The following is a 57,671-nucleotide window of genomic DNA, read 5'->3' on the forward strand; positions in this document are numbered from 1 at the left end:
TGTGCTGAGAACACTAGTTACCTTTCCCAGATTGTGATTTATCGCCTGCGGGCGGTAGATAAAGCATTTGCTTGGCGACCATAGCGTTGCGGACCCACCTGATCCCATGCCGAACTCAGACGTGAAACGCAGCAGCGCCGATGGTAGTGTGGGGTCTCCCCATGTGAGAGTAGGACATCGCCAGGCTTTCATTGCCCATCTTGGGTGATAGCTCGCATCTTTTGATACTTGCGATGCTCATGTGCTAATGCACACTGCGCTTCTCAGTTCAAAATCTGCATCGCATCACGCAAGATGACCGAAACAAAGCAGTAAGCGTAAGACTTTGTTTGAAAGATATTTCCTGGGAAACGCAGGAATTTTTGATGAGCTCAAGGCATTCAAAAGATGAACGAAGGAGCATACATAAAGTATGCGACTGAGTGAAGAATGCAGAATAACGACGAGCACATTGAAAATAACCAGTTTCGGAGCGGTAGTTCAGTTGGTTAGAATACCGGCCTGTCACGCCGGGGGTCGCGGGTTCGAGTCCCGTCCGCTCCGCCACTTCTTAGAGAAACCCAGTCAGCAATGGCTGGGTTTTTTGCTATCTGGCGTTTGTAATTTGTTCGACTGCTCGTTACTTATTGAAACCTCATGACACGCCTCTGAACCCGTTATAGCGGGTAGAAACTGGTTACAATTTGGTTGGTTAAGCGCTTGCCTTAGGTGTGAGGCTGTGAGAGGGTTAGGGCAATTTTTCTGGGATGATTAAAGATAATTCGCCATGAGTTTATTCTACGAGCGGCAAGAAACCGCTGATTCTGTCACTATTACACTGAAACCGCATTCCTTGTACCTGATGCTGGTGATGCTCGCGATCTGGTTAGGGAATGATTTCTTGTTAAAGTCAGCCTCCATGGCGCAAATCATCATGCCAATATTTATTGTGTTTATGGTGATACGCTTCTTTTCGTTAGTCAGAATACAGCGTGAAGTGCTGGTTGCAATGAAGCAGGGACGGGTTACCACTCAGGGCAGCAAGTTCTCTTTCACTAATCCGTTTCGTTATGTGATTCAAAAAGCGCAGAGCTCCGAGTCCTAAGTCTTTCACTTCATGAAATAGCCGTAAAACAGTGCGGCTATTCTTTCCTGTCAGGACATAGCTCCTGTTGCCAATGATGGCTTATTCCTGGCCAGTATGCAGGCATAATATCTGTGTTGTTATCGATATAGAGAAATGTATGCCAGCATTCAATTGGAAACCCCTGTTATTTGCTTGTTTGATTGTCAGTATTGGTCAGCTCAGTCTTGGCCTGGTGTTTCCATTGTTACCCTGGATCGGACAGGATCTGACATTGACCTCAGATCAAACACAGCTTCTGGTTGCCATTTATCTGTTAGGTTTTGGTCCCTCACAGCTGGTTTATGGTCCGCTTTCTGATGTGCTGGGTCGTCGGCCGGTATTGCTTGCTGGGGTGATGATAGCTTTGTTCGGTGTTGCGCTGGCGATTTTCAACGCGGAATCGTTTTCCGGATTATTGCTTGGACGCTTTATTCAGGGCTGTGGGGCAGGCAGTGTTTCTGTCCTGGCCAGGGCGACAATCCGGGATAGCTACCAGAAGCAGAATCTGGCAAAAGCCATGACTTGGTTAGCCATTGTTGCCGCATTTACTCCCATTATGGCCCCAGTGATTGGCGGTATGGTTAATCATTATCTGGGTTGGCTTTCAGTTTTTGTGCTGCTTATTGCTTACATCGCACTGGTTTGGTTATTGCTTGTATTTAGCTTTCGCGAAACCTTAAAGACAGCGGGTGTGCCACCTTCAGTTAAGCAACTTGCGGGTAATTACCTGTCTTTGTTTAAAGACCGCCACTTCCTGACATTTGCCGGTATAGGCTGGATCAATTTTGCCATGGTTGTGCTGGCAATTTCCATGATGCCCTACATTATGCAAGTGCAGTTAGGGATAAGCTCTGACCAGTATGCAATGTGGGCTATGGTGCCGGCTTGCGGACTGCTTTTTGGTGGTTTGCTGTGTCAGCGCTTACGGCCAAAGTTGGGGACAGCAAGCATGTTGCAGCTGGCACCTTTGATGCAATTGGTCTCGGCTGCTGTGTATGTGTTGGCCCCGTCAGACCCGGTCTGGATGTCAGTGGCCCATTTTCTGCTGGCGATGACAAACGGCATTGCTTTTCCGTGTGCACAGTCGATGCTATTGGTTCCGTACGGTGAAAAAGCAGGGACTGTGTCTGCGTTATCCGGGGCTTGCCAGATGGTTGCGGCGTCTGTTATCAGCCATTGCCTGTTACAGCTGGGGATCAGCCAGCCCTGGCACCTTGGGGCAGTATTGCTGAGCGCCGCATTCCTTGGAATCGTATTAGTGAACCTGGGGGTAAGAAGCGAATCAGGGCGTCAGGCATCGCTGGAACTGAGCCAGCCTTGATAAAAACGTCAGATGAGAAACTTTCTCACTCCAGAGATATTCTTCCATACTTAAGACACCGGATCGCAGTTGGCTGAGGAGGTCGTATGCGTCAGCTGATCTGTTTGGTGGTGATTATTGTGCTATCGGCTTGTGTCAGTCAGTATGAGGCTAACTTGTCTCAGCATGGAGAATGGCAGGAGCTGGGGGCTTATCACGGAGAGTATGGCTATCAGGAGTGGGAAAAAAAACGCCTGGACCGGCTTGGCGTGATGTCTGAATCTGATTATGAAAAATACCGCGCGGGCTATCTGCAGGGGCGATATGAGTACTGCACGGGCAAGAAAACAGTGACCACAGCGCTTAATCCAGGTTATCCGGATGAATGCCGGCAAGATGCCAGTCAGTTCGGGCTGGCGGAAAGAGGCTACTGATACCGATAAGAAAGGCTGCCATCGGCAGCCTTTTGCGATCTTTCACTCAGTGATGGAGGATCAGTTGTTGCTGTGCAGTTCGCTGTTCAGTTCAACCGCGGTTTTATTGGTCAAACATTCGATCGCACCACTTACTGAGTTACGACGGAACAGCAGATCGGACTTGCCGGCCAGATCGCGCGCCTTGACGGTTTCAACGACATTGCCATCTGCATCCAGCATAGTCACTTTGGTGCCTGCGGTGACATACAAGCCAGACTCAATGGTACAACGATCGCCAAGCGGGAAGCCCAGACCGGCATTGGCACCCAGCAGGCTGTTTTCACCAATCGAAATCACCACTTTGCCGCCGCCGCTCAGGGTACCCATGATAGAAGCGCCGCCGCCGATATCGGAACCATCGCCGACCACAACACCGGCAGAAATACGGCCTTCAACCATGCTCACACCTGTTGTACCGGCATTGAAGTTGATAAAGCCTTCGTGCATCACAGTCGTACCTTCACCGACGTGAGCACCGAGGCGAACACGGGAGGTATCGGCAATTCGCACGCCAGCCGGCACTATGTAATCGACCATTTTCGGGAATTTATCAACGCAATCGACGCTCAGCACCTCGCCGCTCAGGCGAGCTTCAATCTGACGCTCTGCCAGTTCCGGCAGATCAATCGGGCCCTGATTGGTCCAGGCAATGTTGTGCAGCAAACCGAAGATACCGTCCAGTACCAGGCCATGAGGCTTAACCAATCGCTGAGAGATCAATTGCAGTTTCAGGAAGCCTTCAGCAACAGAAGCCGGCGCCGCATCAGCAGCCAGAATGACTACCACGAGAGGCTGGCTGGATTGTGCCGCTTTTTCAGCAAAACCCGCACTGGCTTGCTCGCCATTCGCTGCGAAAGCGCCGGCGAGTTCAGCGGCCTGAGCCGGGGTAATCTCAATGGCTTGATTGCCTTCCTGATAATCAACAACTGTTGCGATGGCATCAACCAGGGCTTGAGCCGGATTCAGCAGCGGGGTCGGGAAGAAAGCTTCAATGATTTTACCGTCACGGTTTTTGGTCGCGGTACCCAGGGCTAGAGAAAATGTCGCCATGATGAAATGGTCTCCATGTCAAAAGGGATAACGACTGCAATCTACGGGCAGTCTGTCTGATATTGAAAAAGTTAGATGTTCCCATCATAAAGAGACTGAACGGGATATTGAAGGGGAAATCTGCCATTCATAGCAAAATGACTGAGAAATGACGAAAATCCGCACTTAACCACATATAAAGTCAGTGTTTGTGAATAAACACGGAAATAAAAAACCTCCCGGCGGAGGTTTATTATTTATCGTCAAGGGGATTGACTCAGGCGGCTTCGCTGTCAGCGTCGTCTTGCACGGCTTCGGGTTTTACCGCTTTCTTTTTAGCTGCGGGTTTGGCTTTTTTTGCCCCCAGCGCGACGAGGACTTTTTCACGCTCTTGTGCCAGGAATAGCGCTAATTCTTCCTGTTTGGCTTCGTCTTCAAGCAGTTTGCTTTCACTCAGAACCGCAAACAGCTCGTCAGCCATATCCAACATTTTATCGTAGGCATCAGCTTCAGATTTAGAGGTAAAAGTCATCTTCTCTTCTCCGTTGCGCTCTACTACATATTTGACGATAACAGCCATGGTCACCCTCTCCTGATATTGATTAACTGGTTTTTTATACAGTAGGATAAGGGCATAGTCCAGTGCTGAGTTCTGACAGAAGGTGTTCTTGTGAGCCTGAGAGAAAAATTTGAACAAATTTATACCCGTGCCGCTGATCGCAAAGGGGGAGAAGCGGCGTTGGAAAGCCTGTTGTCGACCCCGCTTAGCGCAGAGGCGTTGACCGCCATTGCCGATGATCGCTGGCTGGCCGCCTTTACGCAGAAAGTATTCCAGTCAGGGATGAGCTGGAAAGTGGTCAGGCAAAAGTGGGACGGCTTTGAATCAGTCTTTTTTGGCTTTGATATAGAAAAGTTGTTGCTGGTACCGAACGAAATGTGGGAGCGAAAAGCCACCGATCCGGCCATTATCCGTCATCTCGGCAAAGTTATGACGATTCCGGACAATGCGTACATGATTCACAGGGCCGCGAAAGAGCACGGCTCGTTTGCGGCTATGGTCGCAGCGTGGCCATCGGATGACATTATCGGCTTATGGCACTATCTGAAACGCAAAGGTAAGCGTTTGGGCGGCAATACCGGCCCCTATACGCTACGGGTGATGGGCAAAGATACGTTTATCCTCAGCCAGGATGTTGAAGCTTATCTGCGCAGTACCGGAATCATTGATGGCGGTCGGGACACCCAGCGCTCCCTGTCGGCGGCACAGGCGGCGTTTAACGACTGGCAGCAGGAATCGGGCCGGCCTTTATGTCAGATCAGCCAGATCATTGCCTTCAGTGGCGGTGATAACCGGATCTGAGCCCGGTTGCCATTGCTGGCAGAATGCAATAAAGGCAGATAACAGCGGGCTGTTGTATTTGTCTTTGTGGTACAGCAGCCAGTATTGTCTTTGCTTGCTCAGCGTGATGGGCAGTTCAGCCACGCGCTTTTCCTGTACCGCATGATGGACCGCGCGCCGCGATAAACAGGTCAGGCCCAGTCCGGCGGCGACGCTGTTGATGATGGCTTCTGTGGTGTTGAGCTCAAAGGCCAGCTGCCAGTTATCAATTCCCGGGGCGAGATGATGCAGGAAATAATCCCGGGTGCCGGATCCGGCTTCCCTGAGTACCCATTCCGAGTGTTCAAGATCTGACAGAGACAGCTTGTTTTTGGTCAGCAGCGGGTGCTCGGGATGACCGATAATTACCATCTCATCCTTAAGCCAAGGTTGGCTTACCAAGTGTTTTTCTGTGACCCGGCCTTCGACCAGTCCGATATCCAGTTCAAAATCACCTAACTTTTTCGCGATGGCCGCGGTATTGCCGATCAATAGCGACTGATCTTTGTGGCTTGAATAAGCCCTGAAATCGCGCAACAAGAAAGGCGTGAGCTGATTACCCACGGTATCGCTGGAACCCACGGCCAAGCTGCCGGACAGCGCACCGGTTTGTGTGAAGAGTTGCTCAATACTCTGGCTGCGCTGGAGCAGTTCATCGGCCAGAGGCAACAGGCGCTTGCCTTCGCTGTTGAGGGTCAGCCGGTTGCTATGGCGATCAAACAGGGGCTGGCTGAGCTGTTTTTCCAGCTCGGCCAGCGCCATGCTGACAGCCGGCTTGGTCAGGAACAGCCGCTCGGCGGCAGCAGTAATAGTTTTTTCCTGTGCCACGGCCACGAAGACTCTCAATTGTTTCAGCGCAATGTTCATAGTCGCTCTTTATAGGTTAAATTAAATTTAACCTTTGTTTAAATTTATTCAATTATTCTAAACCATGTGAGAGAAGTACACTGCCTCTATCGATAAAAAGAACAAAAACGAATCGGATGTGATGGAGAGCAAATCATGAATCAAGCCTGGAAAAATCGGTTTACCTTGATGCCGACACCCATGGCCGGGCTGGCTCTGGCCATTGCCAGCTTGGGCTGGTGCTGGGAGAATGCGGCGCCATTGCACGGGATGGCGCAAACGGGCAGTGCCGTCATTGCCGCTGTGATGCTGCTGGGGCTGGCGCTGAAGTTTGTCTTACACCCTCAGCTACTGTGGCAGGATTTGAAGCACCCTGTGGTTGGCAGTGTGGTGCCTACTTTTTCGATGGCGCTCATGGTGGTATCCCATGCGCTGGCGACATATCTGCCGCTTGCCGGGTTAGTATTGTGGCTGGCGGCTGTGGTCTTGCATCTGGCGTTTTTAGCCTGCTTTGTCTTCCACCGCTTGAGCCGGTTTGAGCTGCACCATATGGTGCCCAGCTGGTTTGTGCCGCCTGTGGGGATCATCGTGGCTGATGTCACTTTTCCGGGGGGCGCCCTGGCACCCTTGGCACAGGGGGTAATGGTGTTTGGCCTGAGTGCTTATGCTCTGATGCTGCCTGTGATGTTATACCGGCTGATTTTCTGTCATCAAGTGCCGGATGCGGCCAAGCCGACCATTGCGATTTTGGCGGCACCGGCCAGTTTGTCGCTGGCGGGTTATCTGACAGTGACGGCGCACCCTTCAGTGTTACTGGTAGCGCTGCTGGCGAGTATCGGATTGCTGATGACGCTGGTGATTTATCTGGCCTTCTTCAGACTCTTGCGATTACCCTTCAGTCCGGCTTATGCCGCGTTTACGTTCCCTATGGTGATCGGGGCGACGGCCTTGTACAAAACGGCTCACTGGATGAGCACTCAGCCCCTGCTGGCCGACTACGTGCACCAGGTTCAGGTGCTGGCGCTGGCCGAGCTGTTAATCGCTACTGTGGTGGTCAGTTATGTCATAGTGCGCTATCTGGCCCATTATTGCACCGCTGAGGCAGGTTACCGCAGAGCAGCAATGTAACGCATTGAAGCCAAAGGGCGGCGGTCATCACAGGTCGCACTGTTTACACCCTGCGTGCCTTGGTAGACAATCATGGCATTATTCTCTGCCAGCGAGCCTGATGCGTGTTTACTGTCTACCATTCCAACCAGCTGGATCTGCTGAAGTCTTTGCTGGTTGAGCTGATCCGCCGGGATCCGCTTTCAGACCCCTTTATCCCCGAGCAGATTCTGGTGCAGAGTCCGGGCATGTCACAATGGCTCAAACTCGAACTGGCGCAGTCGCTGGGCGTGGCCGCCAATATTAGCTTTCCGCTGCCAGCGACCTTCATCTGGGACATGTTCACCAAAGTGCTGCCGGATGTGCCGGCCCGCAGTGCCTTCAATAAAGACGCCATGACCTGGTCGCTGATGCAGGTGCTGCCCGGATTGCTGGAGCAGCCGGAATTTGCGCCGCTGGCGCGTTACCTTGCAGAGGATGCCCATCAGCAGCGCCGTTTTCAGCTGGCCGGAAAAATTGCCGACATCTTTGATCAGTATCTGGTGTACCGGCCGGAGTGGATACAGGAATGGGAAGCGGGGCGTATTGATCCTGAACTGACGGGTGAGCATCCCTGGCAGCCGGTGTTATGGCAGGCGTTGTATGACCACATTCTGGCACAGGGGCAATCGCCTTATCACCGCGCGAATTTGTATCAGCAGTTTATTGAAACGCTGACGCAGTACGCCCAGTCCGGGACGAAGCTGCCGGATGGATTACCTCAGCGTCTGTTTGTCTTTGGTATCTCAGCGCTGCCGCCACGTTATATGGATGCCCTGGCGGCGTTGGGGCAGCACATCGATGTGCACCTGATGTTTACCAATCCTTGCCGCCACTACTGGGGGGATGTCAGAGATCGCAAATACCTGGCCCGGCTGGCAGCGCAGCAGCGTCAGCAGGTGATTTGGCAGGATCAGCACAGCGAGAAGACCGGGGCCGTGGGGATACTCAAAGGCTCGCTGGAAGATAATCTGATTGACGACACGCATCAGGGGGCCGCGGTTGGCAACACATTGTTAGCGTCACTGGGTAAGCTGGGACGGGACAATCTGTATCTGCTGTCGGAATTACAGGCTTTCGAGGTGGACGCGTTTGTCGATATTCAGCCTGACAGCCTGCTGCACAGCATTCAGTCGGATATCCTGAATCTGGAAGACAAAGTGAATGATCAGCTGTTGGCCGACAGCCAGCACAAACAGCAGGTTGAGGCGCAAGACAGTTCTTTGTCGGTGCACGTCTGCCACTCGCCGATGCGGGAAGTGGAAGTCCTCTATGATAATTTGCTGGCGATGCTGGATGCCGATCCCGGCCTGTCGCCACGTGATATCGTGGTCATGGTCGCCGATATCAATGCCTACAGCCCGTATATTCAGGCCGTTTTCGGTAACGCGCCCTCTGAGCGCTACCTGCCATTTTCCATTTCTGATCGCAGTGCCGATCAGGAAAACCCTGTGCTGCTGGCCTGTCTGCGCTTGCTGGACTTACCCAATAGCCGTTGTCATGCCTCTGAGCTGACGGAATTGCTGGAAGTGCCGGCCATCATGAAGCGGTTTAATCTCGACAGCGATCGTTTCATTCAGGTGAAGGGCTGGATTGAGGAAGCCGGGATCCGCTGGGGACTGGATGCCGACACAGCGCGCGAATTTTCACTGCCGGTGCAGCAGCAAAATACCTGGCTGTTCGGGCTGCAGCGTATGTTGCTTGGTTATGCGATGCCAGCGCAGGCAGGTCTGTATCAGGGGATACTTGCCTATGATGAAGTGCAGGGCATGGATGCCGAGCTGGCCGGTCAGCTCAGTGTCTTTGTTGAGCAGCTAATCCATTACCGCCGGGTGCTCAATCAGCCGCATTCGGCGCGCGAGTGGTTCAGTGTGCTGAATCAGCTGCTGGATGACTTTTTCAGTGTCGATACCGAAGGCGAACTGGTCCTGCGCCTGATCCGCGAAAAGCTGCAGCAATTGGAGCAACAACTGGATGATGCCGGTTATCAGCAAGCGCTGACGCCAGCGATCATGCGCGATTATCTCAATGACAAGCTGAGCGGCGAGCGTGTCAGTCAGCGCTTTCTGGCCGGTCAGATCAACTTCTGTACCCTGATGCCGATGCGTTCAATCCCGTTTAAAGTGGTCTGCCTGCTGGGCATGAATGATGGTGTGTATCCCCGAACGATTGCCCCTGAAGGCTTTGATCTGATGGTGGGCCGCCAGCGCGCCGGTGACCGTTCTCGCCGCGACGATGACAGATACCTGTTTCTGGAAGCGCTCCTGTCTGCCCAGCAGCAGCTGTACATCAGCTATGTCGGGCGCTCGATTCAGGATAACAGCGAAAAAATGCCCTCCGTCCTGCTCAGTGAGTTACTGGATTATTGCCAGCAGGGATTTTGTCTGCAGGGAGACAGCGCGCTGCCTCCGGAGGATTCGGCGGAGCGTCTGATCCGCTGGTTGACTCACCACCATCCACTGACGCCGTTCAGCCCGCAGGCGTTTCTGGGCACATCGCCCAGCTATGCCGCCGAATGGCTGCCCGCGGCACGGCGCATCACGGTCGACACGATGGATTTCCTGTCGCAATCGCTGCCCCCGTTTGCGCTGACGGATCTGGCGGAGTCATCCGCCGCACTGCCTGTGATTGAAATGGCAGAGTTGCAGCGCTTCTGGCGCCTGCCGGTGCAGTACTTTTTTAACCGGCGTCTCAAGGTGTATTTTGACGCCGCTGCTGGGGCCATGGTGGATGAAGAGCCCTTTGCGCTCGATGGCCTGCAGAGTTATCAGCTGCGGGCACACTTGCTGACCACTATGCTCGAAGCGCCGACCCGCCCCGAGGCGATGAGCCGTTTTCAGGCAATGCAGCAGGCGGCCGGCACCTTGCCGATTGCGGCATTTGGTGAGCTGACTCTGGAGCAGGAACACCAGCAGATCGCCCCGCTGGCTGAGCGAGTTGCCGGTTTGCTCGCAGATCCGCTCGATGACCCGGAAATTGACCTGCTGATGGCGATCCCTTCCGGGCAGTGCCGGTTACAAGGCTGGATCCGCCATTATACTGCGGCCGGGATGGTGCATTTCAGGCCCGGCAAAGTGCGGACCCAGGATCTTATTCATGCCTGGCTGGAGCATCTGGCGATGTCGGTACAGGGGATAACCGCCGATAGCCATGTACTGGGTATTGATAAGCATGTTCGCCTGCGGCCCGTTGAGGCAGCGTACGCCACAGAGCAGCTGACTATGCTGACCGAAGGGTATCTGGCCGGGCAGTCATCCCCTTTGCCATTTTTTCCGCGAACGGCGCAGGCCGGTCTGGAGGCGCTGCGCGACAAAAGCGGTCACTGGCTGACAGATGAAGAGAGTCAGGACAAAGCATTTGTCAAAATGGCCGGGGTGTTTAACGACAGTTATCTGTTCAGCGGGGAAGGCAGCAATGCATACATTGCCCGGGTCTGGCCGAACTGGCAGAACGATCTTGCCATTGAGGCAATGGATTGGGCACGGCGGGTGTTACAGCCGGTATTGATGCATCTTGAAGAGATAGCTTAGTGGAAGGTGCGAAGAGGATGGTACGAGGAGAAAGGTGCGAGGTGGCCGCCGGCAAAATCGTTATAAGGTGTAGGGTGTTCACCGGTCGGCCACAAGGTCCAGAGGTAGACCAAATTTCTTGGCAGCGATACTACCGAAAGCCCGGCACTGAAAATGTGAAACGTATCCCATAGTGATAGATGAATCAGAATAAAATCCGCTGGCTGAGAGCCAATCAGTCAGAGATCACACAGTGCTTTGAAACCAACGGCAGCTTTCCATCATTTATGCTGCCTGAAACCTAAATTATTGTCGCTGCGGCTTATGGACTGAGTGCATGAGCCGCAGCGAGCCTGACAACAGGAACCGGTTGACGACCATGACTTTGACCCCATCAACAGATGTCTCCGCCATCATGCCGCAAACCCTGGAACCTATGGTGTTTCCGCTGCACGGCACGCGACTGATAGAAGCATCGGCAGGGACAGGGAAAACCTTTACCATAGCGACCTTGTACCTGCGCTTGCTGCTGGGACACGGTGATGCCAATACCGCGTACCCGCAGCCACTGACGGTGGACAAGATACTGGTGGTGACTTTCACCGAAGCGGCAACGGCCGAGCTGCGTGACCGGATCCGTCGCCGTATTCATGACGCCAGGATCGCCTTCAGCCGCGACATGAGTGATGATCCTGTTCTGGCGGCCCTGCTGCGTGATCTGCCGGATCATGCCCGATCGGCGGCCTTGCTGCTGCAGGCGGAAAGGCAGATCGATGAAGCGGCGATCTTCACCATCCATGGTTTCTGCCAGCGTATGCTGACGCAAAATGCCTTCGAGTCAGGCAGCCTGTTTTCCAATGAATTCATTACCGAAGAAAGCCAGCTGCGGGCGCAGGTGGCGGCGGATTACTGGCGGCGCTATTTTTACCCTCTGCCCCGCGAACTGGCGAATGAAATCCGCCGTTGCTGGCCTGCACCGGCAGAGCTGCTCAAAGATATCAATGCGTTTTTGTCCGGCGCCCCGGTCACGCTGATGGCCCCGCCGCTGTCGGGCGATCTGACGCAGCTGCATCAGCAGAATCTGCAGCGGATTGAGGCGGTAAAACAGGGCTGGCGCGAGCATGCGGCAGATTTTCTGGCACTGATCAGTGACTCAGGTGTGAATAAACGCAGCTATACCAAAACCAGCCTGCCCAAAGCCCTCGATGAAGTGGGACAGTGGTCAAGTCAGCCAACGCTGGATTACAGCTTGCCCAAGGCGCTGGAGAAATTTGATCAGGCGGTGCTGGAAGAGAAAACCGCGAAGGGCGAAGTGCCGCAACATCCGGTGTTTGCCGCCATTCATGACTTGCTGGCTGCCAAGCCCAGCGTCAGAGAGCCGATTCTGGCCCATGCGATTCAGGCCTGCCGGGAACTGCTGGCAGAGGCCAAGCAGCGCAAGGGCTGGCTGTCGTTTGATGATCTGCTGACCCAGCTGGCGGCGGCTTTGCTGACGGACAAAGATAGCGGCGAAGGCGCACTGGCTGCCAGGATCCGCCATTTGTATCCTGTTGCCATGATTGATGAGTTTCAGGATACCGATCCGCTCCAGTATCAGATCTTCAGCACAGTGTATCTGCCTGATGATCAGGCCGGACCGGATCATGCGGCTATGGACTCGGGATTGTTCATGATCGGCGATCCCAAACAGGCGATCTATGCTTTTCGCGGCGCAGATATCTTTACCTACATCCGGGCAAGGCGACAGGTCAGCGCCCACTATACGCTGGGCACCAACTGGCGTTCGACCGCCAGCATGGTGGCGGCGGCTAACCGGGTGTTTGCACTGCCGGACAGCCCGTTTATTTATGACAGCGATATCCGGTTTCTGCCCGTCCAGCCCAGCCCGAATGCGCAGAGCAAGCACTGGCAGCTCAACGGTGAGCGCCAGCCGGCGCTGTGTTTGTGGCAGATGGACGCCGACGCCCCGGTCAGCAAAGGGGAGTACCAGCAGGCGATGGCGGCCGCGACGGCAGCGCAGATTCAGGCCATCCTGACTCAGGCTCAGGATCACCAGGCGTTATTGGTCAAAGGGGACGAGCAGCGGCCGGTGTCGGCCGGTGATATTGCTGTGCTGGTGCGGACCGGTTCAGAAGCGGCGCTGGTACGCCAGGCACTGGCTGCTCAGGGAATACCCAGTGTGTATCTGTCTAACCGCGACAGTGTGTTTGCCAGTCAGGAAGCAGCAGATTTGCTTCGCTTGCTGGTGGCCGTGCTGCATCCGGAGCAGGAAACCACCTTGCGGGCCGCCCTGGCCACCCGGTTGTTTGCGCTCAGTGCCTTTCAGCTCGACAGGCTGAATAACGAAGAAGACGAGTGGGAGCGCTGGATTGCGGAGTTTCGTGACTATCGCAGCCTGTGGCTGCGCCGCGGAGTGCTCCCTATGATTCGTCATGCTTTAACACGCCGTCAGATCGCCGAACGTCTGCTGGGCGAAAACGGCGGTGAGCGCAGACTGACGGATTTACTGCATCTGGGTGAGCTGCTCCAGCAGGCCAGTCAGACCCTGGACAGTGATCAGGCCTTGATCCGCTGGCTGGCTGAACACATGGCCTCGCCGAACGGTAACAGTGACGAACAGCAACTGCGGCTGGAATCCGACAGTCATCTGGTGCAAATCGTCACCATCCACAAATCCAAAGGGCTGGAATACGAACTGGTCTTTCTGCCGTTTGTCTGCAGCTACCGCAGCACCGAAACCGCGCTGTTCCATGATCCCCAGTCTCAGCAGGCGGTGCTGGATGTCAGTGGCCAAGAGCGCAGTCTGGCCCTGGCCGAGCAAGAGCGGCTGGCCGAAGATCTGCGTCTGATTTATGTGGCGCTGACCCGGGCCGTTTATGGCTGTTATGTCGGTATGGCGCCGCTGCGCAATGGACGCAGTACCAAAGAACCCACCGGGCTGCACCTGTCTGCGATGGGCTATCTGATTCAGAACGGCAAAGAAGGCGGGCTGGCCGAGCTGTCTGAAGCGCTCAATACGCTGGCGCAAAGTGAGGATATCCGTGTAGAGATCCCGCCTTCACTGCCTGAGTCGCTCTGGCAGCCGGCGTTGACCGAACAGCCTGTGCCGCAAGCGGCCCGCTTTTTACATCCCATTGAACACAACTGGTGGATCACCAGTTATTCCGCCTTGGTGAAGCAGGGCCACTCGGTGCTGGACGCCACCAGTGAATTGCCCGGTTTTGATACCGATTCATCGCAAGACAGCCTGCTGGATGATCCGGACCATGAAATGGCTATGGCCGTGCCTGAGCGATCTGTGTTCACCTTCCCGAAAGGCGCCCGGCCGGGCACCTTTCTGCACAGCCTGTTTGAGACCATTGAATTCACCGATGCGGCCGACAGCGTAGCAACCACGCAGGTTATCAGTGATTTACTGCGACAGGAAAATTACGACCCCGAGTGGCTGCCGGTACTGCAGCAATTGCTGACCCAGGTACTGAACTGCGCCCTGGATGGTCAGGATTTACGTCTTGGCACCCTTCAGCCCCAGCAACGTCTGGTCGAGATGGAATTCATGCTGCCGATTCACCTGCTGTCATCGGCCCTGCTGAATAAAACGCTGGCCCGGCATGATGCCTTGTCGGCAAAAGCAGGGGAGCTGGGTTTCTCTACGGTCAGCGGGATGCTGAAAGGGTTTATCGATCTGGTGTTTGAGTATCAGGGGAAATATTACGTGCTGGACTGGAAATCGAACTGGCTGGGAGACACCCATGAGGCTTACCGGGGGGAGGCATTGAATACGGCGATGCGTGAACACCGTTATGATCTGCAATACCAGCTCTATGCGCTGGCGCTGCACCGCTTTCTGAAAAGCAGAAAAGCCGATTACGATTATGAGCAGCATTTTGGCGGCGTGTATTACCTGTTCTTACGGGGCATACGGGCCGAAGATCACAGTGGTATTTTTCATGCCCGGCCAAGCCATGCGCTGCTGAACGAACTGGAACAGCTGATTGACGGTCAGATCAGCCAGGGAGAGCCTGCCTGATGAGCCTGTTAAGCCACACTACGGATGATATCACTGTTATCGGCCAGCTTGATCGATTGACCCGTCAGGGCGTGCTGCGACCGCTGGACAGCCAGTTTGCCAAGTTTATCTGTCAGTCGGTTAGCGGGCAGGATGATGAAGCCTTGCAACAGGTGCTGGCTCTGGCGGCCGCCTGGCTCAGTCAGGAGCTGGGGCGCGGCCATGTGTGTCTGCCGCTGGCTATTGCAACCAGCCCGCCTCTGGGGCTGCCAAGAGAGATGGCAGAATCGCTGCTGGCGGCATTGCCGGCCGCCTGGCGCTTGCCCGCCAGCTGGCCAGCTGTGCTGAGCCGGTCCGCTGCGGTGTCCGATGGCTCTCAGCCCACGCCTTTGGTATTGATTGACAACCGGTTGTATCTGCATCGTTACTGGCAATATGAACAGACAGTCGCGCAGCGGCTGCTGGTCTCTGCCGGGCAGGGGCATGTCCGGGGAGGGCGTCAGGCCGGCATGCTGGACACCCTGTTTTCACGCAATTATCGCTATATTTATGACGCTCTGGCTGATTTACGACGCAACGGCACTGACAGTGCGGAGCAGCGGCGGATGATGGTGTGCGATAAGCTGGATGTGGTGGCAGCGGAAACCCTGAACTGGGCTGAGATAGACAGTGTGCTGTGTCAGGCGCAGCGCTTTTCCGATTTGGCGCTGCTTGATCGGCTGATCCCGGATGCCGCTTGTCTGAACTGGCAGAAAGTGGCGGCCGCGACCGCTCTCAGTCGTCAGTTTGCGGTGATCTCCGGCGGGCCGGGAACAGGGAAAACCACCACAGTGGCCAAGTTGCTGGCGGCGCTGGTGATACAGGAGCAACCCGATACAGAAACGCTCGATTCAGCCAGAGTGCCCCATATTGTGCTGGTGGCGCCGACAGGAAAGGCGGCCGCACGCCTGACCGAATCGATCGGCAAGGCGGTCCAGTCCTTGCCTGTGCCGCCGGCGGTTCAGTCGGCGATTCCGACCCAGGCCAGTACCCTGCACCGTCTGCTCGGTGCCATTCCGGGCCGGGCCTCTTTCCGCCATCACGCCGCGAATCCGCTGCATGCCGATGTGCTGGTGGTGGATGAAGCCTCTATGGTCGATTTGCCTATGATGGCCCGCCTGCTGGAAGCACTGCCTGTTCACTGCAAGCTGATTCTGCTGGGCGACAAAGACCAGCTGGCTTCGGTGGAGGCGGGCGCTGTGCTTGGCGATATCTGCGCATTTTCCGGTCAGGGCTACAGTGCTGAGCAAGCCAGGCAGCTCAGTGAGATGACGGGCTTTGTGCTGCCGGCCGGGCCGTCAGGCGGGCAGAGTCCGGTGGCGGATTGTCTGTGTGTTTTGCAAAAAAGCTACCGTTTTCATGCCTTGTCAGGCATAGGCCAACTGGCTAAAGCCATCAACAGCGGCCAGCCCGACAGGCTGGCGACTGTGTGGCAACAGAATTTTACTGATATTCATCAGTACCCGCTCAGTGCTGAGCATTACCAGCGTCTGATCACACAGATGTCCGTTTTTTATCGCCGCTATCTTGAGGCGATTGCTGAGGGGAAAGAGCCCGGCGAGGTGCTGCAGGCGTTTGCCAGCGTCAGGCTGCTGTGTGCGCTCAGGGAAGGGGATTTTGGCGTTAAAGGGCTGAATACACGCATTGAACGGCAACTGGCCAAAGAGGGGCTGATCGCTCCCGGCGAGGAAACCTGGTATGTCGGGCGGCCGGTAATGATCACCCGTAATGATCATGGTCTGGGGTTGTATAACGGCGATATCGGTATTGCGATGCCAGACCCTGACGGCCGGACTGACAGCAAAGGCCGCCCGGCACTCCGGGTGTATTTCGACATGCCGGACGGCAGTATTCGCAGTTTCCTGCCCAGCCGCCTGCCGGAGCACGAGCTGGTGTATGCGATGACAATTCATAAATCGCAAGGCTCGGAATTTGCCGATACCCTGATGATACTGCCGCCGGATTTCAGCCCGATCCTGACGCGGGAGCTGGTGTATACCGGCGTTACCCGGGCCAAGGAAAGACTGTACCTGTACGCTCAGCCGGAGGTGTTGCAGCGCAGTATTCAGCGCTGTATTGAGCGGGCCAGCGGCTTGGAAGCCAGCTTAAGCTGAGGGCTGCTTATCCGCCAGTCATTGACTGGCGGTAGCGGTTCACAGTGCCAGCGTCAGGATTTTTGAGCGGCGTTGCAGGTTGTAGAGTGCCTGTTTTGCCATAGGCAAATCAGAGACATCGATTTCGACAAAACCGTGTTCCCTGAACCAGTGCAGGCTGCGGGTGGTCAGCACAAAGAGTTGTTTCAGCCCCTGAGTGCGTGCCTGATGGCGAATGCGGTTGAGCAGCAGGGAGCCGCGGTCACCGTCGCGATAGTCAGGGTGAACGGCCACACAGGCCATCTCGCCCATCTGCTCTTCCATAAAGGAATACAGGGCTGCGCAGCCGATGATCAGGCCGTCCCGTTCGATCACCGTAAACTGTTTGATTTCCTGCTCCAGCTGTTCGCGGGAGCGACGAACCAGAATGCCATCCTGCTCGAGCGGGCGAATCAGCGCCAGAATACCGCCGATATCATCGATGTTCGCGCCCCGGACTTTTTCAGCACTGGCCATGACGATTTGCGTGCCTATCCCGTCAAAAGAGAAAAGCTCCTGGATCAGCGCGCCATCCTCTTTATAGCTGATCAGGTGGCTGCGCGGCACACCGGCCCGGCAGGCGGTCATCGCGCCACGGAGAAAACGCGCGGTGCCTGAATCTTCTTTATTTTGTTCTGTCAGTCGCTGCAGTGTGGCTTCGGCTTCCGCCGGGAGCATTTCAGAAACGATTTGATCATTTTCATCCCTCACGCCCTGGTGAGAGCAAAAACCGATCAGTTTGTCGGCTTCCAGCCGGATCGCTACCTGGGTCGCCACTTCTTCCGAGGTCAGATTGAAGCACTCTCCGGTGACCGAGCTGGCAATCGGGCCAAGCAGCACAATGCTGTTCTGATCCAGCTGGCGTTTGATGCCGTCGACATCGATGCGGCGGATGCGGCCGCTGTGGCAATAATCGATACCGTCATCGATGCCTAAAGGCTGGGCGATGACGAAGTTGCCGCTGACCACATTGATCTGCGAGCCCGCCATAGGGGTATTGTTCAGACCCATAGAAAAGCGGGCCGTGATATCTAAATGGAGCTGACCCGCGGCCTGCTTGGCAATTTCCAGTGAACGTTCATCGGTCACCCGGACGCTTTTATGGTACGGGGTGCTGTATCCGTGCACATCGAGCAGGTGAGAGATCTGCGGACGGGCACCATAAACCAGCACGATGCGCAGTCCGAGGCAGTTCAGCAGGGCAATATCGTTAACGATATTGCGAAAGTTGTTATCGGCGATGGCTTCACCGCCCAGCATAATCACCAGCGTCTTGCCGCGGTGGGCATTTACATAAGGCGCTGATTGGCGAAAACCTTTCACCAGCGCAGTGCTTCTGAGCTTCACTCTGTCTTCCGTTACAAAAATTAATAGGGATCAAGCATGCCTGCATGTTGCCTGTTTATCCACTGCGCAGCAAGCATGAAAATCACTCAGGGGGGACTTCGCCGGGAGGAAAATATTGAGTCAAGATCCCATTCTGACATTACACACTTATTCGATGGACCGGAGGGACGCCAGATAGGCGTATAGTTGTAGAACGTGCGGATGACTGGCAATGTTAATGGCATTCAATAATTACACCCGGTGGCAGGCAGCCACAGTACTGTTTATTTTAATCAGCGGCCTTGCCTTAAGTGGCTTTATTGCGGTGGGAGCTGCCAAAGGCGGCTGGTTTACGTCTGCACCTGAGCCCAGTATTTATGGTACCTGGATAGAGCAGGACGTGGCGCCATACGCCGCGGACCAGTTTGAGCTCAGAGCTAATGGCGTCTATGTGTCAGGCCGTCTGGTCAGCACCAGCTATGAATGGGATGGCAGTCAGCTGCGTTACCGCATGGGGGATGAGACTTACCGTTATACTTTTGAAGAAGGTCAGTTCATCCGCCAGCAGCCAGCGCATTATGTGTCTTCGTTTGCACGGCAGGAAACCAAACAGGGCTCTTAAAGTGCTAAAAGGTCACCCGGTTTTATTCTTCTTCCCTGAGCCGGGAAAAAAGCTGGTGGACCGGAAGTTTGTTTAAGGCCACTTTGCGCAGTGTATCCGCAGTCTGGGCTGTGCCTCCCAGACAGCGTTGGATCACGGTATTGATTTGTTGCGGAGAGTTGCCGTCACTGGCCAGATTGCGGATCCACTGATATTCGACAGCGTTTGGATCAAGTAAGGTTTCTTTGCCAACTTTAAACTGATTGTTCATGCCAGTCCTTCCTGAAATGTCATGCTCTGGGGCTCAAAGCCCGTAAAGGTGCTCGCATTGCTGTTTGTCGTTTTGTTGCCATGATGACATCGTCTGCCTGCATGGCAATGATGTCGTTTGTATGACGTTTTTATTAAACCGTTATATTGTGACACTTATATGACAGTTAATGCGTATTATTAATCTTTCGTGACAATCAAAACAAGACTTTGACATTGGTTATGATAAAACAGCCTAACATTGTGGCTTTATATGGACATGGTATGTTTGAGATAACCTGCCATGCGTTAACCTGTCGATATTACTAAGGCATTTCTGTGTTCCAACAATTTTCCCTGCTAAGAAAACTGACCTTTGTTTCCTGTGTGCTCGGCCTGGCCGCGTGTGCCAGACCGGTTGACCGCGGTCAGCAATACCTGGATGGCGAGTTTGATCATCTGCTGAACCCGGTCACCAATGTGCTATCGGATAAACCTCGCGATTACAGCCGCTTCGAAGCGCAAGCGGAACAAGTGCTCACCCGTTCTCCTTCCATGATGCTGCGTTATCAGAATTTGTATCAGCAGATCAAAGACTGGGCGGCGAACAGCGGTGATCCGACATCTTTCTCTCAGTACGGTTTGACGACTGAGCAGATGGGGGGCGGTGATGGTTACGGCAATGTGATGTTCACCGGTTACTTTTCACCGGTGATCGAATTGCGTCACGAGCAGGATGACAGGTTCAAATACCCGGTTTACGCGCTGCCAGACTGTAACGAACAGTGCCCGACCCGTGCCGAGATTTACAATGGCGCACTGGCAGGCCAGGGGTTGGAACTGGGGTATTCCGCCTCCAAGCTGGATGTTTTCATGATGGAAGTGCAGGGCAGCGGCTTTGTGCATTTCGAGGACAATGACGAACTGCAGTATTTCGCTTATGGCGGTAAGAACGGCCATCCTTATGTCAGCATCGGCAAAGTGCTGATTGAACGTGGCGAGGTGCCCAGGGAGAAAATGTCTCTGAGAGCCATCGCGGAGTGGGTCAGTCAGCATGATGATGCCACAGTGCGTGAACTGCTGGAGCAGAATCCGTCCTATGTCTTTTTTAGTCCGCGCGACGAGCTGGATGTGTTAGGCACGGCGGGTATTCCGCTGTTACCTATGGCTTCGGTGGCGGCTGACCGGGAGTTTTTACCTATGGGCAGTGTGCTGCTGGCTGAAGTGCCCCAGCTGGATGCCGACGGCAACTGGAACGGCAAGCATGTATTAACCTTGCTGATGGCGCTGGATACCGGCGGTGCAGTCAAGCGTAATCATCTGGATCTCTACCATGGTATGGGCGCTCAGGCCGGCATCGATGCCGGGCATTACAAGCATTTTGGCCGGGTATGGAAACTGGGGCTGACGCCAGATACCGACGCTGAGCTGACGGCACAGAGAATTGAAGCCACTCAAAAAACAGTCGTATCGCCGGTGGATACCACGCTGACTTTCAATGAGGAAGCTGTGGTAGCCCAGCCGGTTCAACAGGCGCAGGGACTGGACAACTGACAGCAGAGCGCGTATAAAAACGCGCTCATTCTCAACACACTCTGACAGGCCGTTATGCAACATCCCGACACTCCAGCATCAGACAATTATAACCAGCGTTTTGGTGGTACCCGCAGACTGTATGGCCATCAGGAGGTTGAGATCCTGAGGGCTGCTCATGTCTGTGTGATTGGCATCGGCGGTGTCGGTTCCTGGGCTGCCGAAGCCCTGGCCCGCTCTGGTATCGGCCAACTGACGCTGATCGACATGGATGATGTCTGTGTGACGAATATTAACCGTCAGATCCATGCCATGTCGGGGACGGTAGGCCGCAGTAAGATTGAGGTGATGGCAGAGCGGATTGCGTTAATCAATCCGGACTGTAAAGTGAACCTGATTGACGATTTTATTACCCCGGAAAACATCCCCGAGTACATAGGCAGTCAGTTTGATTATGTGCTGGATGCGATTGACAGTGTCAAGCCCAAAGCGGCGTTGCTGGCGTTCTGCAAGCGAAATAAAATCAAGGTGATCACCACAGGCGGTGCGGGCGGCCAGGTAGATCCGACCCAGATTCAGATCGCTGATCTGGCCAAAACCATTCAGGATCCGCTGGCGGCGAAAATCCGCAATATGCTGCGCCGCTTCTACAACTTCAGCAAAAATCCGGCGCGCAAATTTGGCATCGACTGCGTGTTCTCAACCGAGCAGCTCAAATACCCTCAGGCTGACGGCAGTGTCTGTGAGGCCAAATCGACCGCGGAAGGCCCGAAACGCATGGATTGTGCAACCGGCTTTGGCGCGGCCACTATGGTCACCGCGACCTTCGGATTTGTGGCGGTCTCCCGCATTTTGCAAAAACTGATTGAAAAACACCGCTGACAGCCGCCGCTGCGTGAGCCGTGTGTCAGCGGCTCACGTTAGTGATAATGGCGTCGACAATGGCTTTCAGGCCGTTGCTGCGTGATGGACTCAGGTGCGCCAGTAATCCCAGCTGTTCGAAATACCCGTCGATGTCAAACTCCAGAATCTGCGCTGCGGTTTTTCCCTCGTAGGCGGCCAGCACCAGACAAATCAGCCCTTTGACAATCCTGGCGTCGGAATCGGCGGCGAAATGGTAATGACCGTTTTCACTGTGCTGAACCAGCCACACCTGACTTTCACAGCCACTGATTTTCACTTCCTCGCTTTTCAGCGTCTCCGGCAGGGCGGGCAGTTGTTTGCCAAACTGAATCACATGGCGGTATCTGTCTTCCCAGCCGCTGCTTGCCTGCATCCTGGCCAGAATGTCATCAGGAGTAATGGTGGTGCCGAACGGATGGCTCGGTAAATCGGTGAATACTGTCATGGACACTCTCTCTGGTTACAGCATGTCACAGGCTTTGTGCAAAGCCGCGACAAAGCAGGCGACGTCTTCTTCGCTATTATAGAGGGCAAAAGAGACACGCAAAGTCCCGGTTAACCCCAGCGCATCCAGCATAGGGTGCGCACAGTGATTGCCGGCACGCAGCGTCACCCCTTGCTGGTCGAGCAGGGTGGCAATGTCCTGATGGTGAATGCCGTCAACCATAAACGAAAACAGACTGGTATTGGGCTGCAGGCCGATAATTCGCAGACCTTCAATGTCTTTAATGCCCTCGATGGCAAGCTGGCACAGGTGCCGGATATGCGCTTCCGCGCCCTGACGGTCAATACTGTTCAACCAGTGCAGGGTGGCGGCGAAGGCGATGACCCCGGAAATATTGGGGGTGCCGGCTTCAAATTTGCCCGGCAGGCCGGTGAATTGCGTGCCGTCAAACGACACCTTTTCCACCATTTTTCCTCCGCCATGCCAGGGCGGCATGGCTTCCAGCAGTGCCTGTTTGCCGTACAGCACGCCGATACCAGACGGGCCAAACAGTTTGTGGCCTGAGAACACGTAGAAATCGGCATCCAGCGCCTGAACGTCAACCTCTTCATGCACTATGCCCTGCGCACCGTCGACAACCACAATGGCGTTTTTCGCATGCGCTGCTGTGATAATGGCTTCTACCGGGTTTCGCGTGCCGGACACATTGGTGACATGTGCGACTGCCACGATCCGGGTTCTGGCCGTCAGCCGCTGGTGAAAGGCAGCCATGTCCAATGTGCAGTCAGGCAGCATAGGCAGCTTGACGACTTTCGCCCCTGTCTGCTCGGCAACTATCTGCCAGGGCACTATATTGGCATGGTGTTCCAGTTCGCTGACCAGTATCTCATCGCCCGGTTGCAGAGTGCTGCGGGCCCAGGTTTGGGCGATCAGGTTTAAGGCTTCCGTAGCCCCGCGCGTCCAGATGATTTCTTTCGGGCTGCTGGCGTGGATGAACTGGCGCACCGTCTTTCTGGCCTGTTCGAAACGCTGCGTCAGGCTGGCGGTCAGTTGGTGGCTGCCACGATGAACGTTCGCATTCTGGTAGCGGTAGTAATTGTCCAGCGTCTGGATCATCGCCAGTGGTTTCTGCGCGGTCGCCGCACTGTCCAGGTAGACAATGGGATGGTCTGAATCCTGCTGAACGGCAGGAAACTGAGCGCGGATAGTCTGAATGTCAAATGGCGCAGTCATGCTTAAACTCGTTGGTAGCCTGTAACGTGGATCATCCTCATTATTGGCCACTGAGGCAAGGGAAGCAGAGCCGATCGCATAAAAAAATGGCACCGCGTTGGGGCGCAGTGCCATAAAAAAGTTTTGACAGACAGGTCAAAAAACAGGAAGTAAATCGGTAGCGCTACGGCTACCCGCCCAGAAGAGACCGGGCAATATGCAAACACAACATTGCAATCTGAGGGGTAACCGAATCTGATAAACAATTCTGCAATTAAGCAAAATTACAGCGTTTTACCCTTGAGATTGCGGCGCCAATCTTAGGGTTTCTGTGGTACTTGAACAATCGACAATTTATAATGACCTGGATAAAAAAAACTAATGCAACCAGTATGGCAGGACATTATGTCAAGACGACTCCCACCACTTAATTCGCTGAAAGTATTTGAGGCTGCCGCCCGGCACCTGAGTTTTACCCGGGCGGCGGAGGAGCTGTTTGTCACTCAGGCCGCAGTCAGCCACCAGATTAAAGCGCTGGAGGAATTTCTGGGCCTGAAGCTGTTCCGCCGGCGTAACCGTTCGTTGTTGCTGACTGAAGAGGGGCAAGGGTATTTTCTCGATCTGAAAGATATCTTCAGTGCCATTTCTGATGCCACCGACAAAGTGTTGGAACGGGGCTCAAAAGGTGCGCTGACCATTAGTTTATCTCCCAGTTTTGCTATCCAGTGGCTGGTACCCAGGCTGAGCGACTTTAATCAGCAGCATCCTGATGTGGATGTCAGAATCAAAGCGGTGGATCTGGATGAAGGCTCTCTGACTGATGATGTGGATGTGGCGATTTATTATGGCCGCGGCAACTGGCCGGGGCTGCGCTGCGACCGGTTGTATCAGGAATTTCTGGTGCCTGTCTGTTCCCCTATGCTGCTCAGTGGCCCTAAGCCGCTGGACACCCTGGCTGATCTGCAAAAGCACACCCTGTTACATGACGGCTCGCGCAAGGAATGGAAAAACTACATGCGCGAGTTCGATATTCCGGGCGCCAATGTCAATCAGGGGCCGATTTTCAGCCACTCTACTATGGTGTTGCAGGCCGCTATCCACAGTCAGGGGATTGCACTGGCCAACAATGTGCTGGCGCAGCCTGAGCTGGAAGCCGGTCGGCTGGTCTGTCCGTTTGATGAGGCGTTGCTGAGCAAAAATGCTTTCTATCTGGTGTGCCAGGAAAAGCAGGCCGAAACCGGCCGGATCCAGATCTTCCGTGACTGGGTGCTGGAGAAAGCCCGTAAAGAACAGGAAGAGGGCCCGCTTCCCCAGCCTGAATATCAGGCTGAGGCCATGGCCTGATCTCAACAGCGTTAGTCTGGATCTGTGTGCCGGTTCTGCGCCGGTCGGCCAGTGATTAAACATCAGAATGAGCCACTCACCCTGGCTCATTCTGGTAATTGCATATGAGAGGGAATCTGTGGAATATCTGATAACGACACCAGAAAACGGCCAGTTTGCTGCGACCTTTCTGTTTGCCCACGGCGCCGGCGCCGGGATGGATCATGCGTTTATGACGGCGGTTGCCCAAGGGTTGGCCGCCGAAGGGATTCGCGTGGTGCGTTTTGATTTTCCTTATATGGTGAAACGGCGGGAAGACGGTAAAAAGCGCCCGCCGGACCGGCAGCCAAAGCTGCTGGTGGATTTTCAGCGCCATATTGACCATTTCAGCCCGCAAGGGCCGCTGGTGATCGGCGGCAAATCAATGGGCGGCCGTATGGCCAGCCTGATGGTGACGGAAGCTGCCGCCTCTGCACCGGATGTCCACAACTGTCAGGACAAGGTCTGCGGCGTCGCTTGTCTGGGATTCCCGTTTCATCCGCCGGGCAAACCGGAGAACTTTCGCGGCGATCATCTGAAAACAATCGCTGTTCCGACCCTGATTCTGCAGGGCGAGCGCGATACCTTTGGCACCCGCAGTGAGGTGGAAGGGTGGAGCTATGCCGACACAGTGACGCTGTCTTTTCTGCCGGACGGTGACCACAGTTTCAAACCGCGTAAAGTCTCGGGCTTTAGTGAAGCCGGCAATCTGGCGCAGGCTGTCGATGTGCTGGCCCGCTTTATTCACCAGTGCGTATCACACTGAGATCAATTCATGAATACAAACCACAGAAGGACAGAGTGAATGCAGAGCCGGAGTATGATTGTTTTTGCCGCGATCAGCGGTGCCATTGGAGTCGGTTTGGGGGCTTTTGCCGCCCACGGACTGAAAGGGCACCTTAGCCCGCATTTACTGGGTGTTTTTAATACAGGGGTGGATTATCAGATCTGGCACAGTCTGGCTTTGCTGGGCTGCGGTATTTGGGCACGCAATTTTTCTGCAAAAGCGCTATCATACGCGGCCCTGTTATTTGCAGTGGGGATCTGTCTGTTCAGTGGCAGCCTGTATCTGCTGGCATTGACGGGGATGAAGTGGCTTGGTCCCGTAACACCACTGGGGGGACTGTGTTTTATTCTAGCCTGGTTGTCACTTGCTGTGGCGGCCTGGCGTTCTGCGTGAGGACTCGTGGTGAATCAGGTTCTGTTGTACTGCCGTCAGGGATTTGAAAACGAATGTGCCGGAGAGGTGCAGGATAAAGCCAATAAACTCGAATTGTTTGGCTTTCCGCGTGCGAAGAAAAATACCGGTTATGTACTGTTTGAATTTTATCAGGCAGGGGATGCTGATAAATTCGTGCAACTACAGCCGTTTTCTGAGCTGATTTTTGCCCGTCAGATGCTGGTAGTGACAGCACGTCTGGAAGATTTACCGACCGATGATCGCATCAGTCCTATTCTGGCGGTGGCGGAAGCTTTGCCGCGTTGTGGTGATCTGCGGGTCGAAACCCCGGACACCAACGAAGCCAAAGAACTGCTGAAGTTCTGTCGTAAGTTTACTGTGCCATTGCGTCAGGCCTTTCGTAAGCAGGGGGCTTTGTACGCCAAAGATAACCCGAAAAAGCCGGTGTTGCACTTGTGCTTCACTGAACCGGGCTGCTGTTTTATCGGTTATTCCTACACCAATAATAACTCGCCATTTTTCATGGGGATCCCGCGGCTGAAGTTCCCGGCGGATGCGCCGAGCCGTTCTACTCTCAAGCTGGAGGAGGCATTTCATGTCTTTATTCCGCGTGAAGAGTGGGATGAGCGACTGGCCTCTGGCATGTGGGGCGTGGATCTCGGGGCTTGCCCTGGTGGCTGGACCTATCAGCTGGTGAAGCGCTCCATGTTTGTCCATGCTATCGATAACGGGCAAATGGCCCAGAGTCTGATGGATACGGGGCAGGTGAAGCATCACATGGTGGATGGCTTTAAGTTTGAGCCGCCCCGTAAGAACGTGACCTGGCTGGTGTGTGACATGGTTGAAAAACCGGCCCGGGTCGCGCATTTGGTGGGGCAGTGGCTGATTAAGGGCTGGGCCAAAGAAACCATTTTCAACCTGAAACTGCCGATGAAAGGCCGTTATGAAGAAGTACTGCAGGATATTGAAAACCTGAAAGTCTTTCTGATTCAGAATGGCATGAAATTCCGCCTGCAGGCCAAGCACCTCTATCATGACCGCGAAGAAATCACGGTCCATATCCAGAGTCTGGATAACCGTCATCCTCACTAGCCGTAGCCGCTCAGACTGGTTGATCTGATAGCTGGCGGGCTGCTCAGCCCGCCAGCTGAAATCGGATATCCTGCAAATTAAAGCCAAGCTCTAAGTCGGTTTTCAGCCTGGCAACCGCTTTACTGGCTCTTGCGCTGTCTTGGTTGGGTTCGATTTTCTTGCGCCATTTCTCCGGGAGATCGTCTGCGGACAGAATAGCGTCGAGATCCGGGTAAAGTTGTAACAATTCACAGGCCGCTTTGGGGCCGATCCCCGGCACGCCGGGAATTTTGCTGGAGCTGATCCCTGCCAGTCCCCAGTAATCGGGCAACTGCTCAGGACGGACCCCGAATTCTTTTGCAATGAACGGGCTGTCAAGCCATCGCTGCTGGAAGTAATCACGGATCATCACAGTCGGGCGCAACAGCTGGCAGTAGCCTTTGTCGGTCGACACTATGGTGACCTGACCGCCATGGTCCGCTACTTTGAGCGCCAGGGTGGCAATCAGATCATCGGCTTCATCGCCGTCAGACAGCAGTGAGTCGACGCCCAGCGCCATGAAGTCGTCCTGTATCTGCTCCATCCCCGCCTGCAGTTCCGGCGGCATAGGTTTGCGCCCTTCTTTGTAGCCGGGCAGCAGCTCAGCCCGCCAGCCTCTGTCATCGCCATGATGGTCAAACACCGCCACGATATGTGTTGGCTGACTGATGGCAATAATTTTACTCAGTGCCTGACAGCACACCTTACTGGTGCTGGCGATGTCAGGCTCGCCCGGCTGGGCGGCATGCACACGGCGGATCAGGTTGAGGGCATCAATGACGACTAAGTGTATGGACATATATATCAACAATAGTAAAACAGGGCCTGCTGGCCCTGTATTCTACGTTGCATGGCAAATTATTTCACCATGTCGGGGTGAGTGAGGATCCGGTAGCAGGGAATATATTCGCTGCCCGGCAGTTTCATGCGTCGCTGCGCGACGAAATTTTTGAGCAGCTTATCCATGCGCTTCATCAGGGATGGATCGCCGTTGATCAGGAAGGGGCCTTTGCGTTCAATTTCTTTGATCCCTTCTTCTTTGACGTTACCGGCGACAATCCCGGAGAACGCGCGGCGCAGGTTCGCGGCAAGCTGTTCCGGCCGCTGGTTGAAGTGCAGATCCAAACTGCTCATGGCGTCGTGATTGGGTTCAAAGGGCAGCTGAAATTCCGGTGGGATTTTCAGCGACCAGTTGTAACAATACGCATCGCCGGTTTCATGGCGGTATTCTTTGGTTTGCGGCATGGCCGCTTTCATGATGCGGGCCACTTTCGCCGGGTCATCTATGATTATCTGATAATGTTTGGTTGCTTCTTCACCCAGAGTATCGCGCACGAAGCTGTCCAGGGTGCGGAAATACGGCTCACTGCTTTTCGGACCTGTGAGCACCACAGGCAGAGGTTGATCCTGGTTTTCCGGATGCATCAGAATACCTATGATGTACAGCAGCTCCTCGGCGGTTCCGGCTCCGCCGGGGAAGATAATGATGCCGTGACCGACGCGGACAAAGGCTTCCAGCCGTTTTTCAATATCTGGCATGATCACCAGCTCATTGACGATAGGGTTGGGTGGCTCGGCGGCAATAATGGACGGTTCGGTCAGGCCGATAAAGCGGCTTTTACCGTATCTTTGCTGGGCATGGCCGATGGCGGCCCCTTTCATTGGCCCTTCCATCGCACCGGGCCCGCAGCCGGTGCAGATATTCATCTCACGCAACCCTAACTGGTGGCCGACATCCCGGGTGTATTGATACTCTTCCGGGTTGATGGAGTGGCCACCCCAGCAGACCACGATATTGGGATCTTCCCGCGAGCGGACTGTCTGGGCGTTACGCAAAATACTGAAGATGAAATTGGTGATGTGCGGTGCACTGGTCAGATTTAAATCGTTGCGCTGGTTAACGTGTACGTTGACGTAAATAATGTCCCTCAGCACGGCAAACAGGTGCTCCTGAATACCGCGAATAATTTTACCGTCGACAAAGGCGTGCTCGGGTGGATCTTTGAGTTCGAGTTTTATCCCGCGTTCTCTTCTCAGTACATTGATATCAAATGACTTATTGAGTTCCAGCAGTGCGTTGGAATCGTCACTGTTACTGCCTGAATTAAGCACAGCCAGCGAACAGTTGCGGTACAGGCGATACAGGTCGCTGGCCGCTGTGGCCTTCAGACTGTCAACTTCAAGCTGCGACAGCAGCGTCATCGCACCAACCGGGCTGATGTGTGTAATCATGCTTACCTCCCTGGAGACGAATACAGAGGCTAACTGCTTCTGTATGTAAGCGATTTTCCTGGCGGATAAAAGATCGACCGCGGATGGAAATACCGGGCATTTTTCCTGACCCGTACTATTGAACATACACAGGCTTATCAGGTTTGACTAGGGCAGAGAGAAAAAAAGAGTTTGTGTAGCAGTAGGTTAGAGCCTGGATTTACCGGTGGCTGAGTGTGTAATCAGTGATTAAGCGATCCAGATCAGGTGGTTGCGGCCAGCGTGTTTCGCGCTGGACAGGGCCTTTTGCCCCCGCTCAATCACCGTACTTGGGGTGTCGGTGTCATCAAACAGCGTCGCGCCTATTGAGGCCGAAATGGTGACATTCTTCTCCCTGAACCGGAAGGGGAGCTGCAAAATGGCTTCACGAATACCGGACAGCCGGCGATGACGTTCATCTTCGGCGATATCAGGCAGGATCAGCATGAACTCGTCATTGCCGACCCGGGCGATAAAGTCGGTATCTCTGAGATGCTGGTGCACAGTACGGGCGATAATCTTCAGCACTTTGTCGCCGGCCTGGAAACCATAGTTGTCATTGAGATCCCCGAAGTGATCGATATTGACAATGGCCAGGCACAGCGGGTGCTGATAGCGAATCCAGCGGCGGTATTCGTGCTCCAGGCGGTCATGAAAAGCCGCCCGGTTGTAAACACGGGTCAGGGGATCCAGGAATATCCGGCGTTGCAGATCTTCAATCTGACGATGCTGGTTCTGTGTTTGCTGATACAGGTGCTCGGCACGATTCTGGTGATAATGCAGTTGCTCCAGCAGCGCCTGTTCACGGTTCTCCAGTGAGCGCTGGCGCTCGACCAGTTGTCTGAGTGAGGTATCAAGAGAATGCGCGGCACCGCGCCAGCTTTCCAGGTTAGTGTATTGCGTCAGTGCGTGGTGGAAGCGGTCAGACAATTGGCCAAGTTCGGCAGTCAGTTCCGCGCGGTGCTTGTGCAGTGCTTGCCCCTGATCGGCGGTCTGGCGCGCCGTTTGTTCCAGTGCCGCCAGATCGCCGCTGATGACATCAAGAAATTTTTGCGAATGGCGGCGTTCGTGAATAAAGCTGTCCAGCGCCAACCGCAACACATCCAGACACAGTTCGACCAGTGAAATGGGCTCGACACCGGCGAGCAACTGGTGCCGTATGGCCAGTAACTGTTCGCCGGATTCACCTTCAGCATCCAGCTCTGTGATGATCTGTTGCAGCTCATTGCACAGCTTATGCTGTAAATCGTTGTCTTTTGAGCGTGATTCACGTTCGATACTGACAGGGACTGTCAGTAGTTTCAGCGCACGATCATACAGACCGAACAGTTGGGTGATTTGCTGGTGGCTGTGGTGAAGTGAATCAGGTGCCTGGGACAGAAGATCATGGATGTCGCGTTTGAGCTGAACCGGCAGGGCCGGGATGCGTTTCAGGCTTTCAGAACTTTGCCGGATAAGCTCAGACAGGCGTTCCATGGTCGAATGTGTTGAGGTTTGCCTGAGCAATAACCGTTCGACCTGGGCCAGATGCGGCACAATCTTGCTGATATCTTTGTTTTGCTCGAGATCGGTACGCAGGGTATCAAGCCGTTTGTCCAGTTCGCTATCCAAGCCCTTGCAGGCGACGGACATACGGGCAATCAGGCGTTTTAAAATAACGATTTCACGACGCGATTTTAATGACACATCGCGGTAGGACAATTGAGCCTGATCCAAACGCAACTTCAATTCACTCACATCAGAAGCTGCATTATATTTCGCAGTCACGTCGACTAATAGTTACCTTATCTAAACATCCGTTACACCCAGCGCCAGGCGCTGTGCAAGCTCGGATGTTAGCAAAAATGTTCTGATGAGTTGAACATTATTAGCGGCTTGTTTTCCCAGACACAAACGCTCACGTGCTTTTTATGCGATTTCGTGATCTTTGTACCTCTAAACAGCGGAAATATTGATCATTTTTTCTTCAGAGGTGCCGGTGCCAGTCATAGTCCTGATGGGAGGAGGTCTGCACCCTGACCAACCCTTTGTCCATCGCCAGTATGCATGCGCGGCGGATATTATCGCCGGCGAAACTGGCGGCCGGGGCTGCTTCGATGGCACTCAGGTGCACCCATTGGCTGCCGGTTTCAGTTTTGCTTATCTGACGGGCGGCATGGGTGGCCATCAGCAGAATGTCGATCAGTTCCTGATCATTAATGGCGGTACAGGCCCGTGGCAGGAAAGGGTACTCGGCCATACCTATGCGTACCCGGCTGTCGAGCTGCCTGTCGTTCATGAAATTGTCCACCAGCTGTTTGATGGAATCTGCCAGCTGCTGAGGGGCGCTCTCAAGGCGCGAGTTCGGCTCTATGTACAGGAACATGGCATCGGAAAAATGGTACAGGCGGGCTGGCTCGCAAATCTGGGCTTTGAGGTAATCACCAAACTGGCGTTCCAGCTCCAGCCCCTGCTGGTAGCCATGTTCCAGGTAGACATGTTTGAGTAGCGGGACTTCAAACAGGGCAAAGCGCAACCGGTCGCTCAGGGGTTCGTTGATGATCTCCCCCAGATGCCACTGCTCGAAATGCGCACTGCTCTGTTGCAGCGAACTGGAGAGTCTGGCATTGAGCATTCTCAGGTTGCGCAGACCGCTGCGGGGATGGGTGTAGAATTCATCCCGCAGCAGTGTCAGGCGCTCCCGCCAGCGGCGTGCAGAGCGGTGACGGTACCAGAGCACCAGCAGGGCCAGCAGCAGGGCGATTAACAGCACTGTGGTAATGTTCTTTTGCTGGTACAGGGCTTTTTCCTGGGTGAATTGCTGTCGTTCCAGTTCTTCTAACTGCAGCGCCCGCGCCATCATACGTTGCTGCTGGCGGAACACTTCGGCATTACTTTTCACCTGATTTTCCTGCAAAGAGGCATACAACTGCTCATAGCGGCGCTGGCTCAGCAGGGCGTTGTAGTAGTCTTTCTGCTTCTCAAAGGCAGCCGACAGGCTGATTTCTCCCTGCATTTGCAGAGCCGGCTGAGCTTTGGGCAAGCGGCTGGCCGCCAGCAGTGCTGCCTGAATGGTCGAGATCGCCTGCTCGGTTTTATCTTCGGCCAGCTCAAGCTGTCCCTGGAGCAGCTGTGTTTTGATCAGGGTGATTTCATCATCGCTTTCCTGCGCCAGCTGACGGGCATGGTGCAGGTATTGTTCGGTTTTCGGGTAATTATAGAGTTTGAGATAAACGCGGGCGATACTCAGGCGCAGCTTGGAGGAGCGAGTGGGTAAGCGCAGCTGGTTTTCCTGATCTAAGGCATTGAAGTAATGCACCAGCGCAAGGTTATACCGATCCTGCTGTTCGTAAATGTTGGCTATCAGCGCCAGAGTGCGGGCCAGAGGGATAGTACGATTGAAATGCTCGAAAAATTCCCCAGCCTGTGTCGCGTGTTCCAGTGCCTTGTCAAAGACTTTACGCTCTTCATAGAGCGTGGCCAGCTCCAGATTGGCGATCGCCATTTTGCCGTGGTCGTCTTTTTCCTGCGCCAGCCAGTAGCCGCTCAGTAAACGATACAGGGCCAGATCATAGTGCTGGTGCCGCAAATAATGCATCCCGTGACTGAGCAGGAAGTTGATTTCCTCTTTGGTGTCATCAAGCTCAGACAGATCGCGCTTGGCACGGATATACATCTTCTCTGCCTGTCTTTCATCGCCAAGGGCCGATTCCATATCGGCACGCAGCATCAGTAACTGATACTGCAGAAGTTTGATTTGTTCGCTGCGTTGCAGTTTCTCATCGCCGGCGATGACCTGATCGATTTTATCCAGCCGGGCTGTCGCGGAGGAAGCATCGTCCATCCCGCGCCATAAAATATCGGCATGAATGAGCTGGGTTTCGAGCAGCGTGTAGCTGAACGCGTTTTCAACCGCCAGTGCTTCGGCTTCGTTAATGGTGCGAATGGCGTCGCTTGGCGCATTGAGCAAAGACAGTGCCCTGGCTTTTATTTGCAGTGCATTGATGGTGCTCAGCGGGGTGCGGATAGAATGGTCAGTTTCTTCATTAACATGGACGCGAGAGCTGTCGACAGGCACACTGAGGCGACGTTGGTTCAGATAGCGTTCGGTGATCTCCAGCGCTTTTTCCGGGCTGGTTTCCAACAGGAGAGCGGCATCGGCCAGAATAGGGGTAGCGTAAATCTTCGCCTGAGCCGGCAGGGCAGTGAAAAACAAAAGCAGGATGCTGAAGAGCCAGTCACGACAGTTCATAGCGCACTTATCCATCAGGAAACACGGCCCTCATATTACTGGCTCAGGACGTCAAGTCCAGCAAAGTAAAGCGATTTGCCGGACTTGACTGCTAAGCGGGCGAGTCTTTACTGACGTGCCAGGCGATCGTTGTTGCTTGGTGTCTTGCCCTGATTGGTGCGGTAAGGGTTAATATCCAGACCGCCACGGCGGGTGTAGCGGGCGTAAACCGTCAGTCGCTCCGGCTGGCAAAAACGCATCAGATCCATGAAGATCCGCTCAACACACTGTTCGTGGAATTCATTGTGATTGCGGAAAGACACCAGATAGCGCAGCAGTTTTTCACGGTCTATCTGTTTGCCTTTATAGGCAATCCGCACACTGCCCCAGTCGGGCTGGCTGGTGATCAGGCAATTAGACTTCAGCAGATGGCTGTGCAGCACTTCCTCTACCACCTCGCCACTGGCGGCATTGCTCAGCAGCTCAGGTTCAAAGTCGAAACTGGTAATTTCAATATCCTGCTCATCAATGCATTCACCGGCAAAATCCACGATAGGCTGATCGGTAAAGTCACTCAGCGGCTGGATGGTCACATCCACATCCATCCCGGCGCAGGCGGATAAATCTTTCTGCAGCATATCTGCCACTTCCTGCCAGCTGCCGAAACGGGTATTGTTCAGGCTGTTCAGGAAGAGTTTGAAAGATTTGGATTCAATCAGGTTAGGGCTGCTGGCGGGCAGACGCACTTCACCGATAGCCACCTGAGGCAGTCCTTTGCTGTTGAGCCAGGACAACTCGTACAGGGTCCAGATGTCATACCCGGTGAATGGCAGGTCGTCGCTCAGCGACAGATCATCACGATTCAGCTTACGCGGCACGGCCTGCAGCAGAGTGGGATCGTACTGATCTTTGTATTCGCTTTTTTGGCCAAGAGTTAAACCGGCTAGTTCTTTCGCGTCTTTGTATTTGCTCATATTGTCCTGGACACACACACTTGGATTAGAATAGGCAAAGTTTACTGAATCTTGCTTGAGGTTGCGAATGAATCATCCGGTAACGGCCGCATTGGCTGAATTTTCTTCCCGTTTTATTAAAGTGTGGCACGATGAGCGCGCCTGTCTGCCCTGCAGCAGCGATCTGATTGGCCTCACATCCCCTTGTATCGAAACGGATAATGGCGATACCGTAAGCTGGCAGCCGGTCGCGCGCGAGCCAGCTGGCCGTTTCGATGCGGTTGAAACCGGTATTGAACTTCGCCTGCATCCGGATATTACGGCCTTTTACGGCAGCTTTTTCAGTGGCGATATGGCGGCCCGTTTCAAGGATCTGGAATTTGACCTGCTGCAGGTATTTAGCGAGTCGGATCACCAACGGCTGCAGGAAAATATCCTGGGTCACCTGGTGACTCAGCGCCGGCTGAAGCTCAAGCCGACTGTTTTTATCGGGGTGATGGATGCCGAAGATCAGGTAATTGCTATCTGTAACCTGACCGGCAACGTTATTCTCGAGACGCTGGGCAAATCCGACCGGGAGGTGCTGGCGTACGATGTCGAGACCTTTATCCGTCAGCTCGAGCCTGTTGTGAAGGTGAGTTAAGCCATGTATGTCGTTGAACTACAGTTCGAATGCTTTGACAATACCACTGTCGCTGCGGTGGAGCAGGCGATCAATGGCCTGATGGATGCGCTGCGCTATAACGGCCAGGTGCTGGGGCGGGAGTTTCCTGTCGTGATGGATGACGCCGTGTTCAAAGTGCGGGCTGTCTGTCCGGAGAAAACCAGCCTGCACAGCCAGTTTCACAGTCCGCAGGTTAAAGCGGGTATCAACCGGCTGACACAAGCCAGTCTGCTGGCCCCGAAAATTAAAGTCCTGGGGCGTGATATCAATTCGGAAGCCACGGCCGAAGAAGCACCGGGCTGGCAGGTGCTGTATACCACTTATGTGCACACCTGCTCGCCGCTGCGCAGCGGCGACAGCTTGTTGCCTATCCCTTTGTACCGGATTCCGGCGACCTTTAACGGTGATCATAAAGCCTTGGTCAAATGGCAGACCGAATGGCAAGCCTGTGATGAAATTCAGATGGCCGGAGGCTGTAAGGCCGAACATGCCGCCCTGCATGAAATCCGCGATGCCGACAGTGATTTGTTCCGCCGTGGCTGGGATTTACGCGGCAGGGTTGAATACCTGACCAAAGTGCCCACCTATTATTATCAGTACCGGGTGGGTGGAGTCAGTCTGGCAGATGAGGCGGATCGTCCTTGCCCTAAATGCGGACAAGCCTGGCGGCTGGATGAGCCGATCCACGGGATTTTTCATTTCAAATGCGATCCGTGCCGGCTGGTGTCCAACCTGTCCTGGGATTATCAGTAGTTCAACCCCCTTGGTCGCCATGCGCCGTTCGACGCAATCACCGCCGGTTACCACAAAGCAACGGGCGGTGAGTGCGCTGAACAAGACAGGTTATTTATCTTGCTGGGCCTGCTCCAGGGCGGCAAGACGTGCTGTCAGGCTGGCGACTTGTTGCTCCAGAGCGGCAATGCGTTCGCTGTCGCTGGCCGGGGTTGCCTGGCTGGCTTTAATGTCAGGCACTTTGGCATGCTGTTTCCAGCTTTTAAGGGCCTGAATGATCACAGGCATAGGCAAAGGCTCACGCAGGCGGGCTTTGACCAGCGCGACACTGGGCTCTTTACCTTCCGCGATGAGTGTGGATATGGCGCGCTCCAGCGCATCGGTAATGACAGATGACATACTTCTTCCTGAAAGAGTTGGCTCGGTTCGCTTATTTTCGTAGCAAAGCGTCTAGCTGATCAATCACTTCGCACCAATCGGCATCTTCAGCAATCGATTCTTTGAGAAAACGGCGCTGGGCGGGTTGCCAGAAATCAGCCTGAGCGAGGGTTTCGTCTTGTTTGAGGTTATGGTCGCGAATGAAGCCTTCGATCGATTCTTTGGACGAATTCATTCCTAACTGATTGAATAAACTGTGTAAGTCGTGGCTGAATGTTTCCATCTTGCTATCCCCCTACTGGTGTTTGCCATAAGTATAGTGGGGAATAGCCGTCAATTCGTCTCTGTGGTTTGTGAGAGATCGCTTACAAGCATGTAAGACATACTGAAGTCTTGCTATGGCAGTTAGCCTAAATGGATGTCGATAACTGTTTATTATCATGTGCTTATGTTGATTTTGCCGTGCCGGACTCAATGCGGCGCGATAACGGGCGCTCAATATGCGCTTGTTCGCATCGGGATATCGCGTAATCTTAACCCTGTCGGAAGGAGCTGACACGGAACAGGAACATGAGCCACGGAGTTGGCGGTCTCAGGAAGAGACACGGTCTTCAGGATGAGGGCAGACATGGACAGTTCGGAGACTGCAGGATGTAGTCAGTGCAGGCAGGCTGCTTGCCGTCAGGATGACACAAGGATGATGCTTCAGGAAGAAGCCAGGGACACCGCCAGGATGGCTGTTGAGAGTTCACCCGGGATGGGTAACGGGTCAGGAGACCAGGACACTTCAGGATGAAGTTCAACAAGGGAAGCGCTGAAGGATACAGCATACAAAGGAATGATGCAGGGAGCACCATAGTAGTAGGAAGCTACAGGTAAGACCTAAGGGCGCAACGCAAGTTGCGCCCATTCTTTTATGTCTGAAAGGTGGCAACTGGGTGCATCACAGTTCGCACTCCAACCGTCAGCTCATTTCTGCTCTTTTGTCTCATACCCTGTATTGGCGGTACTGAGTTGCGACGGCTGTTCAGGCTTCATTCCGCTTCATATTTTGCCTGCTATCTTGTAAGCGATCTCTCACAAAAGCGTGAGAAATATGCGTTTTCTATTATCTCTTTCTGCGCACAAACATGAAAATATATCAATGAATTCATTGCGTTATGTTTTCTCTGTCTTGTGGCCTGATCGCAGGGAAAAGAGCAAGCCAGTGACTGTGCTGTGTCCGGCGCGTAATTATCGTAGTCTTAGAAGTGTCGAAGGAATTGACACACGGAACAGGATAACGGCCAGGGAGCAGGGTCGGTTAAGGATGATAGTGAAGGCGAGGACAGCTTTCACGCTAAGGACGGTTCAGGACATGGCGGGATGCCGGCTGCAGTGTTCAGGATGACACTGCTCAGGAAGAGACAGGGATACTTTCAGAACGAAAGCAGGGACACCGCCAGGAAGGTCGAAGAGAGTTATTTCAGGATGAAATAACGGATCAGGAGATCAACGGACACGTTCAGGATGAGCGTTTAAAGGAAAATCGCCGACGGATTCCGGCGCATCAAAGGATTGAGGCAGGGAGCCTATGTGTAGCCGGATTGCTGCAAGTAAGACCTAAGGGCGCAACGTAAGTTGCGCCCGTTTTATTTTGTGTGTCGGCAAAAAGAAAAATTGGCGCGGGAACGCTTCAGCCCGGCATATGGTGCGGCGGCACATAAAACTGTACCGGACGCAGCCCCTTGAAGGTGGCGCAGCCCTGATAGGCATCAGCACCGTCAGCGGAAAACTCAAACAGGTACAGGGTCTGCCAGCTCCAGTTGCCGGCATCATCTTTCAGGCGGTGCGAGCCTCTGGCGACACTCAGCAACTGCAAGCCTAACTGCTGGCAGCGTTGGGTGATAAATTGCTGGGCCAGCTCGCTCTGGCGCCTCTGCTGCCAGAACAGGTAGCCCAGTATGGCCAGCGCCAGTATGCCAAGTAAATTATCCATCCGTGGGATTTCCTTCTCAGTTCCGTTTCATTGTTATTGGCCGCGAGTGGCTTGTTGCAACCGGGTAATGGCCTCGGTCAGCTCGGCATTGGCTGAACTGTGCAGCACCTGCAGCATAGTGCCGCGCAGTGCTGGCAGCATTACCAGATCGGCAAACAGCTGGTTGAATAAATTCTGATCCTGAGTCTGGGACAGGCGCAGTAAAAACTGACTGGCTGAATCGGTGTCTGCTAACCCCTTCCAGCACCGGCCGGCAATGGCGACCAGCATTTCAGGGTGGCAGAGTTCGGGCTTTGCCAGTATGGCCTGAAGCGCTTCGTTCAGCACAGCCGTCTCGGCACCCGACATGGCGCGCAGTAAGGCAGACAACAGGAAGATGTCGGTTTGCTGTGCCGTCAGCTCACCTTGAATTCGTTCCGCCAGGCGCTCAGACAGCGCCGCTGGCAGCTCACAGTGTTCCAGACAGCCCAGCAGCGCGTACAGCGGCGTCATGGGGAGATTCTGCAGCGCCTTGCGCAGGTAGGTCGCGTTATTTTCCTGCTTCATGCGGGCGCAGATATCGGCCAGTCCCTGTAAGCCGACGCCCTGCCATTGCGCCCAGTCCAGTTTACCGCTGAGATAGACTTGGGCATGTTCGTAATATCGGCTGGCTGGCAACGCCAGTTGCTGACGCAGATGGGCGTGGAAGATCGCCATTTTGTCGTCTTTCGGTTTGAAGGTGTACGGGTTGGCTGCCAGCTTTTCCTGCTCTTCTTCTGTTGGCACCGCATTGAGAGTGGCGCCCATGGCTTCGATGACATACTTAATGAAATCACCGACAGCAGCCTGTTTGAGCAAGCCCCGCTCATCCAGCGGCAGCCTGAGAAACCAGATCCAGGGCGGATTATCCTGCTGCCAGAAGGAAATCGACAGGTGAGCATGCTGCTGTAACGGCCACGGGTAAGGCTGGCGGTTATCTTCAACCGCTTTGAAAGTGGCTCGCTCGATTTCACAGACCCGGCGGCCCAGATCGAAAATCTTATACTGGCATCCGGCATTGTCCAACAGCTGGGTCAGGGTGTGAAATTTATCCGTGGGCATGCTTCTGGGCTCCTAGAGTTTGACGGCTTATGGTGGCGCATTATAGGGAGTTGAGCGTGAAGATGGTATCCTTGCGCACCAGTTGTCCGGCTGAGCTCACTCTCAGCCATCAGGCTAGTTATGTTGATCCAGGAGTACAGCATTGGATTGTTACGAAAAAACCACCCGTTTGCTGGTACGGTTAGAACAGCAGTTACGCGCACAGGGACTGTGGCAGCACAGTCCGCCCAGTGAGGAAGCGCTGGCCAGCACAGAGCCATTCGCCATTGATACGCTGACATGTGCAGAATGGCTGCAATGGATTTTTCTGCCCCGTATGTATCATCTGGTCGAGGAAAGGCTGATGCTGCCGACTCAGTTCAATATTTATCCCTATGCCGAAGAGTCGGCCAGACTGGAACCTGAACTGGCCGGTGTGTTGCCGTTGATTGCTGAACTGGATCACTGGCTGGGTGGCGCGAATCAATGACTGAGCTAAACACTGAACTTGAGATCCTGTATCAGGATGACTGTCTGGTTGCCGTCAACAAACCGGCCGGCATGCTGGTGCACCGCTCCTGGCTCGATCGCCACGAAACCCGGTTTGTAATGCAGACCCTGCGGGATCAGCTCGGCGGGCAGCATGTGTTTCCCTTGCACCGGCTCGATAAGCCGACCTCAGGCGTACTGCTATTTGCGCTCTCAAGCGAGATGGCCGCTGAGATGATGCCAAAATTTGCGGGCCGGGAGGTGAAGAAAACCTATCATGCTGTGGTACGGGGCTGGGTGAAAGAAGCGGCTGTGCTGGATTATCCGCTGAAAGAAGAGCTGGATAAGATGAGCGACAAGCGGGCCTTGCAGGACAAAGCGCCGCAGGAGGCCGTCACAGCGTATCGTCCGCTCGCCAGAGTGGAAACCCCGATCCCTGTCGGTCGCTATGCGACCAGCCGTTATACCCTGGTTGAAATGAAACCGGAAACCGGTCGCAAACACCAGTTGCGCCGGCACATGCATCATCTCAGTCATCATATCATTGGTGATGTGAACCATGGCGATGGCCGGCATAACCGCATGTTCAGAGAGCATTATGACTGTCACCGGCTGATGCTGCATGCTTCTGCGCTGCAATTTCTCCATCCGGTTACCGGTCTGCCGATAACGATCCGTGCATCGGTGGATCAGAGCTGGCAGCGGGTGATGCAGGCCTTCCAATGGCCGCTGTCTTATCTGGACGGATAAAATCACCGTTTTTGATTGCAGGATCGCGCATTTGCGTTTCGGGATTTGCATCTGACCGGCACAGGAGTCAGAGTAATCTCAGGTCATTGAAATTTAAACAGGGAGTGAGGTGTGACTGTGATGGCTACTATTGGTGTATTTGTGGGCTCCGTGTTTGGCGGGGCAGAGGAAGTCGCAGAAGAAATTGTCAGCGAGCTGAAAACCAATGGCCACGACGCGGAACTGTTCACAGATCCCAGTCTGGACGATTTTCTTGCTTACCGCGATCAGGTTGCGCTGGTGATTACTTCCACCACAGGGCAGGGGGAGATCCCTGAAAACCTGTTACCGCTGTATACGGCGCTGAATGATCAGTTTCCGCTGATGCCGGCACTCAACTATGGCGTGATCGCGATGGGAGATTCCAGTTACGGCGAGGACAGATACTGTGGCGGTGGCCGGCAGTTTGACGCCTTACTGCAGGAACTGCAGGCCAAGCCCGTGACGGCGCGTCTGGATATTGATGCCTGCGTCAATTTTGATCCGGCGGAAGCAGCGCTGCCCTGGCTGCAGGATTTTATGAAAAAAGTGCCCTAATGCCGGTGGCTGACAGATAACCGGATGCAAAAAGGGCACCTCAGCGGGTGCCCGATTTCTGCTTTCTTACTTACTTTCTTACTACTTACCGCTAGTCACTTCAGTTTTGCCAGATCGGATTCGATCTCGGCAATTTTATGGCTGACCACCTGTTCCAGATGGCGTAAATCGTCCAGAATTTTTTTCTTGATGTCGACATCGGTGTGGCGCTTTTTCGTGATCTTATCTAGCTCGTCGGTGACAAAAGTCAGCTTGCGATTAATCTCCGAGACTTCCTTGGCTTCACGGTTGCCGCTGTTCACGATGACAGACTTAGACTGGCGTTGAAATTTGAACTTCATGCTTTTGGCAAAAAGTTCTCCTTTTCCTTTGGCGAAGTAGATTTTCAGAATGTCATTCGCGGCTTCCTGGCGCAGACTATAACTTTCAATGCGTTCAGGGTGTTCGATGCCCAGGCTGGTAAGGTTGGGGTACATGGCGGCCTCGTGTTGTTTCAGTCAATAAACCGTCTGCGCTCAGTACAACAATATGCGACGAAGTAGCATTACCTGGCGTTGATAGAGGCAGCTCAGTGGCTACTCTAGCAATTAATGCGGGGCAAATCTTGCACGCGGCGCAGAATCTGCGTCAAGGATTCGCAACAGCCCGTCATGTTTGGCTGACGGGCTGGCTGGTTTGATTACGCCGCGTCGTCAATACGTTCAATCAATGCGGTTTTGAGCGCCGATTCCTGCTCAGCGCTCAGCTGCTGGCCTTCTTCATTGACCAGAATGAAAAAGTCTTCCGCCCGCTCCCCTATGGTGGTGATCTTGGCGGCCTGCAGACTGACATTCTGATCGGCAAACACTGAACCTATCCGGGCCAGCAGTCCGGGCATGTCCAGCGCCACCAGCTCCATCATGGTCTTTTTACCGGTTTTGGTTGGCAGAAAATCGACCTGGGTTTTGACGTTGAAATGGCGCAGTTTGCGCGGCGGACGTTTATTGCGCTGCACCGAAACCATAGTGTCCAGCGCATGAATAAGATCGTCCCGGACCGTGGCGCGGCGGTTTTCCGTCAGGGGATCGCCGTTTGGATCCAGCACCATGAAGGTATCTAAGGTGTAACCATCTTTGCTGGTCATGATTTGGGCATCATGAACGCTGAGGTTTTTCTTATCCAGTTCGGCCACGACAATGGCAAACAGCTTGGCTTTGTCACGGCTGTAAACGAACACTTCGGTCCCGCCACGGGTCGGTTTTTTGCTGATCAGGATCAGCGGCTCATCCGGATTAGCATGTTTCAGCAGTGCTTCGGCATGCCAGGCTATCTGCTGGTGGGTGTGACGCAGAAAATAGTCGGCTTTAAAGCGTTGCCAGAGCACCTCGACTTCACGCTGGCTGAAGCCTTGACTACGCAGCAGGGCAGAGGCCATCTGCTGGTTGTGGCGAATACGTTCGCGAACATCAGGCGGGTTTTCAAGGCCGCGGCGCAGCGCTTTCTGGCTGGAGTAATACAGCTCGGCCAGCAGGGTGCGTTTCCAGCTGTTCCACAGCTCCTGATTGGTGGCGCAGATATCTGCCACTGTCAGACAAATCAGATAATCCAACCGCTCTTCATCGCGCACCGTCTTGGCAAATTCAGTGATCACATCCGGATCATAGATGTCCCTGCGCTGGGCCGTGACAGACATCAGCAGGTGATTTTTGACCAGCCAGGTGACCAGATTGGCCTCCGGCCGCGACAGGCCATGCTCAAGACAGAACCGGTAGGCGTCGTCTGCTCCCAGCTCGGAATGGTCGCCGCCTCGCCCTTTGGCGATGTCGTGGAAAATCGCCGCCAGTATCAGCAATTCTTTTTTCTGAATTCGCGGATACACTTCACAGCAGATAGGGTGCAGCTCCCGGTTGGCCGGGTCACTGAATTTGTTCATGTGTTTGAGCAGGCGGACACTGTGCTCATCGACGGTGTAAACATGGAACAGGTCAAACTGCATTTGCCCCACAATCTGGCTCCATTGCGGGAGATAGGCTGCAAGTACGCCGTGACGGTGCATCAGCCGAAAGGCTTTGTTCAGGGCATTTGGCTGGCGCACCAGCTCCATGAATTTTTCGCGGGCGGCCGGGATATCGACCAAAAAACGGTTCAGACGACGGCGTGCGGTGCGTAACTGGCGCAGTGTGGGGGCTGAAATGCCTTCTATCTCTGAATTGCCGGCAATATGCAGGAACATGTCGAGAATGGTTTCCGGACGGGCCTGAAATAAGGCCGGCTTCCTGGCTTCGATGAGGTTGCCGACCAGGCGGAAGTCTTCGTCCAGATCGACGATCGCCAGCTCGTCGCCGTTTTTCAGTATTGCCTGATCAAACAGCTGCAGCAGCATTTTATTGAGTTCGGCCACACGCCTGAGGGTGCGGTAGAACTCTTTCATCATCATTTCGACCGGTTTGTTGCCTTCCCCTTGATAGCCCAGTTTTTGCGCGACGGAAGCCTGATGCTCGAAGGTCAGCCGGTTGTCGTAGCGTTTGAGCTCACAGTGCAGGGCAAAACGGATACGCCATAACGAGGCCTGGCACTCGTACAGTTCACGGTACTCGGCATCGGTCAAAAAACCAAAGCGGCTCATCTCCAGCAGGTTGGTCGCGCCGAAATGCCGGCGGGCGACCCAGCTTAAGGTGTGAATATCACGCAGCCCGCCGGGGCTGGATTTGATATCCGGCTCCAGGTTATAGGTGGTGTCGTGATAGCGGGCATGGCGGATGCGCTGCTCTTCGACTTTGGCACGGTAGAAGGCTTCGCTGGGCCAGAATTTGCCGGAATTGATTTGATCCTGCAATTGCAGAAAGCTGTCTTCACTGCCGCACAGCAGGCGGGCTTCCTGAAGATTGGTGGCCACGGTCAGATCTTCCAGCCCGATATTGATACACTCTTCAACGGTACGGACGCTGTGACCCACTTCCAGCTTGAGATCCCACAATAAGGTCAGAAATTCACTGATTTGTTTTCCCGTGTGGTTATCAAGCGGGGTGGCACTGAGCAGCAGGATGTCAACGTCAGACAGGGGATGCAGCTCGCCGCGGCCGTATCCGCCGACCGCGACCAGCGAGAGATCGTCGCGCTTATCGAGTCCGAACAGGGGCCAGAGATGGCGAAGCAGCCGGTCTATGCATCCAGCTCTGGCTTCGACCAGCTCAGTGACAGGAACATGCTGGGAGAAGAGTAACTGCTGCTGCTCGTTGAATTGCTCCAGCTCTTCCTTGAGTACGGTAAGACGCTGACCTGTGTCTTCGCCGCTGGTTGGGGTGTGAGGTTCGGATTGAATCTGTGTCATTGCTGTCCATGCCATATTGAGGTATCAGTGACGGGCCAATACGCTTTTTCCCAAGCCGTTGCGGGTTGCTCGGGAAAACTGTCGTCTCTTTACTCTAGCCTGAATTACAGCAACAAAAAAGCCAGCAATGTGCTGGCTTTGAGTCAATGGTCAGTAGCTGCCTTGTTGACCCGCGGTTCAGGCGTTTTTCATCACCCGTGGCAGGCTTTCTTCTTTACGCAGGGTCAGGATTTCACAGCCGTTATCGGTGACCAGCAGTGTGTGTTCCCATTGCGCCGATTTCTTGCCGTCGACTGTGTATACCGTCCAGCCGTCCTCATCATCAAGCAGGCAGCCGAATTTACCGGCATTGATCATTGGCTCGATGGTGAAACACATACCCGCTTTGAGCACAGTGCGGTCGGCGTTTTTGTAATGGACCACTTGCGGCTCTTCATGGAATTCATCACCGATGCCGTGGCCACAGTAGTCTCGGACAATGCTGAAACGGCTGTTGCCGTTTTTCACAAACTTCTGGATTGTGGTGCCAATTTCGCCCAGCTTGGTACCTGGCTTCACTTTTTTGATCGCCTGGTAAAGGCTTTCCTGCGCGACCCGGCACAGGCGCTTGTCTTCCAGTGAGACCTCGCCCACTTCGAACATTTTAGAGGTGTCGCCGTGGTAGCCATCTTTGATTACCGTGATATCAATGTTGATGATATCGCCATCTTTCAAGACGTCTTGTTCACTGGGAATACCGTGACACACCACATGGTTGATCGAGGTACAGATGGATTTAGGGAAACCGTGATAGTTCAGCGGAGCCGGGATCGCACCCTGGGTTTCGGTGATGTACTCGTGACAAATCCGGTTCAGTTCTTCAGTGGATACGCCAGGTTTTACATACGGCTCAATCATTTCCAGTACGTCGGCCGCCAGCTGGCCGGCCACGCGCATCTTTTCAATTTCTTCAGCCGTCTTGATCTTAATGCTCATGCAAACTTCTCTGCTCTGTCAGTCTCTATACTTTATATGGTATCAGCGAGAGCGGAGGATGAAAACTGACTTTGGTCTGCGCCGAAGATTTTGACTGGATTTTTGCGGTCTGAATATGGTATAAAGCGCGCCGTAATTTGGCATATTGTGCATTGACGAAAGTCAGTGCGGCAGGCCAGATTGCGAAAACATTATTTTATTTAATCACTCACACATATCGACACGTGCTCCGGGGTGCCCAAGGCTTATGAGTAAGTCGGCCGTAATCAGGCCAAGGGTCGGTAGCATGGGGTATGTGGACGCCTAACCCCAATTGAGGAATATTCAATGGCAACTGTATCAATGCGCGACATGCTGAAGGCTGGTGTACACTTTGGTCACCAAACCCGTTACTGGAACCCTAAGATGAAGCCATTCATCTTCGGTGCTCGTAACCGTGTACACATCATCAACCTTGAAAAAACGGTACCAATGTTCAACGAAGCGCTGGCAGAAATCAACAAGATCGCTGCTCGCAAAGGTAAAATCCTGTTCGTTGGTACTAAGCGTGCTGCAAGCGAATCTATCAAAGAAGCAGCAAACAGCTGTGATCAGTACTACGTGAACAACCGTTGGTTGGGCGGTATGCTGACTAACTGGAAAACTGTTCGTCAGTCAATCAAGCGTCTGAAAGATCTGGAGACTCAGTCTACCGACGGTACTTTCGACAAGCTGACTAAGAAAGAAGCGCTGATGCGTACTCGTGAAATGGAAAAACTGGAGAAATCTCTGGGCGGTATCAAGAACATGGGCGGTCTGCCAGACGCTATGTTCGTTATCGATGCTGATCACGAGCACATTGCTATCAAAGAAGCGAACAACCTGGGTATCCCAGTATTCTCTATCGTAGATACTAACTCTAACCCAGACGGCGTAGATTACGTTATCCCAGGTAACGATGACGCAATCCGTGCTATCCAGCTGTACACAGGTGCTGTTGCAACTACTGTTACTGAAGCTCGTAACCAGGACATCGCTGTTCAGGCTGAGCAAGACGGTTTCGTTGAAGCTGAGTAATCAGTCGCTCCTTTGAGCATCTTAAGTTACCTTGTGTAAACTAAGTATGGTTAACAGGGGCCGTTTACTGGCCCCTGATTTTTACACCAAGATTTGAAAACTGAGGATATAACAATGGCAACAGTTACAGCTGCCCTGGTTAAAGAACTGCGTGAGCGTACTGGCGCAGGTATGATGGAATGTAAAAAAGCACTGGTTGAAGCAAATGCTGATATCGAGCTGGCCATCGAGAACATGCGTAAGAGCGGCGCTGCAAAAGCGGCTAAGAAAGCAGGTAACATCGCTGCTGAAGGTTCTATCATCATCAAGAACAACGACAGCCTGGCTGCGCTGGTTGAAGTGAACTGCCAGACTGACTTCGTTGCTAAAGACAGCAACTTCCTGACTTTCGCCAACGAAGTCGCTGATGCTGCACTGGCTGGCAAAGCTGACATCGCTGAACTGCAAGCTCAGTTCGAAGAGAAGCGCATCGCACTGGTTGCTAAAATTGGTGAGAACATCTCTATCCGTCGTGTTGCCTACATCGAAGGCGAGAAAGTAGCTTCTTACCGTCACGGCGACCGTATCGGTGTTGTTGTTGCTGGTAACGGCGAAGACGAAACCCTGAAGCACATTGCAATGCACGTTGCAGCTTCACGCCCAGAGTACGTGAACCCGGAAGACGTACCAGCTGAAGTTGTTGCTAAAGAGCGTGAAGTTCAGGTTGAAATCGCCATGAACGAAGGCAAGCCTCAGGAAATCGCTGAGAAGATGGTTGAAGGCCGCATGAAGAAGTTCACTGGCGAAGTCTCTCTGACTGGTCAGCCTTTCATCATGGAACCTAAGAAATCTGTCGGTGACGTTCTGAAAGAAAACGGCGCTTCTGTTTCTACCTTTATTCGCCTGGAAGTCGGTGAAGGTATTGAGAAAGCAGAAGGCCTGAGCTTCGCTGAAGAAGTGGCTCTGGCGCAGAAAGGTTAATCTTTCGCAAATTGCTTATAGAAGACCGTGGCCAAGGCTGCGGTCTTTTTACAACTCCATATCTCTATAGTAAGCCTGGAAGGTACAATAAATGACCACGAATCCTAAACCGACTTATCAACGGATCCTGCTGAAACTGAGTGGCGAAGCGCTGCAGGGCGACGAAGGTTTTGGTATTGATGCCCATGTGCTTGATCGCATGGCTCAGGAAATCAAAGAACTGGTAGAACTGGGCGTACAAGTGGGTCTGGTTATCGGTGGTGGTAACCTGTTCCGTGGTGCAGGTCTGGCTGCTGCGGGTATGAACCGAGTTGTGGGCGATCACATGGGTATGCTGGCGACAGTGATGAATGGCCTGGCCATGCGTGACGCGCTGCACCGTGCCTATGTGAACGCGAAAGTAATGTCAGCCATTCCGCTGAATGGTGTTTGTGACAGCTATAACTGGGCAGAAGCTATCAGCCAGCTTCGCCAGGGCCGGGTTGTGATTTTCTCTGCCGGTACAGGTAATCCTTTCTTTACAACAGATTCAGCGGCATGTCTGCGCGGTATTGAAATTGAAGCTGATGTTGTGCTGAAAGCCACAAAAGTGGACGGTGTTTACAGCGACGATCCAGTTAAAAACCCAGAAGCGGTTCTTTATGATAAGCTAGGTTATCAGGACGTTCTGGAACAAGAGCTGAAAGTCATGGATCTCGCCGCCTTCACACTGGCTCGTGACCACGGTATGCCGATTCGTGTGTTCAACATGAATAAACCTGGCGCACTGCGTAAAGTGGTGATGGGTGAGCCGGAAGGTACCTTGATCGCTCACAGCGAGTAAGGGCGTAACATATTGATAGGGTAGGAAAACAGCTTCCTGCTAAGACCGACTATTCAAGGGTACAAACGTGATTAACGATATTAAAACTGATGCGCAAACGCGCATGGATAAAAGTGTTGAAGCACTGAAAACTCAGCTGGCAAAAGTGCGTACTGGTCGTGCACATCCAAGTTTGCTGGACGGTATTCAGGTCGAATACTACGGATCCAACACACCGCTGCGCCAAGTAGCTAACGTCATCGCTGAAGATGCCCGTACCCTGGCCATTACGGTATTCGACAAGGAACTGACGCCTAAAATTGAAAAGGCGATCATGATGTCGGATCTGGGCCTGAACCCATCCTCTGCGGGTACGGTTATCCGGGTTCCACTGCCACCATTGACGGAAGAGCGTCGTAAAGACCTGGTGAAGGTTGTTCGCGCTGAAGCGGAACAAGGCCGTGTCGCCATTCGTAATATCCGTCGTGATGCCAACGCAGAAGTGAAGGCGCTGCTGAAAGATAAAGAAATTTCAGAAGATGATGATCGTCGTGCTCAGGATGACATTCAGAAGCTGACTGATGCCGCCGTGAAGAAAATCGATACCATTTTGGAAGCGAAAGAAAAAGAGTTGATGGAAGTTTAAGGTTCTCCTTACTTATTATTGACTCTGGCTTGATAAGCTCTAAAGCGCTGTGCGTGCAGCACGGCGCTTTTTTGTTGAGGGAAAAGTATGACAGAGCATACAAGCAGCACTGAATGGTACACCCAGAACCTGCCCAAGCACGTGGCTATCATTATGGATGGTAACGGGCGCTGGGCGAAGGCGAAGGGTAAAGCGCGGGTGTTTGGCCATAAAGCCGGTGTAGAAGCCGTACGTAAAACTGTCTCAGCTGCGAGCCGCCTTGGTATTCAGGTCGTGACTCTGTTTGCATTCAGCAGTGAAAACTGGCGCCGCCCGGAAGATGAAGTGTCTTTATTGATGGAACTCTTTCTGACCGTTCTTGGCCGGGAAGTGAAGCGTCTGCACAAAAATAACATCCGCCTTAAAATTATTGGCGACACCAGCCGCTTCAGTCAGCGTCTTCAGGACAAAATCACGGCAGCTGAAACCTTAACCGCTGCCAACACCGGCATGGTTCTGAATGTGGCGGCGAATTACGGCGGGCAATGGGACATTCTCCAGGCCACCCAGGCACTGGCCCGAGAAGTGGCTGAGCAGGGGCTGACCCCGGATGATATCACTGAAGACATGCTGGCTGCCCGCTTATCTACCAGTGGCTTGCCTGATGTCGATCTCCTTATTCGTACCAGTGGTGAATGCCGTATCAGTAATTTTATGCTGTGGCAGACCGCCTATGCCGAGTTGTATTTCACACCGCAACTCTGGCCTGATTTTGATGAAAATACCTTAGCCGATGCCATTGCCTGGTTCATGGATCGGGAGCGTCGTTTCGGTTGTACGGGTGAACAAATAAAAAAGTTGCTGAAAGCTCAGTAACACCAAGATGGTAGCGTGGAAAATGGAACCCCGCTGCCATTCTGAAAACAAGCTCGTGGCTTGTTGGATTGCTGCCAAGCAAGATATTGCTGAGAAGCGACAACGATAAATAATAACGAGAGGAACAAGCTTGCTTAAGCAACGAATTTTGACTGCATTGGTTCTGGCGCCATTGGTGGTAGCCGGCATCTTCCTGCTCCCTTTTCCGGGTTTTATGTTGGTTATCGCAGGTATCACCCTGGCCGGCTTCTGGGAATGGACCCAGTTTGTAAATACCCGCTCACGCCTGCTGGCAATGGTACCCCCTGTCTTAGTTTTACTGGCGTCGTTTCTGGCCCTCCCTGCTGATGCCATCGAATTGGGTAAATTACAATTTCCCCATCACATTATGTTAGCCGCCGGTGGCGCCTGGTGGTTGTTTGCCTGTTTGCTGGTCGTGACTTATCCGAACCAATCTGGCTTCTGGGTTCGTTCAACCACGCTTCGCTACCTCTTTGGTTTACTGACCCTGATTCCCTTTTTCTGGGGTGTCGTCATGCTGCGTGCCGTTAACTATGCCGAAGCTCCCTACCTGGGCGCCAAACTGGTGATGCTGGTGTGTTTACTGGTCTGGGCGGCTGACAGCGGTGCTTATTTCGCGGGTAAGCGTTTTGGCCGTCATAAAATGGCTCCCAGAGTCAGTCCGAATAAAACCCTTGAAGGGCTTGCCGGTGGTGTGGTGCTGGCCGTGGTCGTCGCATGGGCAACCGCAGAGCTGTTTGGCATTACCTTTAATAACAGTGGTGCACTGTTAGTGACAGTGGTGCTGACTGTGATTGCCTCTGTATTTGGTGATCTGGCAGAAAGTATGCTCAAACGTGTTTCCGGAATTAAAGACAGCGGACAGATCTTACCCGGCCACGGTGGTATCCTAGACCGAATAGACAGCCTGACGGCGGCATTGCCCGTTTTTGCATTGCTCTATCTCTGGCTGATCTGAGACCTGATTCGGGGGGAAGCGGGTAACCACTTCCCCCATTTTGATTTTGATACCCTTGAACGTGTGTTGACCCTCTGTTTACACACTGATGGGAAATGAACGGTAGGATTACGGCTGTGAACAGCCTGAATTCGTAAAGTAGTGAAGGTATGCGTAAGTTAACCATTCTTGGAGCAACGGGGTCGGTAGGCACCAGTACCCTGGCCGTAGCGGCAAACAATCCTGACCATTTTGAGGTAGTCGCGCTGGCGGCCGGGACAGACAGTCGTAAAATGTTTGCACTGTGCTGCCAGTGGAAGCCCAAGTTTGCTGCTATGGCCTGTGAGCAGGCCGCACGTGAATTGTCTGAGCAGTTGCAAGCTCACGGTCTGGCCACTCAGGTGCTGACAGGTGAAGCTGGCATGTGCGAAATTGCCGCACTGGATGAAGTGGATACTGTGATGGCCGCCATCGTGGGAGCGGCCGGATTGATGCCGACTATGTCTGCGGTTAAAGCCGGCAAGCGTGTGTTGCTGGCCAACAAAGAAGCTCTGGTGATGTCTGGCCAGATGTTTATAGATGCCGTTGCGAAGTATGACGCAGAATTATTACCGGTGGACAGTGAACATAATGCTATTTATCAGTGTCTACCTCTAGGTGTTCAAAAGCAGACCGGGCGCTGCGATCTGTCTGCGGCCGGGATCAGTAAGATTTTGCTGACCGGCTCTGGTGGCCCGTTTCGCTATACCGATCCACAGGATCTGGAGACTGTGACACCGGAAATGGCCATTGCGCATCCAAACTGGTCGATGGGACCGAAGATTTCTGTCGACTCGGCCACTATGATGAATAAAGGGCTGGAGTACATAGAAGCCCGCTGGCTGTTTAATGCGGCCAGAGAGCAACTGGAGGTGCTGATTCATCCCCAGTCGGTTATCCACTCTATGGTACAGTACAAAGACGGTTCTGTGATTGCGCAGATGGGGTTGCCGGATATGCAGACGCCAATTGCTTTTGCCATGGCCTATCCTGAAAGAGTGGATGCCGGCGTGAAACCGCTTGATTTTACCCGGGCGGGCGAACTGACATTTATGGCGCCGGATATGTCGCGTTATCCGTGCCTGCAGCTCGCGATAGATGCGTGCTACAGTGGACAGGCAGCAACCACGTCGCTCAATGCGGCCAATGAGGTGGCGGTGGCGGAGTTTCTGGCCGGCGGAATACGTTTTACCGATATCGCGCGAGTAAACCAGCAAGTGCTGGAACGGATTAATCTGGCAGAGCCGCGGAGTCTGGAGTGTGTGATGGCGTTGGATGCAGAAGCACGACAGCTGGCGCAGCAAGTGATTCAGAAGGTAGCTAAATGATGGGAATTTTGTGGAATTTGGGTGCCTTTCTCGTTGCGCTGGGTATTTTAATTGCGGTGCATGAATTCGGACACTTCTGGGTTGCACGCCGTTGCGGCGTGTATGTCGAGCGTTTTTCCATTGGTTTTGGTAAACCCCTCTGGCGCCGGGTCGATAAGCAAGGAACCGAATACATACTGGCAATGATCCCACTCGGCGGCTATGTCAAAATGCTGGATGAGCGGGTTGACACTGTGCCGGCTGAACGTCGCCATCAGGCTTTCAATAACAAGTCGTTGTGGCAAAGAAGTGCCATTGTGGCGGCAGGCCCTGTTGCTAACTTTGTCTTTGCTATCTTCGCCTATTGGGTGGTGTACCTGATTGGTGTCCCTGCGGTTAAGCCGGTGATCGGAGAGGTGGCACCGCAATCAATCGCCGCTCAGGCCGGTATTGAAAGCGGCATGGAACTTAAGTCAGTTTCCGGCATCCAAACTCCGGATTGGGAATCCGTCAATATGGCCATGATAAGCCATATTGGTGATGATGAGATGACGCTGACAGCCGTGCCGTCGGAAGAGTCTTACGAAAAGACATTCAATCTGGATTTGCGTAACTGGTCTTTTGACCCGGAAAGTGAGCGTATACTGACGACTCTGGGTCTCACCCCGTTTTCACCGCCGATCACGCTGGAAATTGGTCAGCTGGTGGATAACGGAGCGGCCAAAAAAGCCGGCTTCGAAATAGGGGATACGATTGTCGCTATCGACAAGCAGCCGATTACACAATGGCAGCAGGTGGTTGATGCGGTTCGCTCCAGCCCGGATCAAGCGCTGACTGTTCAGCTGCGCCGTGGTGACGAGCTGGTAGAAGCCTCCTTGACGCCTATCAGCAAAGAGTTGCCGAGCGGCGAGTGGGTTGGATATGCTGGCTTCGCACCTGTGATGTCAGAGTGGCCAGCGGATCAGCGTTTTGTTCGTCAGTATGGACCGATTGAGGCCATTGGCGAAGCGACCGGGAAAACCTGGCAACTGGTGACACTGACCTTTGACATGGTAACCAAGCTGGTGACCGGGGATGTGGCACTGAAGAATTTAAGCGGCCCGATTTCTATCGCCAAAGGTGCGGGAACAACGGCTGATTATGGCATAGTGTACTTTTTGGGTTTTCTGGCTTTAATTAGCGTTAACCTGGGTATAGTGAACCTGTTGCCGCTGCCTGTGCTGGATGGTGGGCATTTACTCTTTTTTGCAATTGAAGCTGTGACACGACGTCCGGTTTCAGAGCGTATACAGGATCTTGGCTACCGTCTTGGATCTGTGATTTTAGTCGTTTTGATGGCTGTAGCGCTCATAAATGATTTTACCCGCCTTTAATAAGTGCGTTTTTAGCAAGGAATAATCAGAACAGTAATGGCGATGAAGAAACTGTTAGTCGCATCCCTCTTGCTTGGCAGCAGTGTGGTACATGCGGAACAATTTGTGGTGGATGATATCCGCTTTGAGGGATTACAGCGTGTAGCCTTGGGGGCTGCTTTGCTGAAAACGCCTGTCAGAATTGGTGATTCGGTCGATGAACGTGACGTCGCGGATATGATTCAGGCCTTGTTTGCTTCAGGTAATTTTGAAGATATTCAGGTTTTTCGTGACGGTAATGCTCTGGTGGTGAAAGTCATTGAACGCCCGACCATTGCCAGCATTACGTTTTCTGGCAACAAGGCAATCAAAGACGAGCAGCTCCAGGAAAACCTCAATGCGTCTAAAATCAGCGTGGGTGAAGCACTGGATCGCACGACTCTGAGCAAGATTGAAAAGGGCCTGGAAGATTTCTACTACAGCGTGGGTAAGTACAACGCCAGTGTTAAGGCCGTTGTGACCCCTTTGCCCCGAAATCGCGCTGACCTGAAATTTGTCTTTACCGAAGGCGTATCGGCGAAAATTCAGCAAATTAATTTCATTGGTAACAGGGTGTTTACCGATGAAGATCTGCGCGACAAATTCAATCTGCAGGCCGACGTGCCCTGGTGGAACTTCCTGGCCGATGAAAAGTATCAGAAACAGGTGCTGGCTGGTGATCTGGAAACCCTGCGTTCGCAGTACCTCAACAACGGTTACCTGAAATACAAGCTTGAATCGACCCATGTGTCTATCTCCCCGGATAAGAAAGGGGTATACATCACCCTGAATATCAATGAAGGCCAGCAGTATACTGTCAAGGGCGTTAAATTCCGCGGTAACCTGGTTGGTGCACAGGGCGAACTGGCCGGACTGGTCACCTTTAAAGAGGGTGATATCTATAACGGCGCGAAAGTCACTGGGTTGGAAGAATCGATAAAACGCCGGCTTGGCGAGTTAGGTTATGCCTACCCGCAGGTGAATACCATTCCAGAGTTTGACGATACCAATCAGCAGGTGTCCCTGCTGGTGAACGTTGAGCCAGGCAAACGTATCTATGTGCGCAATATTGCTTTCTCTGGCAATACCTCAACCCAGGACGAAGTGCTGCGCCGCGAAATGCGCCAGATGGAAGGCAGCTGGCTTAACTCGAAATCGATTGAACTGGGTAAAGAGCGTCTGAACCGCACCGGATTCTTTGAATCGGTTGATGTACAGACAGTGCGTGTGCCGGGCACCGAAGATCAGGTCGATGTTCAGTACAAGGTGAAAGAAGCCAACGCTGGTAATATCAACTTCGGTGTCGGTTATGGTACCGAATCCGGGGTTTCTTTCCAGGCCGGTATCCAGCAGGATAACTTCCTGGGAACCGGTAACCGTTTCGGCATCAGTGCCATGATGAACGATTACCAGAAAAACGTGAGCGTTGAGTACCGCGACCCGTATTTCACGCTGGATGGTATCAGCCTGGGCGGCAAAGTGTACTACAACGAGTTTGAAGCCTCTGACGCCAATATTTCTGACTATACCAACCAGAGTTACGGCGCCAGTCTGACCTGGGGTTTCCCGTACGATGAACTGAATTTCTTTGAATTTGGCCTGGGTTATGACCATAACAAGATCTCGAATACGGAAGAGTATTATCAGATCGAAAAATTCAAACAGATTCATGACTTTGATCAGGCAAATACCTCCATTGAGCTGGATGATTTTGACTGGTCGGTTTCCTGGACCCGCAATAACCTGAACCGGGGGTTCTTCCCGACAGCAGGTAACCATCAGCGTGCTACCTTCCGCATGACAGTACCGGGCTCAGATGCCCAGTATTTTAAAGCGCAGTATGATGTCCGCCAGTACTTCCCGTTAACTCAGGAACAGGACTTTACTCTGTTGCTTCGCGGCCGGCTGGGCTATGGTAATGGTTACGGCACAACGGATAATGGCAGCGATCAGCTGTTGCCGTTTTATGAAAACTTCTATGCGGGTGGCTTCTCTACCCTGCGGGGGTTCCGTTCCAACACTGTGGGTCCGAAAGCTGTCTACGTTGGTGGCTGTGACAGCGGTGGTAGCATAGGTGGCAATAACAGCTGTGCGACTGGTTCTGATGATGCGGCGGGCGGTAATGCTGTCGCACTGGCCAGTGTGGAGCTGATTGTCCCGACGCCGTTTGCTTCTGAAGAAGCCAGGAACCAGATCCGTACCAGCCTGTTTATTGATGCCGGTAACGTGTGGGACACAGAATACGATTTGAGCGGACAGGACGGCGATTTTCTGTATGACTATTCAGATCCTTTCCTGATCCGTGCTTCATATGGTGCGGCTCTGCAGTGGATGTCTCCGATGGGACCTCTGGTCTTTTCGGTAGCGAGGCCACTTAAGAAATACGATGGTGATGACGAAGAATTCTTCACCTTTACCATCGGACGCACATTCTAACCCTTTAAGGAGAGAGCCTTTGAAACAGTGGATTAAAGCAGCCGGTCTTAGCCTGGTCGTTCTTTCATCATCTATGTACACCCAGGCAGCGGCAGCGGCCGAGAAGGTAGGTTACGTTGCTACGGCTCAAGCCATGGCGCAACTGGCGCAGCGATACAATTTACAGGACAAGCTGCGTAACGAGTTCCAGGGACGGGTAACAGAATTACGGTCGCTGGAAACCAATATCAAATCCAAGCTGGAAAAGCTCAAGCGTGATGGTCAGCTGATGAGTGCCAGCGACAAGTCTAAGTTGCAAAATGAATTGCAGACACTGGATGGTCAGTTCAAGCAAAAAGCGCGTGCCCTGCAGGAAGATCAGTCGCGTCGTGCGTCGGAAGAGCAGCAAAAGCTGGCCATGAAACTGCGTACCGCCATTCAGGATGTGGCTAAACGTGAAGGCTACGATATGGTCGTTGATGGGCAGGCAATCCTGTTTGCCAACCCTAAAGATGATCTGTCTGCGAAAGTAATGTCAGCAGTGAAATAAGCTGCTTTTGTTTCACTGAGTGCCAGCGAGTGAGTACACCGGAAAGGGAATAACGGCCCGTCTGGTGTATTCGCTGTTAGTGTCCATAATGACATTATTATGTGAACATTGTTCAAATTGTGGGCGTTTCTGCGTTATCCCTTTGCATTGTCTCTTACTCCGCAGATAATAAGGCGCAGTACGTACAAAACGAAATATTAAGGTAAATAATGGCTGCATTGACGCTTGCTGCATTAGCAGAAAAATTAGGTGCGGAGCTGCGTGGTGACGCAGCGGCCGAAGTCACAGCAATTGCAGGGTTGGGCCAGGCAGGCTCCGGCCAGATCACTTTCCTTTCCAGCAGTAAATACCGTCAGCACCTGCAAGCGTGCAAGGCGACAGCGGTGATGCTGACCCCGGCTGATGCTGAATATTTCGACGGTAATGCACTGATCGTTAAAGATCCCTATCTGTCTTATGCCAAAGTGGCTCAATTGCTCGATTCCACACCAGCCAGTGCGGTCGATATAGCGCCATCAGCGTATATCGCTCCTGATGCCGTGTTGGGTGAGGGGGTCGCTGTTGGTCATAATGCCGTGATCGAATCTGGTGTGGTACTGGGCGACCATGTTCAGGTTGGTCCCGGCTGCTTTGTCGGTAAAGATGCGCGCCTTGGCAGTCGCACTAAGCTGTGGGCCAATGTCAGTATTTATCACAATGTTGTGCTGGGTGACGACTGCCTGGTTCAGTCGGGGACTGTGATTGGCTCTGATGGTTTTGGTTATGCGAACGATAAAGGCCAGTGGCAAAAAATTCCTCAGCTGGGCACAGTGCGTATTGGCAACAGAGTAGAGATCGGAGCTTGTACCACTATTGATCGTGGTGCGCTTGAGGATACCCTGATCGCTGATGGTGTTATCATTGATAACCAGTGCCAGATTGCCCATAACGTTTCCATTGGTGAAAATACTGCCATTGCAGGCGCCACGGTTATGGCAGGCAGTCTGAAAGTCGGTAAACATTGTTTTATTGGCGGAGCCAGTGTGTTCAATGGCCATATGGAAATTACCGATGGCGTGACTGTGACAGGTATGGCAATGGTCATGCGACCAATTACCGAGCCTGGCGTGTATTCATCCGGTATCCCACTACAGACTAACCGGGAATGGCGTAAAACGGCGGCACGTGTTCTGAAAATTGAAGAAATGAATAAGCGATTGAAATCTGTAGAGAAAAAACTCGAAAAAGAGAATCAGTAGTTTTTCGTTCTCATTTTGCCGCTTCGGGCCTGCGTCAGCTAACGCGTAGGCCGCTTACGTTTTTGTCCGGCGCTTTATTAACTTTTTAGACAGGAATGCAGTTTTGACTAGCGAAAACAAAACGCTGAATATCACCGAGATCCAAGCTCTTCTTCCGCACCGTTATCCTTTTCTGATGGTTGATCGTGTTGTTAACTACGAAGAAGGCAAAACACTGACAGCGATTAAAAACGTTTCCGT

51 protein-coding genes, 1 tRNA gene and 1 rRNA gene (1 of these 53 running past the window's edge) are annotated in these 57,671 nt (G+C 53.4%); 34 read left to right on the forward strand and 19 right to left on the reverse strand.

What is annotated here, in order from left to right; all coding sequences use genetic code 11:
- Window positions 1-70: 70 nt before the first annotated feature.
- The 5 genes from rrf to H511_RS0106830 all read left to right on the forward strand — a co-directional run bounded on the left by rrf (window position 71) and on the right by H511_RS0106830 (window position 2,839).
- Window positions 71-186, forward strand: a 5S ribosomal RNA gene (rrf, locus tag H511_RS0106810).
- A 283-nt stretch (window positions 187-469) separates the two neighbouring features.
- A tRNA-Asp gene (locus H511_RS0106815) sits at window positions 470-546 on the forward strand.
- Window positions 547-766: 220 nt separating this feature from the next.
- Entirely contained in the window at window positions 767-1,084 is a 318-nt protein-coding gene (locus H511_RS0106820) for a hypothetical protein (protein ID WP_027251627.1), read from the forward strand.
- A 139-nt stretch (window positions 1,085-1,223) separates the two neighbouring features.
- Window positions 1,224-2,426, forward strand: a complete 1,203-nt coding sequence (locus tag H511_RS0106825) for a multidrug effflux MFS transporter (protein WP_027251628.1) — start codon at window positions 1,224-1,226, stop codon at window positions 2,424-2,426.
- An 86-nt stretch (window positions 2,427-2,512) separates the two neighbouring features.
- The gene (locus tag H511_RS0106830) at window positions 2,513-2,839 is read left to right on the forward strand and encodes a DUF2799 domain-containing protein (RefSeq protein ID WP_027251629.1); all 327 of its coding nucleotides are present in this window, start codon (window positions 2,513-2,515) and stop codon (window positions 2,837-2,839) included.
- Between the two features lie 60 nt (window positions 2,840-2,899).
- On the opposite strand, the gene dapD is transcribed toward H511_RS0106830, so the two are convergent.
- Both dapD and H511_RS0106840 read right to left on the reverse strand, forming a co-directional pair.
- The gene (gene dapD, locus H511_RS0106835) at window positions 2,900-3,931 is read right to left on the reverse strand and encodes a 2,3,4,5-tetrahydropyridine-2,6-dicarboxylate N-succinyltransferase (protein ID WP_027251630.1); all 1,032 of its coding nucleotides are present in this window, start codon (window positions 3,929-3,931) and stop codon (window positions 2,900-2,902) included.
- A gap of 256 nt (window positions 3,932-4,187) precedes the next feature.
- Window positions 4,188-4,490 carry a YebG family protein gene (locus H511_RS0106840; protein ID WP_027251631.1) on the reverse strand — a complete coding sequence of 101 codons (303 nt, stop codon included), beginning with the start codon at window positions 4,488-4,490 and terminating at the stop codon, window positions 4,188-4,190.
- Between the two features lie 90 nt (window positions 4,491-4,580).
- Between H511_RS0106840 and H511_RS0106845 the strand changes: the two genes are divergently transcribed.
- The gene (locus H511_RS0106845; protein ID WP_027251632.1) at window positions 4,581-5,270 is read left to right on the forward strand and encodes a DNA-3-methyladenine glycosylase I; all 690 of its coding nucleotides are present in this window, start codon (window positions 4,581-4,583) and stop codon (window positions 5,268-5,270) included.
- On the opposite strand, the gene H511_RS22795 is transcribed toward H511_RS0106845, so the two are convergent.
- Window positions 5,217-6,155, reverse strand: coding sequence for a LysR substrate-binding domain-containing protein (locus tag H511_RS22795; RefSeq protein WP_051287962.1), 939 nt, complete (start codon window positions 6,153-6,155; stop codon window positions 5,217-5,219). The two genes, H511_RS0106845 and H511_RS22795, sit on opposite strands and share 54 nt — an antisense overlap.
- Window positions 6,156-6,290: 135 nt before the next feature.
- Here H511_RS22795 and H511_RS22800 point away from each other — a divergent pair, with 135 nt between their 5' ends.
- The 4 genes from H511_RS22800 to recD all read left to right on the forward strand — a co-directional run bounded on the left by H511_RS22800 (window position 6,291) and on the right by recD (window position 16,951).
- Window positions 6,291-7,262 (forward strand): TDT family transporter, encoded by a 972-nt coding sequence (locus H511_RS22800; RefSeq protein ID WP_051287964.1) that lies wholly within the window; start codon window positions 6,291-6,293, stop codon window positions 7,260-7,262.
- 104 nt (window positions 7,263-7,366) lie between these two features.
- Window positions 7,367-10,810 (forward strand): exodeoxyribonuclease V subunit gamma, encoded by a 3,444-nt coding sequence (gene recC / locus H511_RS0106860; protein WP_027251633.1) that lies wholly within the window; start codon window positions 7,367-7,369, stop codon window positions 10,808-10,810.
- 364 nt (window positions 10,811-11,174) lie between these two features.
- Entirely contained in the window at window positions 11,175-14,819 is a 3,645-nt protein-coding gene (gene recB, locus H511_RS0106870) for an exodeoxyribonuclease V subunit beta (RefSeq protein WP_027251634.1), read from the forward strand.
- Window positions 14,819-16,951 carry an exodeoxyribonuclease V subunit alpha gene (gene recD, locus H511_RS0106875; protein WP_051287966.1) on the forward strand — a complete coding sequence of 711 codons (2,133 nt, stop codon included), beginning with the start codon at window positions 14,819-14,821 and terminating at the stop codon, window positions 16,949-16,951. Before recB ends, recD begins: the two co-directional genes overlap by 1 nt.
- A 39-nt stretch (window positions 16,952-16,990) precedes the next feature.
- Here recD and argA read toward each other — a convergent pair whose 3' ends face one another.
- On the reverse strand, window positions 16,991-18,316 hold the full coding sequence (gene argA / locus H511_RS0106880; RefSeq protein WP_027251636.1) for an amino-acid N-acetyltransferase: 1,326 nt from the start codon (window positions 18,314-18,316) through the stop codon (window positions 16,991-16,993).
- A 217-nt stretch (window positions 18,317-18,533) separates the two neighbouring features.
- Between argA and H511_RS22805 the strand changes: the two genes are divergently transcribed.
- Complete coding sequence (locus H511_RS22805) at window positions 18,534-18,917, forward strand: DUF2850 domain-containing protein (RefSeq protein WP_051287968.1); 384 nt, start codon at window positions 18,534-18,536, stop codon at window positions 18,915-18,917.
- Between the two features lie 22 nt (window positions 18,918-18,939).
- Here the strand turns inward: H511_RS22805 and H511_RS0106890 are convergent, their stop codons facing one another.
- Window positions 18,940-19,167, reverse strand: a complete 228-nt coding sequence (locus tag H511_RS0106890; RefSeq protein WP_027251637.1) for a hypothetical protein — start codon at window positions 19,165-19,167, stop codon at window positions 18,940-18,942.
- Between the two features lie 335 nt (window positions 19,168-19,502).
- On the opposite strand from H511_RS0106890, the gene mltA reads away from it, so the two are divergent.
- Entirely contained in the window at window positions 19,503-20,699 is a 1,197-nt protein-coding gene (mltA, locus tag H511_RS22810) for a murein transglycosylase A (RefSeq protein ID WP_081669216.1), read from the forward strand.
- A 54-nt stretch (window positions 20,700-20,753) separates the two neighbouring features.
- Complete coding sequence (gene tcdA / locus H511_RS0106900; protein WP_027251638.1) at window positions 20,754-21,560, forward strand: tRNA cyclic N6-threonylcarbamoyladenosine(37) synthase TcdA; 807 nt, start codon at window positions 20,754-20,756, stop codon at window positions 21,558-21,560.
- A 25-nt stretch (window positions 21,561-21,585) separates the two neighbouring features.
- On the opposite strand, the gene csdE is transcribed toward tcdA, so the two are convergent.
- Together csdE and csdA are read right to left on the reverse strand one after the other, a co-directional pair.
- A complete protein-coding gene (gene csdE / locus H511_RS0106905; protein WP_036759059.1) occupies window positions 21,586-22,026 on the reverse strand; it encodes a cysteine desulfurase sulfur acceptor subunit CsdE in 441 nt (146 codons plus the stop codon).
- A gap of 15 nt (window positions 22,027-22,041) precedes the next feature.
- Window positions 22,042-23,259 carry a cysteine desulfurase CsdA gene (csdA, locus tag H511_RS0106910; protein ID WP_027251640.1) on the reverse strand — a complete coding sequence of 406 codons (1,218 nt, stop codon included), beginning with the start codon at window positions 23,257-23,259 and terminating at the stop codon, window positions 22,042-22,044.
- Between the two features lie 384 nt (window positions 23,260-23,643).
- On the opposite strand from csdA, the gene H511_RS0106915 reads away from it, so the two are divergent.
- From H511_RS0106915 to rlmM, 4 genes are all read left to right on the forward strand, one after another.
- Window positions 23,644-24,582: a transcriptional regulator GcvA gene (locus tag H511_RS0106915; RefSeq protein WP_027251641.1), complete on the forward strand. Its 939-nt coding sequence runs from the start codon at window positions 23,644-23,646 to the stop codon at window positions 24,580-24,582.
- Between the two features lie 67 nt (window positions 24,583-24,649).
- Window positions 24,650-25,366, forward strand: coding sequence for an alpha/beta fold hydrolase (locus H511_RS0106920; RefSeq protein ID WP_051287970.1), 717 nt, complete (start codon window positions 24,650-24,652; stop codon window positions 25,364-25,366).
- A gap of 39 nt (window positions 25,367-25,405) precedes the next feature.
- Window positions 25,406-25,780 (forward strand): DUF423 domain-containing protein, encoded by a 375-nt coding sequence (locus H511_RS0106925; RefSeq protein ID WP_027251643.1) that lies wholly within the window; start codon window positions 25,406-25,408, stop codon window positions 25,778-25,780.
- 9 nt (window positions 25,781-25,789) lie between these two features.
- Window positions 25,790-26,872, forward strand: a complete 1,083-nt coding sequence (gene rlmM, locus H511_RS0106930) for a 23S rRNA (cytidine(2498)-2'-O)-methyltransferase RlmM (protein WP_027251644.1) — start codon at window positions 25,790-25,792, stop codon at window positions 26,870-26,872.
- Between the two features lie 43 nt (window positions 26,873-26,915).
- On the opposite strand, the gene xni is transcribed toward rlmM, so the two are convergent.
- From xni to queF, 5 genes are all read right to left on the reverse strand, one after another.
- Window positions 26,916-27,689, reverse strand: a complete 774-nt coding sequence (gene xni / locus H511_RS0106935; protein WP_027251645.1) for a flap endonuclease Xni — start codon at window positions 27,687-27,689, stop codon at window positions 26,916-26,918.
- A gap of 59 nt (window positions 27,690-27,748) precedes the next feature.
- Complete coding sequence (ppnN, locus tag H511_RS0106940; protein ID WP_027251646.1) at window positions 27,749-29,122, reverse strand: nucleotide 5'-monophosphate nucleosidase PpnN; 1,374 nt, start codon at window positions 29,120-29,122, stop codon at window positions 27,749-27,751.
- A gap of 228 nt (window positions 29,123-29,350) precedes the next feature.
- Window positions 29,351-30,877, reverse strand: coding sequence for a GGDEF domain-containing protein (locus tag H511_RS0106945; RefSeq protein ID WP_248616581.1), 1,527 nt, complete (start codon window positions 30,875-30,877; stop codon window positions 29,351-29,353).
- 229 nt (window positions 30,878-31,106) lie between these two features.
- Window positions 31,107-33,371, reverse strand: a complete 2,265-nt coding sequence (locus H511_RS0106950; RefSeq protein WP_027251648.1) for a tetratricopeptide repeat protein — start codon at window positions 33,369-33,371, stop codon at window positions 31,107-31,109.
- Between the two features lie 107 nt (window positions 33,372-33,478).
- On the reverse strand, window positions 33,479-34,324 hold the full coding sequence (gene queF / locus H511_RS0106955; protein WP_027251649.1) for an NADPH-dependent 7-cyano-7-deazaguanine reductase QueF: 846 nt from the start codon (window positions 34,322-34,324) through the stop codon (window positions 33,479-33,481).
- Window positions 34,325-34,391: 67 nt separating this feature from the next.
- Here queF and syd point away from each other — a divergent pair, with 67 nt between their 5' ends.
- Window positions 34,392-34,946, forward strand: a complete 555-nt coding sequence (syd, locus tag H511_RS0106960) for a SecY-interacting protein (protein WP_027251650.1) — start codon at window positions 34,392-34,394, stop codon at window positions 34,944-34,946.
- A 3-nt stretch (window positions 34,947-34,949) separates the two neighbouring features.
- Window positions 34,950-35,720 carry a Zn-ribbon-containing protein gene (locus H511_RS0106965; protein WP_027251651.1) on the forward strand — a complete coding sequence of 257 codons (771 nt, stop codon included), beginning with the start codon at window positions 34,950-34,952 and terminating at the stop codon, window positions 35,718-35,720.
- A 90-nt stretch (window positions 35,721-35,810) separates the two neighbouring features.
- On the opposite strand, the gene H511_RS0106970 is transcribed toward H511_RS0106965, so the two are convergent.
- From H511_RS0106970 to H511_RS0106995, 4 genes are all read right to left on the reverse strand, one after another.
- Complete coding sequence (locus H511_RS0106970; protein WP_027251652.1) at window positions 35,811-36,098, reverse strand: hypothetical protein; 288 nt, start codon at window positions 36,096-36,098, stop codon at window positions 35,811-35,813.
- A gap of 31 nt (window positions 36,099-36,129) precedes the next feature.
- On the reverse strand, window positions 36,130-36,360 hold the full coding sequence (locus H511_RS0106975; RefSeq protein ID WP_027251653.1) for a DUF2789 domain-containing protein: 231 nt from the start codon (window positions 36,358-36,360) through the stop codon (window positions 36,130-36,132).
- Between the two features lie 1,392 nt (window positions 36,361-37,752).
- Entirely contained in the window at window positions 37,753-38,055 is a 303-nt protein-coding gene (locus H511_RS0106990; RefSeq protein WP_027251655.1) for a DUF3301 domain-containing protein, read from the reverse strand.
- Window positions 38,056-38,088: 33 nt separating this feature from the next.
- Complete coding sequence (locus H511_RS0106995) at window positions 38,089-39,135, reverse strand: DUF3549 family protein (protein WP_027251656.1); 1,047 nt, start codon at window positions 39,133-39,135, stop codon at window positions 38,089-38,091.
- Between the two features lie 142 nt (window positions 39,136-39,277).
- On the opposite strand from H511_RS0106995, the gene H511_RS0107000 reads away from it, so the two are divergent.
- From H511_RS0107000 to H511_RS0107010, 3 genes are all read left to right on the forward strand, one after another.
- Complete coding sequence (locus H511_RS0107000) at window positions 39,278-39,604, forward strand: YqcC family protein (protein ID WP_027251657.1); 327 nt, start codon at window positions 39,278-39,280, stop codon at window positions 39,602-39,604.
- Window positions 39,601-40,353: a tRNA pseudouridine(65) synthase TruC gene (gene truC, locus H511_RS0107005; RefSeq protein WP_027251658.1), complete on the forward strand. Its 753-nt coding sequence runs from the start codon at window positions 39,601-39,603 to the stop codon at window positions 40,351-40,353. The genes H511_RS0107000 and truC overlap by 4 nt, the downstream gene beginning before the upstream one ends.
- A 120-nt stretch (window positions 40,354-40,473) precedes the next feature.
- A complete protein-coding gene (locus H511_RS0107010; protein ID WP_027251659.1) occupies window positions 40,474-40,929 on the forward strand; it encodes a flavodoxin in 456 nt (151 codons plus the stop codon).
- Between the two features lie 95 nt (window positions 40,930-41,024).
- Here H511_RS0107010 and H511_RS0107015 read toward each other — a convergent pair whose 3' ends face one another.
- The 3 genes from H511_RS0107015 to map all read right to left on the reverse strand — a co-directional run bounded on the left by H511_RS0107015 (window position 41,025) and on the right by map (window position 45,214).
- Entirely contained in the window at window positions 41,025-41,405 is a 381-nt protein-coding gene (locus tag H511_RS0107015) for a DUF3461 family protein (RefSeq protein ID WP_027251660.1), read from the reverse strand.
- 203 nt (window positions 41,406-41,608) lie between these two features.
- Window positions 41,609-44,239: a bifunctional uridylyltransferase/uridylyl-removing protein GlnD gene (gene glnD / locus H511_RS0107020; protein WP_027251661.1), complete on the reverse strand. Its 2,631-nt coding sequence runs from the start codon at window positions 44,237-44,239 to the stop codon at window positions 41,609-41,611.
- 177 nt (window positions 44,240-44,416) lie between these two features.
- On the reverse strand, window positions 44,417-45,214 hold the full coding sequence (gene map / locus H511_RS0107025) for a type I methionyl aminopeptidase (protein ID WP_027251662.1): 798 nt from the start codon (window positions 45,212-45,214) through the stop codon (window positions 44,417-44,419).
- Window positions 45,215-45,541: 327 nt separating this feature from the next.
- Here map and rpsB point away from each other — a divergent pair, with 327 nt between their 5' ends.
- From rpsB to fabZ, 12 genes are all read left to right on the forward strand, one after another.
- A complete protein-coding gene (gene rpsB / locus H511_RS0107030) occupies window positions 45,542-46,270 on the forward strand; it encodes a 30S ribosomal protein S2 (RefSeq protein WP_027251663.1) in 729 nt (242 codons plus the stop codon).
- 114 nt (window positions 46,271-46,384) lie between these two features.
- On the forward strand, window positions 46,385-47,230 hold the full coding sequence (tsf, locus tag H511_RS0107035) for a translation elongation factor Ts (RefSeq protein ID WP_027251664.1): 846 nt from the start codon (window positions 46,385-46,387) through the stop codon (window positions 47,228-47,230).
- Between the two features lie 91 nt (window positions 47,231-47,321).
- The gene (gene pyrH / locus H511_RS0107040) at window positions 47,322-48,053 is read left to right on the forward strand and encodes a UMP kinase (protein ID WP_027251665.1); all 732 of its coding nucleotides are present in this window, start codon (window positions 47,322-47,324) and stop codon (window positions 48,051-48,053) included.
- Window positions 48,054-48,120: 67 nt separating this feature from the next.
- Entirely contained in the window at window positions 48,121-48,678 is a 558-nt protein-coding gene (frr, locus tag H511_RS0107045) for a ribosome recycling factor (protein ID WP_027251666.1), read from the forward strand.
- 87 nt (window positions 48,679-48,765) lie between these two features.
- Window positions 48,766-49,533 (forward strand): isoprenyl transferase, encoded by a 768-nt coding sequence (locus H511_RS0107050; protein WP_036759066.1) that lies wholly within the window; start codon window positions 48,766-48,768, stop codon window positions 49,531-49,533.
- 130 nt (window positions 49,534-49,663) lie between these two features.
- Entirely contained in the window at window positions 49,664-50,512 is an 849-nt protein-coding gene (locus tag H511_RS0107055; protein WP_027251668.1) for a phosphatidate cytidylyltransferase, read from the forward strand.
- A 149-nt stretch (window positions 50,513-50,661) separates the two neighbouring features.
- Entirely contained in the window at window positions 50,662-51,858 is a 1,197-nt protein-coding gene (gene ispC / locus H511_RS0107060; RefSeq protein WP_027251669.1) for a 1-deoxy-D-xylulose-5-phosphate reductoisomerase, read from the forward strand.
- Window positions 51,855-53,210 carry a sigma E protease regulator RseP gene (gene rseP, locus H511_RS0107065; RefSeq protein WP_027251670.1) on the forward strand — a complete coding sequence of 452 codons (1,356 nt, stop codon included), beginning with the start codon at window positions 51,855-51,857 and terminating at the stop codon, window positions 53,208-53,210. Before ispC ends, rseP begins: the two co-directional genes overlap by 4 nt.
- Window positions 53,211-53,246: 36 nt before the next feature.
- Window positions 53,247-55,664 (forward strand): outer membrane protein assembly factor BamA, encoded by a 2,418-nt coding sequence (gene bamA, locus H511_RS0107070; protein WP_027251671.1) that lies wholly within the window; start codon window positions 53,247-53,249, stop codon window positions 55,662-55,664.
- A gap of 19 nt (window positions 55,665-55,683) precedes the next feature.
- Window positions 55,684-56,193 (forward strand): OmpH family outer membrane protein, encoded by a 510-nt coding sequence (locus tag H511_RS0107075; protein ID WP_027251672.1) that lies wholly within the window; start codon window positions 55,684-55,686, stop codon window positions 56,191-56,193.
- A 209-nt stretch (window positions 56,194-56,402) separates the two neighbouring features.
- Window positions 56,403-57,431, forward strand: a complete 1,029-nt coding sequence (gene lpxD / locus H511_RS0107080) for a UDP-3-O-(3-hydroxymyristoyl)glucosamine N-acyltransferase (RefSeq protein ID WP_027251673.1) — start codon at window positions 56,403-56,405, stop codon at window positions 57,429-57,431.
- 103 nt (window positions 57,432-57,534) lie between these two features.
- Window positions 57,535-57,671: the 5' end (the start) of a 3-hydroxyacyl-ACP dehydratase FabZ gene (fabZ, locus tag H511_RS0107085; RefSeq protein WP_027251674.1), read on the forward strand. It continues 319 nt past the right edge of the window; only the first 137 of its 456 coding nucleotides appear in the window; it begins with the start codon at window positions 57,535-57,537; its stop codon lies off the right edge, out of view.

Source organism: Photobacterium halotolerans DSM 18316 (assembly GCF_000425165.1).
GTDB classification, from domain to species: domain Bacteria; phylum Pseudomonadota; class Gammaproteobacteria; order Enterobacterales; family Vibrionaceae; genus Photobacterium; species Photobacterium halotolerans.

Coding starts and splice junctions, on each gene's coding strand:
- rpsB (WP_027251663.1), top strand. CDS start 45,542: ATGGCAACTGTATCAATGCGCGACATGCTGAAGGCTGGTGTACACTTT.
- csdA (WP_027251640.1), bottom strand. CDS start 23,259: ATGACTGCGCCATTTGACATTCAGACTATCCGCGCTCAGTTTCCTGCC.
- glnD (WP_027251661.1), bottom strand. CDS start 44,239: ATGACACAGATTCAATCCGAACCTCACACCCCAACCAGCGGCGAAGAC.
- H511_RS0106820 (WP_027251627.1), top strand. CDS start 767: ATGAGTTTATTCTACGAGCGGCAAGAAACCGCTGATTCTGTCACTATT.
- map (WP_027251662.1), bottom strand. CDS start 45,214: ATGAGCATTAAGATCAAGACGGCTGAAGAAATTGAAAAGATGCGCGTG.
- ispC (WP_027251669.1), top strand. CDS start 50,662: ATGCGTAAGTTAACCATTCTTGGAGCAACGGGGTCGGTAGGCACCAGT.
- pyrH (WP_027251665.1), top strand. CDS start 47,322: ATGACCACGAATCCTAAACCGACTTATCAACGGATCCTGCTGAAACTG.
- H511_RS0106890 (WP_027251637.1), bottom strand. CDS start 19,167: ATGAACAATCAGTTTAAAGTTGGCAAAGAAACCTTACTTGATCCAAAC.
- H511_RS0106830 (WP_027251629.1), top strand. CDS start 2,513: ATGCGTCAGCTGATCTGTTTGGTGGTGATTATTGTGCTATCGGCTTGT.
- dapD (WP_027251630.1), bottom strand. CDS start 3,931: ATGGCGACATTTTCTCTAGCCCTGGGTACCGCGACCAAAAACCGTGAC.
- syd (WP_027251650.1), top strand. CDS start 34,392: ATGAATCATCCGGTAACGGCCGCATTGGCTGAATTTTCTTCCCGTTTT.
- tcdA (WP_027251638.1), top strand. CDS start 20,754: ATGCAACATCCCGACACTCCAGCATCAGACAATTATAACCAGCGTTTT.
- H511_RS0106920 (WP_051287970.1), top strand. CDS start 24,650: ATGAGCCACTCACCCTGGCTCATTCTGGTAATTGCATATGAGAGGGAA.
- H511_RS0106915 (WP_027251641.1), top strand. CDS start 23,644: ATGTCAAGACGACTCCCACCACTTAATTCGCTGAAAGTATTTGAGGCT.
- lpxD (WP_027251673.1), top strand. CDS start 56,403: ATGGCTGCATTGACGCTTGCTGCATTAGCAGAAAAATTAGGTGCGGAG.
- H511_RS0106970 (WP_027251652.1), bottom strand. CDS start 36,098: ATGTCATCTGTCATTACCGATGCGCTGGAGCGCGCCATATCCACACTC.
- H511_RS22800 (WP_051287964.1), top strand. CDS start 6,291: ATGAATCAAGCCTGGAAAAATCGGTTTACCTTGATGCCGACACCCATG.
- H511_RS0106990 (WP_027251655.1), bottom strand. CDS start 38,055: ATGGATAATTTACTTGGCATACTGGCGCTGGCCATACTGGGCTACCTG.
- rseP (WP_027251670.1), top strand. CDS start 51,855: ATGATGGGAATTTTGTGGAATTTGGGTGCCTTTCTCGTTGCGCTGGGT.
- H511_RS0107015 (WP_027251660.1), bottom strand. CDS start 41,405: ATGTACCCCAACCTTACCAGCCTGGGCATCGAACACCCTGAACGCATT.
- truC (WP_027251658.1), top strand. CDS start 39,601: ATGACTGAGCTAAACACTGAACTTGAGATCCTGTATCAGGATGACTGT.
- xni (WP_027251645.1), bottom strand. CDS start 27,689: ATGTCCATACACTTAGTCGTCATTGATGCCCTCAACCTGATCCGCCGT.
- H511_RS0107050 (WP_036759066.1), top strand. CDS start 48,766: ATGACAGAGCATACAAGCAGCACTGAATGGTACACCCAGAACCTGCCC.
- H511_RS0107010 (WP_027251659.1), top strand. CDS start 40,474: ATGGCTACTATTGGTGTATTTGTGGGCTCCGTGTTTGGCGGGGCAGAG.
- H511_RS22795 (WP_051287962.1), bottom strand. CDS start 6,155: ATGAACATTGCGCTGAAACAATTGAGAGTCTTCGTGGCCGTGGCACAG.
- recD (WP_051287966.1), top strand. CDS start 14,819: ATGAGCCTGTTAAGCCACACTACGGATGATATCACTGTTATCGGCCAG.
- H511_RS0106950 (WP_027251648.1), bottom strand. CDS start 33,371: ATGAACTGTCGTGACTGGCTCTTCAGCATCCTGCTTTTGTTTTTCACT.
- H511_RS22805 (WP_051287968.1), top strand. CDS start 18,534: ATGGCATTCAATAATTACACCCGGTGGCAGGCAGCCACAGTACTGTTT.
- H511_RS0106925 (WP_027251643.1), top strand. CDS start 25,406: ATGCAGAGCCGGAGTATGATTGTTTTTGCCGCGATCAGCGGTGCCATT.
- H511_RS0106840 (WP_027251631.1), bottom strand. CDS start 4,490: ATGGCTGTTATCGTCAAATATGTAGTAGAGCGCAACGGAGAAGAGAAG.
- H511_RS0106995 (WP_027251656.1), bottom strand. CDS start 39,135: ATGCCCACGGATAAATTTCACACCCTGACCCAGCTGTTGGACAATGCC.
- ppnN (WP_027251646.1), bottom strand. CDS start 29,122: ATGATTACACACATCAGCCCGGTTGGTGCGATGACGCTGCTGTCGCAG.
- tsf (WP_027251664.1), top strand. CDS start 46,385: ATGGCAACAGTTACAGCTGCCCTGGTTAAAGAACTGCGTGAGCGTACT.
- bamA (WP_027251671.1), top strand. CDS start 53,247: ATGGCGATGAAGAAACTGTTAGTCGCATCCCTCTTGCTTGGCAGCAGT.
- H511_RS0106965 (WP_027251651.1), top strand. CDS start 34,950: ATGTATGTCGTTGAACTACAGTTCGAATGCTTTGACAATACCACTGTC.
- csdE (WP_036759059.1), bottom strand. CDS start 22,026: ATGACAGTATTCACCGATTTACCGAGCCATCCGTTCGGCACCACCATT.
- H511_RS0106825 (WP_027251628.1), top strand. CDS start 1,224: ATGCCAGCATTCAATTGGAAACCCCTGTTATTTGCTTGTTTGATTGTC.
- queF (WP_027251649.1), bottom strand. CDS start 34,324: ATGAGCAAATACAAAGACGCGAAAGAACTAGCCGGTTTAACTCTTGGC.
- H511_RS0106975 (WP_027251653.1), bottom strand. CDS start 36,360: ATGGAAACATTCAGCCACGACTTACACAGTTTATTCAATCAGTTAGGA.